General features: G+C 51.6%; 46 protein-coding genes, 1 rRNA gene and 1 pseudogene (2 of these 48 cut by a window edge). 36 read left to right on the top strand and 12 right to left on the bottom strand.

Going from position 1 to position 57671, the window contains the following annotated elements; all coding sequences use genetic code 11:
- The 6 genes from KDC22_RS03915 to KDC22_RS03940 all read left to right on the top strand — a co-directional run.
- Positions 1-367: the 3' end of a formylglycine-generating enzyme family protein gene (locus tag KDC22_RS03915; RefSeq protein ID WP_173138346.1), read on the top strand. 479 nt of this gene lie to the left of the window's left edge; 367 of the gene's 846 nt are visible here — the last part of the coding sequence; its start codon lies off the left edge, out of view; its stop codon occupies positions 365-367.
- A 112-nt stretch (positions 368-479) separates the two neighbouring features.
- Complete coding sequence (locus KDC22_RS03920) at positions 480-2759, top strand: AraC family transcriptional regulator (RefSeq protein WP_211722143.1); 2280 nt, start codon at positions 480-482, stop codon at positions 2757-2759.
- Between the two features lie 317 nt (positions 2760-3076).
- The gene (locus tag KDC22_RS03925; protein WP_173138486.1) at positions 3077-4003 is read left to right on the top strand and encodes an ABC transporter permease; all 927 of its coding nucleotides are present in this window, start codon (positions 3077-3079) and stop codon (positions 4001-4003) included.
- 15 nt (positions 4004-4018) lie between these two features.
- A complete protein-coding gene (locus KDC22_RS03930) occupies positions 4019-4891 on the top strand; it encodes a carbohydrate ABC transporter permease (RefSeq protein WP_173138336.1) in 873 nt (290 codons plus the stop codon).
- A 71-nt stretch (positions 4892-4962) separates the two neighbouring features.
- Positions 4963-6636: an ABC transporter substrate-binding protein gene (locus KDC22_RS03935; protein WP_173138334.1), complete on the top strand. Its 1674-nt coding sequence runs from the start codon at positions 4963-4965 to the stop codon at positions 6634-6636.
- Between the two features lie 296 nt (positions 6637-6932).
- Entirely contained in the window at positions 6933-10454 is a 3522-nt protein-coding gene (locus KDC22_RS03940; RefSeq protein WP_173138332.1) for an nSTAND3 domain-containing NTPase, read from the top strand.
- Between the two features lie 184 nt (positions 10455-10638).
- On the opposite strand, the gene KDC22_RS03945 is transcribed toward KDC22_RS03940, so the two are convergent.
- From KDC22_RS03945 to KDC22_RS03955, 3 genes are all read right to left on the bottom strand, one after another.
- Complete coding sequence (locus KDC22_RS03945; protein WP_173138330.1) at positions 10639-11025, bottom strand: retropepsin-like aspartic protease; 387 nt, start codon at positions 11023-11025, stop codon at positions 10639-10641.
- Positions 11015-11269 carry a hypothetical protein gene (locus KDC22_RS03950; protein WP_211722144.1) on the bottom strand — a complete coding sequence of 85 codons (255 nt, stop codon included), beginning with the start codon at positions 11267-11269 and terminating at the stop codon, positions 11015-11017. The genes KDC22_RS03945 and KDC22_RS03950 overlap by 11 nt, the downstream gene beginning before the upstream one ends.
- 164 nt (positions 11270-11433) lie before the next feature.
- Positions 11434-11961, bottom strand: a complete 528-nt coding sequence (locus tag KDC22_RS03955; protein WP_211722145.1) for a ClbS/DfsB family four-helix bundle protein — start codon at positions 11959-11961, stop codon at positions 11434-11436.
- A gap of 59 nt (positions 11962-12020) precedes the next feature.
- Between KDC22_RS03955 and KDC22_RS03960 the strand changes: the two genes are divergently transcribed.
- Both KDC22_RS03960 and KDC22_RS03965 read left to right on the top strand, forming a co-directional pair.
- On the top strand, positions 12021-12986 hold the full coding sequence (locus KDC22_RS03960) for an AraC family transcriptional regulator (protein WP_246553279.1): 966 nt from the start codon (positions 12021-12023) through the stop codon (positions 12984-12986).
- Between the two features lie 27 nt (positions 12987-13013).
- Positions 13014-13619, top strand: a complete 606-nt coding sequence (locus tag KDC22_RS03965) for a GNAT family N-acetyltransferase (protein WP_211722146.1) — start codon at positions 13014-13016, stop codon at positions 13617-13619.
- A 330-nt stretch (positions 13620-13949) separates the two neighbouring features.
- On the opposite strand, the gene KDC22_RS03970 is transcribed toward KDC22_RS03965, so the two are convergent.
- Positions 13950-15725 (bottom strand): ABC transporter ATP-binding protein, encoded by a 1776-nt coding sequence (locus tag KDC22_RS03970; RefSeq protein ID WP_173138318.1) that lies wholly within the window; start codon positions 15723-15725, stop codon positions 13950-13952.
- Complete coding sequence (locus tag KDC22_RS03975; RefSeq protein ID WP_211722147.1) at positions 15712-17487, bottom strand: ABC transporter ATP-binding protein; 1776 nt, start codon at positions 17485-17487, stop codon at positions 15712-15714. The genes KDC22_RS03970 and KDC22_RS03975 overlap by 14 nt, the downstream gene beginning before the upstream one ends.
- Before the next feature lie 207 nt (positions 17488-17694).
- On the opposite strand from KDC22_RS03975, the pseudogene KDC22_RS03980 reads away from it, so the two are divergent.
- Together KDC22_RS03980 and KDC22_RS33955 are read left to right on the top strand one after the other, a co-directional pair.
- A pseudogene (locus KDC22_RS03980) lies at positions 17695-18975 on the top strand (amino acid permease); the annotation flags it as partial.
- Positions 18976-19039: 64 nt separating this feature from the next.
- Positions 19040-19096 (top strand): hypothetical protein, encoded by a 57-nt coding sequence (locus KDC22_RS33955; protein WP_425517050.1) that lies wholly within the window; start codon positions 19040-19042, stop codon positions 19094-19096.
- A gap of 226 nt (positions 19097-19322) precedes the next feature.
- On the opposite strand, the gene KDC22_RS03985 is transcribed toward KDC22_RS33955, so the two are convergent.
- Positions 19323-19568, bottom strand: coding sequence for a hypothetical protein (locus KDC22_RS03985; protein ID WP_211722149.1), 246 nt, complete (start codon positions 19566-19568; stop codon positions 19323-19325).
- Positions 19569-19603: 35 nt separating this feature from the next.
- Positions 19604-20578 (bottom strand): DUF4003 family protein, encoded by a 975-nt coding sequence (locus tag KDC22_RS03990; RefSeq protein ID WP_211722150.1) that lies wholly within the window; start codon positions 20576-20578, stop codon positions 19604-19606.
- 168 nt (positions 20579-20746) lie between these two features.
- On the opposite strand from KDC22_RS03990, the gene KDC22_RS03995 reads away from it, so the two are divergent.
- The 12 genes from KDC22_RS03995 to KDC22_RS04050 all read left to right on the top strand — a co-directional run bounded on the left by KDC22_RS03995 (position 20747) and on the right by KDC22_RS04050 (position 37402).
- Positions 20747-23140, top strand: a complete 2394-nt coding sequence (locus tag KDC22_RS03995) for a GH36-type glycosyl hydrolase domain-containing protein (protein WP_211722151.1) — start codon at positions 20747-20749, stop codon at positions 23138-23140.
- A gap of 62 nt (positions 23141-23202) precedes the next feature.
- Positions 23203-24042 carry an aldo/keto reductase gene (locus tag KDC22_RS04000; RefSeq protein WP_211722152.1) on the top strand — a complete coding sequence of 280 codons (840 nt, stop codon included), beginning with the start codon at positions 23203-23205 and terminating at the stop codon, positions 24040-24042.
- A gap of 158 nt (positions 24043-24200) precedes the next feature.
- Positions 24201-25097 (top strand): SDR family oxidoreductase, encoded by an 897-nt coding sequence (locus tag KDC22_RS04005; protein WP_211722153.1) that lies wholly within the window; start codon positions 24201-24203, stop codon positions 25095-25097.
- 136 nt (positions 25098-25233) lie between these two features.
- A complete protein-coding gene (locus KDC22_RS04010) occupies positions 25234-25935 on the top strand; it encodes an ABC transporter ATP-binding protein (RefSeq protein WP_211722154.1) in 702 nt (233 codons plus the stop codon).
- A gap of 13 nt (positions 25936-25948) precedes the next feature.
- Positions 25949-28513 carry an ABC transporter permease gene (locus KDC22_RS04015; protein WP_211722155.1) on the top strand — a complete coding sequence of 855 codons (2565 nt, stop codon included), beginning with the start codon at positions 25949-25951 and terminating at the stop codon, positions 28511-28513.
- 567 nt (positions 28514-29080) lie between these two features.
- Positions 29081-30820, top strand: a complete 1740-nt coding sequence (locus tag KDC22_RS04020) for an ABC transporter substrate-binding protein (RefSeq protein ID WP_173138298.1) — start codon at positions 29081-29083, stop codon at positions 30818-30820.
- A 122-nt stretch (positions 30821-30942) separates the two neighbouring features.
- Entirely contained in the window at positions 30943-31914 is a 972-nt protein-coding gene (locus KDC22_RS04025; RefSeq protein WP_173138296.1) for an ABC transporter permease, read from the top strand.
- Between the two features lie 59 nt (positions 31915-31973).
- Entirely contained in the window at positions 31974-32933 is a 960-nt protein-coding gene (locus KDC22_RS04030; protein ID WP_211723881.1) for an ABC transporter permease, read from the top strand.
- A complete protein-coding gene (locus tag KDC22_RS04035) occupies positions 32900-33916 on the top strand; it encodes an ABC transporter ATP-binding protein (RefSeq protein ID WP_211722156.1) in 1017 nt (338 codons plus the stop codon). Before KDC22_RS04030 ends, KDC22_RS04035 begins: the two co-directional genes overlap by 34 nt.
- Positions 33913-34938, top strand: coding sequence for an ABC transporter ATP-binding protein (locus tag KDC22_RS04040; RefSeq protein WP_246553280.1), 1026 nt, complete (start codon positions 33913-33915; stop codon positions 34936-34938). The genes KDC22_RS04035 and KDC22_RS04040 overlap by 4 nt, the downstream gene beginning before the upstream one ends.
- A 404-nt stretch (positions 34939-35342) precedes the next feature.
- Complete coding sequence (locus KDC22_RS04045) at positions 35343-36725, top strand: hypothetical protein (RefSeq protein WP_211722157.1); 1383 nt, start codon at positions 35343-35345, stop codon at positions 36723-36725.
- Positions 36726-36748: 23 nt separating this feature from the next.
- The gene (locus KDC22_RS04050; protein ID WP_173138288.1) at positions 36749-37402 is read left to right on the top strand and encodes a M48 family metallopeptidase; all 654 of its coding nucleotides are present in this window, start codon (positions 36749-36751) and stop codon (positions 37400-37402) included.
- A 30-nt stretch (positions 37403-37432) separates the two neighbouring features.
- Here the strand turns inward: KDC22_RS04050 and KDC22_RS04055 are convergent, their stop codons facing one another.
- Positions 37433-38308: a GNAT family N-acetyltransferase gene (locus tag KDC22_RS04055; protein ID WP_211722158.1), complete on the bottom strand. Its 876-nt coding sequence runs from the start codon at positions 38306-38308 to the stop codon at positions 37433-37435.
- Between the two features lie 244 nt (positions 38309-38552).
- On the opposite strand from KDC22_RS04055, the gene KDC22_RS04060 reads away from it, so the two are divergent.
- The 7 genes from KDC22_RS04060 (at position 38553) to KDC22_RS04090 (ending at position 45952) form a co-directional block, all read left to right on the top strand.
- On the top strand, positions 38553-40478 hold the full coding sequence (locus KDC22_RS04060) for an asparagine synthase-related protein (protein WP_173138284.1): 1926 nt from the start codon (positions 38553-38555) through the stop codon (positions 40476-40478).
- 30 nt (positions 40479-40508) lie between these two features.
- Positions 40509-40634, top strand: a complete 126-nt coding sequence (locus KDC22_RS04065; protein ID WP_173138282.1) for a paeninodin family lasso peptide — start codon at positions 40509-40511, stop codon at positions 40632-40634.
- Positions 40635-40771: 137 nt separating this feature from the next.
- Positions 40772-41710: a phosphoenolpyruvate carboxykinase (ATP) gene (locus tag KDC22_RS04070; RefSeq protein ID WP_173138264.1), complete on the top strand. Its 939-nt coding sequence runs from the start codon at positions 40772-40774 to the stop codon at positions 41708-41710.
- Positions 41707-42012 carry a lasso peptide biosynthesis PqqD family chaperone gene (locus KDC22_RS04075; RefSeq protein WP_173138262.1) on the top strand — a complete coding sequence of 102 codons (306 nt, stop codon included), beginning with the start codon at positions 41707-41709 and terminating at the stop codon, positions 42010-42012. The genes KDC22_RS04070 and KDC22_RS04075 overlap by 4 nt, the downstream gene beginning before the upstream one ends.
- Positions 42009-42467 (top strand): lasso peptide biosynthesis B2 protein, encoded by a 459-nt coding sequence (locus tag KDC22_RS04080; protein WP_211722159.1) that lies wholly within the window; start codon positions 42009-42011, stop codon positions 42465-42467. Before KDC22_RS04075 ends, KDC22_RS04080 begins: the two co-directional genes overlap by 4 nt.
- A gap of 13 nt (positions 42468-42480) precedes the next feature.
- A complete protein-coding gene (locus KDC22_RS04085; RefSeq protein ID WP_173138258.1) occupies positions 42481-44280 on the top strand; it encodes an ABC transporter ATP-binding protein in 1800 nt (599 codons plus the stop codon).
- A 439-nt stretch (positions 44281-44719) separates the two neighbouring features.
- Positions 44720-45952 (top strand): IS110 family RNA-guided transposase, encoded by a 1233-nt coding sequence (locus KDC22_RS04090; protein WP_211721118.1) that lies wholly within the window; start codon positions 44720-44722, stop codon positions 45950-45952.
- A gap of 399 nt (positions 45953-46351) precedes the next feature.
- Here KDC22_RS04090 and KDC22_RS04095 read toward each other — a convergent pair whose 3' ends face one another.
- Positions 46352-47548 (bottom strand): nucleotidyltransferase domain-containing protein, encoded by a 1197-nt coding sequence (locus KDC22_RS04095; protein ID WP_173138256.1) that lies wholly within the window; start codon positions 47546-47548, stop codon positions 46352-46354.
- 227 nt (positions 47549-47775) lie between these two features.
- Between KDC22_RS04095 and KDC22_RS04100 the strand changes: the two genes are divergently transcribed.
- A complete protein-coding gene (locus KDC22_RS04100) occupies positions 47776-48480 on the top strand; it encodes a DUF554 domain-containing protein (RefSeq protein ID WP_211722160.1) in 705 nt (234 codons plus the stop codon).
- 20 nt (positions 48481-48500) lie between these two features.
- Here the strand turns inward: KDC22_RS04100 and KDC22_RS04105 are convergent, their stop codons facing one another.
- Positions 48501-49397: an NADP-dependent oxidoreductase gene (locus KDC22_RS04105; RefSeq protein WP_211722161.1), complete on the bottom strand. Its 897-nt coding sequence runs from the start codon at positions 49395-49397 to the stop codon at positions 48501-48503.
- 363 nt (positions 49398-49760) lie between these two features.
- Between KDC22_RS04105 and KDC22_RS04110 the strand changes: the two genes are divergently transcribed.
- The 3 genes from KDC22_RS04110 (at position 49761) to KDC22_RS04120 (ending at position 52218) form a co-directional block, all read left to right on the top strand.
- Positions 49761-51014: an MFS transporter gene (locus tag KDC22_RS04110; RefSeq protein ID WP_211722162.1), complete on the top strand. Its 1254-nt coding sequence runs from the start codon at positions 49761-49763 to the stop codon at positions 51012-51014.
- Positions 51015-51129: 115 nt separating this feature from the next.
- Positions 51130-51570, top strand: coding sequence for a HEAT repeat domain-containing protein (locus KDC22_RS04115; protein WP_173138248.1), 441 nt, complete (start codon positions 51130-51132; stop codon positions 51568-51570).
- Positions 51571-51645: 75 nt separating this feature from the next.
- Positions 51646-52218 (top strand): hypothetical protein, encoded by a 573-nt coding sequence (locus tag KDC22_RS04120; protein WP_211722163.1) that lies wholly within the window; start codon positions 51646-51648, stop codon positions 52216-52218.
- 170 nt (positions 52219-52388) lie between these two features.
- On the opposite strand, the gene KDC22_RS04125 is transcribed toward KDC22_RS04120, so the two are convergent.
- Entirely contained in the window at positions 52389-53930 is a 1542-nt protein-coding gene (locus KDC22_RS04125; RefSeq protein ID WP_211723882.1) for an acetate--CoA ligase, read from the bottom strand.
- A gap of 238 nt (positions 53931-54168) precedes the next feature.
- Between KDC22_RS04125 and KDC22_RS04130 the strand changes: the two genes are divergently transcribed.
- Complete coding sequence (locus KDC22_RS04130) at positions 54169-54708, top strand: GNAT family N-acetyltransferase (protein WP_216857425.1); 540 nt, start codon at positions 54169-54171, stop codon at positions 54706-54708.
- 126 nt (positions 54709-54834) lie between these two features.
- Positions 54835-55551 carry a stalk domain-containing protein gene (locus KDC22_RS04135; RefSeq protein WP_211722164.1) on the top strand — a complete coding sequence of 239 codons (717 nt, stop codon included), beginning with the start codon at positions 54835-54837 and terminating at the stop codon, positions 55549-55551.
- A 137-nt stretch (positions 55552-55688) separates the two neighbouring features.
- Here KDC22_RS04135 and KDC22_RS04140 read toward each other — a convergent pair whose 3' ends face one another.
- On the bottom strand, positions 55689-55814 hold the full coding sequence (locus KDC22_RS04140; RefSeq protein ID WP_211722165.1) for a DUF4023 family protein: 126 nt from the start codon (positions 55812-55814) through the stop codon (positions 55689-55691).
- A gap of 436 nt (positions 55815-56250) precedes the next feature.
- On the opposite strand from KDC22_RS04140, the gene KDC22_RS04145 reads away from it, so the two are divergent.
- Positions 56251-57671, top strand: a 16S ribosomal RNA gene (locus KDC22_RS04145); it runs 137 nt beyond the window's last position.

Consider the following 57671-nt stretch of genomic DNA (forward strand, 5'->3'; position numbering starts at 1 on the left):
GAGCACCAGCTATAGCGGAAGCAATAAGCCGGAAGATGTGGCGTGGTACTGGAGGAATTCCGGTGATCAATTCTTAACGGGGGACTGGAACTGGCCGGCGATTGAGAACAATCATAGCCAGACGAGATTCGGCGGCCTCAAGCAGCCCAATGAGCTGGGACTTTACGATATGTCAGGGAACGTGAGGGAATGGTGCTGGAACTGGTACGGAGAAGCGGGTCCGGATAACAGCAACGGATCACTCCGGCTGGTGAAGGGCGGCGGGTGGATCGGCGGCGTTAACAATACAGAGGTCGCCTTCCGGGGCAAGTTCGAGGCGAGCAGCCGGGGCAATGATCAGGGGTTCAGGGTGGTCCGCAGCAGGTAAGCAGCCATAACTGTGTAATTTGTACATTGAATTTCAAACTGTACATATGAAGAGTACCCTAATTTCAATTATGATGGAGAATGTACAACAAGAGGAATTAGGGGGATTGCAGTTGAAGTTGGAGAGGGGTCACTTTACACAAAGTGTGGTTGTCCGGTTAATTACTTCCTATGCGGTGATTCTGTGCATACCTGTCATTCTCAGTGTGATCATCTATGGTCAGACGCGGGAAGTTGTGAAGAATGAAATTAAGCTGGCCAGCAGAGCGATGCTCCAGCAGGTGAGATATATTGTGGACGGGGAGCTGCTGCAGACAGAGAGCCTGGCTACACAGCTGGCTGTTCATAGCGAGGTGAAGAGCTTTCTTTCCTCTGCTTCCGGGAACGCTTACAAGATATATGAACTGAAGCAGGAGCTGGGCAGAATGTTAACGGCCAACAACTTCATTAAGGAGATTAACTTGTACTCCAAGCCGCTGCAGTCTGTTCTCTCCAGTGAGACTTATATAGATGAATATTCATTCTACGAAATGAAGCTGCAGACGGATAGCTTTGTCTATGGGGATTGGCAGGAGCTGACCCGGGAGTATCATTCGGGTAAATATGCACTGCTTCCGCTTAAGAATCCGGATAACAAAGTCACCTACACGCCATTCTATATCCGTTCACTGCCGATTCAGGCAACGGCTGATGTGACAGGTGCACTGATTATACCGCTTAATGTGGACACAATGATGACGATGCTTGCGAACATCGACTGGGTAGAGCGGGGCCGGGTATTTATTATGGATACGAACGGCCAGATCATGATTCAGAATGCGGGCGGCACGATGATCGAACCGTCGGCCTACCGGGAGTGGGATGAGCGGGGCACCGGCACTTTTACGGGCACTTTCCAGGGTGTGGAGTCGATGATCACTATTGAGTCATCGGATACGACAGGCTGGAAGTATATCAGCGTATTTCCGACCGATGTCTTCTGGGAACATGCCGGAGGGATGCGGACGATGAATATGCTCGGGCTGCTGCTCTGCTTCGTGATTGGCAGCGCGGTGATCTATTATTTCGCCCGGAAGAATTATAATCCGGTCAAAGAACTGGTCAGCGTCTTCGCCCGTAATCCTGTGCAGGACACTGGTAAATATCTGGATGAGTACTCCTTCATCCGCAGAAATGTGCTGGAGACGATCAGGGAACGTGATGCTACGAACAAGAAGCATGATCAGCAGCTGCGGGTGCTGCAGAATTATTATCTGGGCAGGCTGCTGAAGGGGCAGGCCGACCGGAATACCCCGTTCACGGAGCTGGCGAAGACCTATAAGCTCCAGTGGACAACCGGTTCCTTTGCCGTGCTGTTGTTCTATATTGACAGCGGGGACGACGGGATAACCGATCTGGAATTATCACAATTTATTGTGTCCAATATTGTTGCGGATCTGATCGGCAGCCGCTGGACGATCAATTTCACAGATGTAGACGGCATGCTTGCAGCTGTTGTGAACATAGATCCGGAGCGTGCAGGGCAATGGAAGGATGAGATCGAGGATGATTTAGCCCAGGCTTATGAATTCATCACTCTACGGTATAAGCTCCGCTTCACGACGGTAGGCAGTGAATTGCAGACGGGTCTGGAAGGGGTGCATCTTGCGTTCCTTCAAGCGCTGGAGGCCCAGGAATACCGCAGCGTGCTTGGCGATGAGATGCTGATCTGGCACGGAAGCATCAAGACGAGCGAGAGCAGTTATTTCTTCACAGTGAATGACCAGATTCTGCTGATCAATTTGCTGAAGGCCGATGAGTTTGAGCAGGCGAACCATATGATTAACAGTATCCTGCAGCAAGCCTTCCAGAGGGAGCAGTCTCATGAAATCTCAAAGTGCATCCTGCTCGATGTAGCCACGACGATGATTAAGGCAATTCCGGATCAGGAACAGACCCGAATAGCCTGGGATGAATGGCGGCCGCTCAAACGGCTGCTCTCCTGCTCCACGAAGCCGGAATTCGAGCAGGAGCTGCTCGATATCTTCGAGCGGGTATGCACGGTGCTCCGCAGCAAGCCTAATCTGCAGGCGAGTGCCGGAATCGGCGAGAAGGTTACAGCGTTCGTACAGGAGAATTACAGCGATAAGAACCTGAGCGTGTCCCAGATAGGCGATCATTTCAGCCTGACCCCGCAATATGTGTCCCGGCTGTTCCGTGAACAGACGGGACAGGTCGGGCTGCGCGACTACATTAGCCAGACCCGGGTGGAAGCGGCCAAGGCCCTGCTGCTGGAGGGGGCCAGCATTGATGATACGGCCGAGAAGGTCGGATTCGCCAGCAGTCATGCATTCATTCGCGTATTCAAGAAGTATGAGGGAATTACCCCTGGGAAATACAAAACCATTCAATGATAGGAGCACAGATGACTTCCGGATGCCGGAGGTCATCTTTTTTTTGCGGCTGTATCTGCTTGAAGCCAGGAGGAATATGCGAAACCGTCTATCCGTTTCAAGGTGTCCATCGTCATTTGCGGTTAACGTACATCATTTCCGGTATTGGACATTGCTGAGCGGCAGTGTCAGCCAGTACATTGGTGGAGCAGTAAGCGATTACATGGAACGGCAGAGAAGCCGCCCGCAAGCGTCAGGCTGCCGCTCCTGTTAGAGTGAATTATTCGTGAGGAAGTGATGATGACATGGCAGCTCCTGCTAGAATCAAGCCCGCAGGCATGGCCCCGCGTACCAAGGCTGACCGGGTTCCGCTCTGGAAGCATGTTAGACAAGAATGGAAGCTGTATTCGTTTCTGGTGATTCCGGTAGTCTACTTTATTATTTTCAAATACGCGCCGATGCTGGGGAATATTATTGCCTTCCGCAAATACAGAGGCGGGCCCAATATCATGGGGACCGAATGGGTCGGGTTTACTTATTTTGAGATGTTCATGAAAGACCCTACGTTCTGGCGTGCATTTTTCAATGATCTTACCTTAAGTGTAAGCTACCTCCTCGTGAAATTCCCGGTTACGCTGTCCTTTGCACTGCTGCTTAATGAGATACGGAGAATCAAGTGGAAGAAATTCGTCCAGACGGTGTCCTATCTGCCCCATTTCATCTCTATGGTTATCGTCGCAGGGATGATTAAAGAGGTGGTCTCCTTAACAGGACCGCTTAACAGCCTTCTGGCCTCCGTTGGACTTGAGAAAATCTCCTTCATCTCCTTGCCGGAGTGGTTCCCCGTCATTTACGTCACCTCCGGCGTCTGGCAGAGTCTGGGCTGGGGGACGATTCTCTATCTGGCCGCGATGACTAGCATTGATCCGTCTCTGTATGAAGCCGCCAAGATGGACGGTGCTAACCGGTTCAAGCTTGCGAAGCATGTAACAATACCCGGTATCCTGCCTACCATTATGGTGCTCCTGATTCTGGATATCGGCAGCATTCTGGGCTCTAATTTCGAGAAAATCCTGCTGCTCTACAACCCGCTCACCTATGAGACAGCAGATGTCATCTCTACCTATGTGTACCGGATGGGAATCACCGGAGGGAACTTCAGCTACGCGACGGCCGTAGGCCTGTTCGAAGGTATTATTGGCCTGATCCTGGTGACGATTGCGAATACTGTATCCAAAAAAACGACGAAATCAAGCCTCTGGTAGAAAGGAGCCGAACCCGTGAAGCGATCCTCCACCTTTAACCTGTTTAACATCATTAACAGTATTTTTATGATTCTGATTGTCATGTTTACCTTGTATCCCTTCGTGTATCTTGTGGCCCAGTCCTTCAGCTCGGAAGCGGCTATCTATGCAGGCAAGGTGACTCTATTCCCGGTAGAGTTTACGACCAAGACCTATGAAGTGATTTTGAGCAAGCCCGATTTCTTCCATTACTACTGGAATACCATCGTATATTCCGTAACAGGCACCCTAATTGCAGTGACTGCAACCGCAGTGATGTCGTATCCGCTGTCCAAGGATAAGCTGCGGCTGAACAGATTCTTCATTCCGTTCGTGCTGTTCACGATGTATTTCGGCGGCGGCCTCATCCCGAACTATATCCTGGTGGCCAAGACATTGGAGCTGCGGGATACGATCTGGGCGATAGTCATTCCGGGAGCGATCAGCGCGTTCAATGTCATCCTGATGAAGACGTTTTTTGCCAGTCTGCCTTACGAACTGGAGGAAGCAGGGCGTGTAGACGGCCTGGACGTCTTCGGGATATTCACCAGAATCATTCTGCCGCTGTCGAAGCCGATTCTCGTAACAATCATGCTGTTCGTAATGGTCGGCATGTGGAATAACTGGTTCGGGCCGTCCCTCTATCTGCAGTCCAAGGAGAAGTGGCCTGTCGCCCTGTATCTGAAGCAGATCATCGACAATGCCGTCAGTCCGACTGAAATCGGAGCCTCCTCCGATCAGACGAGCCAGATTGCGGCAAGCATCAAATCGACAGCAATGGTCTTAACTTCACTGCCTATTATCTGTGTGTATCCTTTCGTGCAGAAGTATTTCGTACAGGGCATGATGATCGGCGCGGTCAAAGGATAAACGGTATCACCGGAGGGGGTTACGGCCCTCTCTGTTATATATAGCTCTATACCCAAAAAGGGAGGCAAACCATGAGATTCAGTAAACCACTTGCAATGGCATCGCTGGCGTTGATGTTGTCTATGACCGCTTGTTCATCCGGAAATAATGAGGCTTCAGGCACCAGTAATTCCCCAGCACCGAATGCTGCGGGCACGAATGCACCGGCAACAGCTGCGGCGGAAGATTATACCTTTGGTGCAGATCAGACCTTCCACTCGAATGAACCGGTAACCTACTCCATGATGTACAGCGACCATGAGAATTATCCATATCATAAAGACTGGCGGCTGTGGAGTGCGATCCAGGAGAAAACGAATGTAAACTTCGATTTGGCCATTACGGCAAGAACCGAATATGAGAACCAAAAATCCCTGCTCGTGAACAGCGGAGATGCTCCTTATATTATTCCTAAGACTTATGATGAATCCGCTTTCGTAGCCTCAGGCCAGATTGTGCCCGTGAGTGACTGGGTGCAGTACATGCCGAACTACATGAAGGCCGTGAAGGATTGGGGCATGGAGGAGGACCTGAAGGCTAAGCTGAAGGAGGACGGGAAGTATTATGTGCTTCCAGGCATGTGGGAGATTGCCGGCGGCGGTTATTCCTACATTATCCGCAAGGATGTGTTTGAAGCAGCGGGCGTGGACGTTGAAGGACAGCAGGGCAACTGGACGTATGAAGACTTCTATGAAGCGATGAAGAAGGTCAAAGACTTCACAGGCAGCAATTATGTGATCTCTGACCAATTCAAGGGAGATTCCGCTCTGAACATTGCCGCAGTTCAATATGGCGTTACCGCCGGCTGGGGATTATCAAGCGGTCTGGTCTTTGACCAGGAGAAGCAGCAGTTTGTGTTTGCCGATGCCTCCAATGACTTCAAGGACTTCCTTGGTTACTTCAATAAGCTGGTGAATGAAGGCATTATGGACCCGGAATCGTTCACCCAGGAAGACGATGCGGCCCAAGCGAAGTTCTTCAAGGGCGACACCTATGTGATCAGCGGAATCTATCAGGTTATGGCCGATTTCAAGAGCAAGATGCAGGTTCCGGATAGCGAGCTCTACATGATCACCCAGCCGGGCGGACCCAAAGGCAAACTGCAGGTCGAAACCTCCCGTCTGGAGAACGGAATTATGATCAGCCAGAATGCGCTGGACGACCTGGGTGAAGAGGGCTTCATTAAGATGCTGCGCTTCATCGACTGGTTCTGGTATTCCAATGAAGGCCAGATGCTCAGCTTATGGGGTGTAGAAGGGGAGACTTATACCTTGGACGCAGATGGAAATGTGGTGCTGAACCCGGAAATCTATTACAACGGGATCAATGAAGGTGCGCCTAAGCAGCTCAATGTCGATTACGGCTTCGCCGGAGGGATGTTCGCTTATGGAGGCTCGGAGAAGCTGAAGATGTCCAAGATGACCGATGGTGAAAAAGACTTCGTGAGCCGTGTCCAGTCGACACGGGATACCCGCAAGCTGGCACCGCCGATCATGGCGACTCCTGAGGAGAATGAGCAGATGAAGCTGATCTCGACGCCGCTGATGGATTACGTCAAGACCATGACGCTCAAATTCGTGACCGGCCAGGAGAAGCTGGACAACTGGAGCCAGTATACGGCCCAGGTTGAAGCCAACGGCAGCACGCGGTATGCGGAGATGGCCAATGATATTTTTGCCAAGACAAAGAGTCTGTTAGGCTATTAATGATTAACCGGGTGAAATAAAAACAAGGAAGTCACAGGAATCCCCTTTCGGGCAGACTTTCCGGCAGCCTCATCGTATGATGCGGTGGCTGGAGAGGCGCCTGGAGGGGATTTTGGTCTACTTGGTTATAAGTCACGAAGGAGTACGAATTTGTTTATGACAGAAGCCATGCATAGAGGGTCCCCTCCTGTTAAGAAAAAATAATTATACATATTTTAACATGGGGTAATCTAGTGTACGCTTATAAATAAAGATTACCTGTAGAGAGTTTATTAATTATGTTAGGAGCCGAAAATATGCCAAATTATGATTTTCATAATTGCTTATCTCCACGAGAGTTTGAGGAATTGGCTAGAGATATATTGGAAATAAAAGAGAAGGTTATATTTAAAATCTCTAGTCGAGGAAAAGATGGTGGAATCGACCTTATACATCGTGAAGATAAAACAAAAATAATCGTTCAAGTAAAGTGCTACCAGAACAACTATAAACAACTACGAAGTGTTTTAAAGTATCAAGAGAAACAGAAAGCCAAATTCCTAAGTCCTTCTCGCTATATTCTCGTAGTTTCTCTTGAGCTTAGCAATGAGCAACGAAGTGAGATTATTAGTCTTTTTGAAGGTTTTATAAAAACAGAGGATGATATTATTGATAGGAATGATTTGAATCAATTGCTTGGAAAAGAACAGTATCACAAGGTAGAACAAAACCATTATAAATTGTGGATTAGTAGTACTGGTGTGTTAATTTCAATTATTGAAGGGATTGTTCATCGCGCTAGCTTAGTTAATTCGAAATTTGAACTTGATCAAATAAAGGAAACGGTGAAGGTTTTTGTTCAAAATCCTAGTTTTGGGCGATCACTAAGATTGTTAGAAAAGTTTAGATATATATTGATTTCTGGAGAGCCTGGTGTTGGGAAAACGACACTGGCACGTTGTCTAGCGGCGTATTACTTACAACATATGGGGTATGGTGATTTCATTTATGCGGACACGGTAAGAAATGCGCTTGAGATGTTCAAAGAGAAAGAAAAACAGGTTTTCTTTTTTGATGATTTTTGGGGAAGTGTATTTAAAGATGAGAAGCTCCCGCATAACGAAGAAAAGCACATGGTGAAGTTTATTGAACTTGTTTCTAGATCAAAGAATAAAATATTGATATTGACGTCACGTGAATATGTACTTCAGCAAGGCTTAGCAGAGTATCATGATGAACAGCTCAATAGAACATTTGATATCGGAAAATGTATGCTTCAAATGGAAGATTACTCTGAGGTGATTAAAGCTAAAATTATATTTAACCATCTATATTTCTCCCAACTTGAATGGGATTATGTCGAGATTATCGCTAATCACTATGAACCGATTATTAAACACAGTAATTATAGTCCAAGGATTATAAATGATTTTCTAAACCATGGAATGAACCTTATCGAAGATAATTCTCCTTCTGAGTTCTATAACGCCTTTAAACAATACTTAGATGAGCCATTATCTTTCTGGAAGAGCATTTTTATGCATCAGACTCGTGGAGCACAATTAGCTGCACTTATTTTGTTTTTATCTTCGCAACCCATGAGATTATGTGATTTAAAGCATTCTTACTACACTTGTTTAAATTTCATGAATGAAAGTAATACTTCTATTAGAAATTTGGAATTCGAAAGTATCATTGCACAATTAGAGAAAACAATGATTAAAACCTATTTGAGTAATGGAACAGCCATTATTTTGGTTGAATTTCAAAATCCATCTGTTAAGGATTTCTTATATTTATATCTATCTGATTCTTTAGAGCTCTTTGGCCAAATATTAATCCAAGGCTGCCCATTTCTAAATCAACTTCTGTTTATGTTTAAGACGACGGTTTCGGGGCGTAGCATTGAAGATAGCTCTGGAGATGATATCTTTATTCAAAAGAAAATAAATCTAACACCTACGCTGGAAATTATGCTCACAGATAAGATTATTACTGATTTTGATATTTTGAATTATTCCTATTTCGATAATGATATCTTTGAGAATAAATCGTCTGTGTATACAAAGCCAGATGACTGCATTGTCAGAAAATTAAATGATATTATGTTTAACTTTGACGTTGAGAAAAATAGTAGAATGAAAGAATTTGTGAAGAGCAAAATTCAGTATTTATGTGAAAGGCTTCATGATGAAGACTATCCATTTAGTTATGGTGATATGATTGAATTTCCCGATTTAATTAATAGAGTACTTTTGTTAAATATTGATTTAGATGAAGAAATAATTTTAGAGGACTATCATAGATGCTCCAGATTTGCTGAGCATTGGCTAACCTTCACAGAATTTGCAGGGATTTTTCCTAAAGCATATGCTAACTTCAAGAAAAAAAACTATAAGGAGATAAAGGCGAAAATCAAGTACTTATTGCTTGATGATATTGAGTTTTTTGCATCTGACATGCAGTATGAACGAATCGACTTTCTTATTGATATAATTTATCCCCGAATTTTAGATACGTTTAAATTACGTGATAGTAAATCCTTTTGGAAAGTTTTTAGATTCACTATGGGTTATGATAATGAAACGAAAAAAAACAATCAGTATGAGGCAGAAAGAAATATGAGAATAATAGAAAGAAGAGAATCTGAAGAGAAAATAAAAGAAATTATAAATGAGGAAAAAAGGGCGCTATTAGGAAGTAAAGCCGAAGCCTTAGAAGATCAAGAAATTATTGACTTTATAATTAAGAATGCACAAACTGCATCAGAGGCGGAAGAAATAGTATCATTATATGAAGATGAAGAACCTTGGTTTATTTACCCTTTTTATGGGAGCTGGAATAGATTATCGCTCTTATTAGAATTTTACCATGATCAGAAACAGATACCTGCAACGAGCCTATTGTTTTTTGAAATGTTAGCTGCTTTTCTAATTAAAGATAGTGATTCCACAAATCATGTTAATAATCTTCGAGAAATGTTTTCGGAATTTGCTTTGGATATGTTAAGAAAGGGTCAAACTATTTTTTCTGCAGAAACTCTCGAGAAGCATAAAGTCTTTCAAACCGCCTTTGAAAACAATCAGGTTGACCTTTTAGAAATATTATCATTTCCTTTCATCATTCAGAAAGGGAAGTGGTATATGTTTCAGACAGTAGTGTTTCAAGCGTATTTGTCACTAAAGGTATTTCTTACTCACAATACTAGTAAGCATTCAACTTCTTATAAAGAATTTCTGGACTTACAAAATGATTTCTGGGACTTCAAACACGATGTTTGGTTATTATGTTCTGAAATGGATATTGTGAGATTTAATGAGTTTTTTTTGGTTTCTGCTTTTCAGGAATATTTAAATATTATAGATTCAAGCAACCCCAAAACAGTTACTTCTTCGACTTTCAAATACCTTGGTCTTACTTTAAACTTTAATATTCCTTCAGATACCGCGTTTCCTGAAAATTCTGGTTCAAGTTGTAAGAGTTTAGAGGCTTCGATATTTGAATTTATTGGTCATGATTTACTCGATATTGAATTTTTAATGGATTCCTCTAGTGAAGAAGAAGTTAAAGAAGAGTCGTTAATGGATTTGAGCCAATTTATTCTAAAGTACGGTTCTAAAAGCTATGGAGAAAATGAATTTAAAATTGATTTAGCTGAACATAATGCTAACCATGAGTTATTGGAAATCTTCAATTCTTTAGGTGTATGTGATTTTTTATGGAATACTTATCACCAAGTTCAGGTCATGGTAAAGCAAGCAATAGAAGCAGATTATAATTACAGACTAGATTCATATAAGCAAGCTCCGCAGGTTCGTAGATTTTTCAGTGAAGAGTAGAGGATAATAAATTATGAGGAAGGAAGAATTAATTATTCAATCTATTGATAATTAACCCATCAAAGATTTTTTGGCGATATCGCCATACTATAGTTTTGATTTAAAGCATAATTTCATAGCAAACGGGCTTTTCCCGTGTGCTATGAAATAGCTTAAATATCAGCTTTCGAGAGGTAAGATGATCTTACCTTGCAGGAAACATTTCCATTCTATGCAGATCAATAACCATATCTCCATTTTTTAGAATATCCAGTCCAATAAGACCGTTGATATAATTAATACCTTCGTGAAAAATGCCGAAATCAATGGGAATATCATTCATAATCAATTCACCGATTTGGATTTGATCAATAGTTTTCTGGAATGTATATTCATCTCCGCCAATCCCAAAGCTACGCACAAGTTTATCGCCATTCTCAAATTTGATGCCTAGTTCAGAAACAATATCAGATGACAGGAGCGAGTGAGCCGCACCTGTATCGACAACTAATTTATCTATGGTTAAGGAATGATTTCTATAGTTAATTGTCATCTTTGTCTGAAGCAGACCGTGTATGAACTCAATTTGCATCTTGTCTTCTCCTATATAGAGGATGGTTTCTAAGTTCGACAGTGATATTCTCTTGTCCGGTATGATAAACAATATTATTATTCTTGCAATTTAGTAATAATCGGGTGGCCTCGTCAGGGTCCTGAATGGCACGGACCAGTGCGACATTATCTATGAACTGAATGTTATCTTGGGTATGAGAATCCAATATTTCGAGCAGTACATACTGATCGGGATAAATTGAACGAACCTCTTGCCATTGCATCTAGATCACATCCTTGTATTTATTCTTGTTTCCTATAATTATACCCTACTGTAATACGGGAGTGAACCTCATGTGATGTTATTACCGCTCAGAACATTACCAGATCCCATTTCGATTCTGGAATGGCGGGTTCCCGGCATTGGCGGGGGCCAAGGAAAGAGAGACTACGCCAGTGCTTCTGGCAGATGTTTTTTCCACTTTCTGATCTTCGCACGGAAGGATTTGAATGGAGCGGCTGAGTTGATGTGAATCCAGCGGGCCATAGGCCAGTTCTCCTTGGTTCCGGTCCATTGACGCGCGCCTTGGATGAACAGCTCCTGCTCTGTCAGCGTACCAATCCAGTCCAGCCAGTCCTGCTCTGATTGCCGGAAGATGCCGCGCAGCTCGGACAGGGAATACTCAGCATATTTGCTGTAAAAAGACTGATATAATCCGCCAAGCTCATTCCACTTATAACCCGGAGCGGGCATGGAGAAGGTCTGGCCTTCCCGTTCACTCTTGTCCCAATTCCTCACCAGCTCCAGCCATCCCAGCTGATAAGCGATGATCTCGGCCGGGGTTTTGTCCACCTCGGGAATTCGTGTGTCCTTGTATGTATTGTTAATTCCGTCGAATTCGGCATCCAGGAACAGGTACAGGTTATGGATCGTATCCATCAGCTCCTGTCTGGACGAGTATTCATAGCTTGCCATAGCCATCACTCCTTTACTTCGGTTATACCACAGGGTTGTGACAACAGTCTGTCCAGTTTATGATATTTGTACTGCATTGTACCATGAATGAACCGGGGGATTCAGCGATGAATGAGGAGTACAGAGAGCGGATCGGGAAGGTTATTGCTTACATCGAGGATAACAGCAGTCAGCCGCTGAGGCTGGATGAGCTGGCGGAGATATCCCATTTCTCCAAATATCATTTCACCAGAATCTTTACAGCCGTGGCGGGCATGACGCCCATGGCCTTTGTGACCAGGAAGCGTATTGAGCGGGCATTGGTGCTGTTGACTGAGACGGACCTGACCATTCTGAAGATCGCAGGTGAGAGCGGCTTTGAATCGGTATCAGTCCTGAATGTTCATTTCAAAAGGCATTTCGGCTGTACCCCCAGCAGTGTCAGGAGTAGCATGCAGAAACATAGCAATTTCCCGTCACTCCTCAGCAATAAGCAGGCAGAGCCGGCCGCCCCGGCGGATTACAATAAAGCAGAAGGTAATCCGCTGTTAAGGAGGGCATGGGACAGCATGGTAGAGATCAGGCACATCCCGGAGGTCGAAGTTGCCTATATCAGGCATATTGGAAGTTACCTGGACACGTATAGCGCCTGGGACAAGCTGAAGCGTTGGGCCGCACAGCAGGGGCTCCATCCGGCCAATCAGCAGTTCATCGGAATATCGCTGGATGATACGGAGTTCGTTCAAGAGTCTGTCTGCCGGTACGATGCTTGCGTTACACTTCCCGGGGGTTTTGAGCGCGAGGTTCACCGGAAGGAGGCAGAATTCAAGACCTTATCCGGCGGGCTGTATGCGGTGTATTCCTACTACGATACGGTAGATAGATTTGTCCTTGCGTATGACAGCATGTTCAGCGTATGGTTACCCCGCAGTGGCTATGAAGCCGATGACCGGCCATGCCTGGAGTACTGTCTGAATGATCCGGCGCAGGACCCGGAGGGCAAGTGCAGGGTTGATCTGTACGTCCCCATTAAGCAGGAAGCCTAACAATCAGAGAATGGAGTGCCAGCCAGTATGAATCTGGAAGTTGTGTTTGACCACTTCCCTGTCCTGCGGTCAGAGGAGCTTGTATTGAACAAGGTTGAGGAGCATCATCTGGATGACCTGTTCGAGATTTACAGGAATGACCATGTGTTTGAATATTGCGGGATCATTCCCAAGCACAATAAGACTACGGTGAAGAACATGATCGGTCATTATGAACGGGATTATCTCAAAAGATCACGGATCAAGTGGGGCATTTTCGCCGTAGAGGAGGAGTCACGCCTGCTCGGAATTATTGAAGCCTGCGATTTCAATCAGAAGGTGAATATGGTGACCATAGGCTATTTCCTTGCGGAAGCCCATTGGGGACAAGGCCTGGCCTCCAGAGCGGTGGAGCTGCTGACGGAATTCCTGTTCGAGCAGGTTCAGGTGAACAGAGTGCAGGCTGAAGTGATGCTGAACAATGAGATCTCCAAGAAGGTGCTGCTGAAGAACAGATTCGTCAAGGAAGGGATGCTGCGGCAAGCGGCCCTTTGGTCCGGCAAGGGAGTGGTCGATCTGGAGATCTACAGTATGCTGCGGGAAGACTATATGAAGCCAAAGACAAAGACAGCTGTGCTGCTCGCAGCGGACTGAGGAGCCGCCCTCGCGGTCCATCATCCATTCATACCAAAAACCGCAGACAGGGGCGAACCCCTGCTGCGGTTTTTGGTATTTGCTTATTTGAGCCTATATAAGAAGCACTAAAGAAATAAACAAAAAAGCAAAAGAAGCGGAGGGGAAATTTGGAACTGTAGGAGCGGTAGCGACCGCCTTTGTCACCGGATTTCACCCGCTAACAGCGGTTCAAAATCAAGAAATCTGGTGACAACAGCGGCCGGAAGTCCAAATGTTCACCGTAGTGACGACGAAGCTTCAAGTTCAAATCTTAAGAGCGTCTTATATAGGCTTATTTACAGTCCACACTTAGGCTTGCATCTTCTGCGCCGAATAGAGCCGGTGGTAAAGGCCACGGCGGGCAATCAGCTCCTCATGCGAGCCGCTCTCGGCAATGCCTTTGTTCGAGACATACATGATGCGGTCGCAGTTCTTCACCGTAGACAGACGGTGCGCGATGATGAACGAGGTGCGTCCCTTGAGCAGCTCATTCAGCCCCTTCTGGAGCAGACGTTCGGTCTGCGCGTCGATGGAGGAGGTGGCTTCATCCAGGATGAGAATCCGCGGGTCAGCCAGCAGCGTTCTGGCGAAAGAGATAAGCTGGCGTTGTCCTTGGGAGAGCTTGGAGCCGCGCTCATTCACCTCTGTCTGGTAGCCCTGGTCAAATTCACGGATGAAGTCGTCGGCACAGACCGCCTTCGCTGCGGCAATGACCTCCTCCTCGGTAGCATCCGGTCTGCCGTAGCGGATGTTATCCAGAATGGTTCCCGAGAAGATGAAGCTGTCCTGCAGCATAATCCCCATCTGTCCGCGCAGCGATTTCAGCGTGATCTGCGAGATATCCTGGCCGTCGATCAGAATACGTCCGCCGGTCAGGTTATAGAAGCGCGAGATCAGGTTGACGACCGTCGTCTTGCCGGCACCGGTCGGGCCGACCAGAGCGATGCTCTCTCCGGCTGCGACCTCAAGCGAGATATTCTCCAGAATATTCAGCCCCGGATCATAGGCGAAGGTGACATCGTCGAAGGTAACCCGGCCCTGAACGGGCGGAAGGGCCTTAGCGCCGGGAATATCGCTGACAGTCACCGGCTCATCCAGCGTCTCGAAGATCCGCTCCAGATAAGCGACTGCATTGATGAAGTTGTTGTACAGGTTCGAGAGATTCAAGATCGGCTGCCAGAAGCGGGCCGCGTAGCTGCTCATGGCGAGGATAACGCCAAGAGTCATGCTCTGCGGGTCCAGGGTCAGCAGGCCGACCAGGAAGATCATAGCCGTAACCATAGTAGACAGGTTATCGACACTGAACGGAATCAGCAGGTTGTAACGCTGCGCCTTCATCCATGCGGTGCGGAAATTACCTGCCAGACGGGTGAAGATTCCTTCATTACGCGTCTCCCGGGAGAACATCTGCGTGACACCGATGCCACTGATGCTCTCCTGCAGATAGGCATTCAGATTGGAGCTTTTGTTCGATACGGCCTGCCAGGCCCGGCGCTGCCGGGTCTTGATCAGCAGCATGACGCCGAGGAAGACAGGCAGTCCGGCAAGAATGATAAGGGAGAGCCGGACATCCACGGCGAACATGAACACAGCGATGAAGATCAGATTCACAATTTCCAGGATGAAGTTAATAATCCCGTTGGATAACACATCGGATACCGCATTGACATAGTTCACGACCCGGATCAGGATCTTGCCCTGCGGCCGGTCATCGTAATATTTGAACGGCAGATCCTGCAGATGCTTGAACAGGTCTGTGCGGATATCGAAGATAATATCCTGTCCGACGCTTGTCATAATCCGTGAGCGGATCGTAGCGAGAATTACGCTGACCACGATAGTCGCCAGCATTAGCATGGACCAGCCTACCAGCGGGCCCATGGCTTTGGCCGGAATGGTGACGTCCACCACATGCTGCATAATAAGCGGTGCTGACAGGGCGATAGCCGCCGACAATGCACTAAGCACAAATGCGATAAGCATCGGCTTTTTTTTGCGTCTGATATAGACCATGGCCCGCCGGAAATGCTTAATGTTAAACGGCGATTCCAGATTCTCATCGACATCGAATTTATTCCTGGCCACTCTCGGTCACCTGCCTTCCAATACCCTCGTTCTGCAGCATAAATACATCATAATAGTAGCCCCGCTTCGCCAGCAGCTCGGCGTGGGTGCCTTCCTCAATCAGACGGCCGCCCTCCAGAATAAGAATGCGGTCCGCCTGGGCGGTGGTCGATACCCGCTGCGCAATGATGATCTTCGTGCAGGGGTACTCCAGCTCGCGCAGGCTGCGCTGAATATGCTCCTCCGTCTCCAGATCGACAGCAGAGGTCGTATCATCCAGGATCAGGATCGGACGGCGGACCGCCAGGGCGCGGGCAAGCGCAATGCGCTGCTTCTGCCCCCCGGATAATCCGACGCCGCGTTCCCCGACCACGGTATCATATCCCTCAGGCATTTTGACAATGAAGTCATGGGCAGCAGCGAGGGCAGCAAAAGCCTTAGCATCCTCCTCCGGAAGCTCCGGATCGCCATAAGCGATATTGCCGTCAATGGTATCGGAGAACAGGAGCACGTCCTGTGTCGCCATACCGATATTACCGCGGAGTTCATCCAGCTCCAGCTCCCGGACATCTCTGCCGTCTACCAGCACACGCCCTCCCGCTACATCATAGAACCGGGGAATCAGGTTGATCAGCGAGGTTTTGCCGGAGCCGGTTGCGCCCATAATTGCAATAGTCTCACCGGGCTCAATTGTGAAGCTTACATCATCCAGCACGGTAGCGCTGTCATATTTGAACCGTACATGGTCGAATTCAATCCGTCCCTCGTAGCGGCGCTGCTCTATCTGATTATGATTGTTGACAATCGCAGGCCGGGCATAATAGAGATCAATGATTTTGGACAAGCTGGCAAAGAAACGCTGAATATCATTAATGATGATCCCGATATTGCGCATAGGATTCGAGACCGCCCAGATTAGCGATGAGAAAGCCGTGAATTCACCGAAGGTAATCCGGCCCTCCATCACGAAGTAACCGCCGGCCAGCATCAGCACGACGTTGAAGCCTTGAGCGAAGGTCTCCAGATAAGGGAAGTAGTCAAGCCAGACGAGGGCTGCTTTTTTGTTGGCCACAGCGTAATTGACGTTCTTCTCTGTGAATTTCTCGATTTCAAACTCTTCACGGGCAAAAGCCTTGACCACACGGTTCCCGGAAATATTCTCCTGGGTCGTCGTGTTGAGCTGGGACAGCCGTTCACGCAGGTCGATGTACATCGGGCGCACTTTTTTGGCGAAGATGAAGGCCACGATGAAGATCGGCGGTGACAGGATCAGCATCCACAGCGTCAGCTGGACATCAATAGTAAGGAAATAAATCACGGCCGCCAGGAAAATCGTCAGCGATTCAATAATCGTCTTGAAAATCCACGCCATCGAGTGCCGCACCATATCCAGGTCGCCTGTCATCTTGGTCATCAGGTCGCCGGTGCGGTTGCGGTCATAATACTCACGGTCCTGACCCTGAATCTTGTTGTACAGATAAATGCGGATGTTGTACATCATGTTCTGCGAAGACAATTCATACTGCATCGTCGTGAAATAGGCCAGCCCGGTGCGGAGCAGCGAGAAACCGATCATGCCCAGGCAGAGTGCAATGAGCAGTCCGCGTCCGGTAGCAAGATTCTGTCCTGCCTGGTCGCCGGCAATGAACGTATCGACGATACGCTGGCTGATGTAGGGGTTCACAATCGTAAGACTTGAGCCCACTACCGAGAGGCAGAGTGCCACGACATACCGCGCCCGGTTGCCTTCCAGGTTCTGCCACAGCCATTTGAGTTCAAACATTTGATCACCTGTTTCCTGTTGTACTTGATAAATAAACACAGTGATTATAACACTATGGTTCAGAATGTATAGGTTTTCGGGCAAATTTTTGTTACAACTCGCAAAACTTTTTGCCGGAGTAATTCTGCATTGCGTTAATGTATATCACAGCTTACAATAACTCTTGCATATTATGATAGTTACGTTGTTCACATGTGAAGCATACCTATGAGGGGGAGCGTTTTGTTGGAAGAGAAACAGTTGACAAGAGGACTGAAGCCGCGGCATATCGAGCTGATCGCACTGGGCGGTACGATTGGCGTGGGATTGTTCATGGGCTCGGCAAATACGATTAAGTGGGCGGGACCTTCCGTACTGCTGGCCTATCTTTTGGCGGGAATCATTATGTTTTTTGTGATGCGGATTATGGGCGAGATGCTGATTGTTGAACCGGTGACCGGCTCGTTTGCCACCTTTGCCCACAAATATATCAGCCCGCTGGCCGGCTTCCTGACCGCATGGAGCTACTGGTTCCTGTGGGTGACTGTCGGGATGGCGGAGGTTACGGCGATCGGAATCTATGTAGGGTACTGGTTCCCGGACATTCCGCAGTGGATTCCTGCGCTGATCGGTGTCGGCATCATTGCGGCAGCCAATCTGGCGGCGGTGAAGCTGTACGGGGAGTTTGAATTCTGGTTTGCGATGATCAAGGTGGTGGCCATTGTCGTGATGCTGGTGATTGGAACCGGGGTAATCTTCTTTGGTCTGGGGAATGGCGGGCAGCCGCTTGGACTCTCTAATCTGTACAGCCATGGCGGTTTTTTTGCCGGGGGGCTTAAGGGCTTCCTGTTTGCGCTCTGTATAGTCACCGCAGCCTATCAGGGGATTGAGCTGGTGGGGATTACGGCAGGGGAAGCGGAGAATCCCAAGCATACGCTGCGAAAAGCGATCAAAAATATCATCTGGCGCATTCTGATTTTCTATGTGGGGGCCATCTTCATCATTGTGACCATTTATCCATGGAATGAGATCGGCGAGATCGGCAGTCCGTTCGTGTTGACCTTTGCCAAGGTGGGCATTGTCGGCGCTGCGGGCATCATCAACTTCGTTGTGCTGACAGCAGCCATGTCGGGCTGCAACAGCGGGATCTACAGTGCGGGCAGAATGCTGTATACCTTGGCCCAGAATGGACAGGCTCCGAAATTCTTCGGCAGAGTCTCGGCCAGCGGCGTGCCCAGGAACAGTATTATCACAACCATTTCCCTGCTGCTGGTTGGCGTGCTGTTCAACTACCTGATGCCGGATTCCAAGCTGTTTCTCTATATTTACAGTGCCAGCGTGCTTCCGGGAATGATTCCATGGTTTGCCCTGGCCTTCAGCCAGTTCAGATTCCGGGAGAGGTGGAAAAGCGAGATGGCAGCCCATCCGTTCAAGTCCCGCTTTTTCCCGGTCAGTAACTACATTATTATTATCTTCCTGTCGCTGGTGATCATCGGCATGTGGTTCAATCCGGATACCCATCTGTCGCTGATCGTCGGAGCCTCCTTCCTGGCTATTGTGGTCGCCGGTTATTATGCTTTTGGGATCAACAAGCGTAGTCTTCCGCAGGAGAAGGAGGAAGGATAAATAAATACTCCTGATCGTTCTCGCGGAAATGGATGCCGTCCTTTTGAAGGATGGTATCCATTTATACTTGTAAGTTTTGCGCTACACATTACCCTCCTACGTCTAACTCGCTCCTTCTACTTCCCGCTGAAACGGCACGATCCTTGCTCAGACCAGCCAAAGCCTGGCCGATATCAAAATAAGTGGAAAAACGTCATCTAATAGTAGGATATTCGTTGTTTAAGGAAAATTTAGTTGGAAATTATACATTTAATCTGGCAGAATTCAGCTACTCTAGCAGATATGGCGAAATTAAGTGTCATAAATCCAACTATACCTGATGAGGCAGACATAGCCTGATCAATAAGTGCCCAAAATCCAACTAAATTCGCTTGAACGGGAACTGAAGCTTTTGAAGCTGCAGCAGCAGCAAAATCAGCAGGCGGCGATAGCCAGCCAGGGCGGATGCCTCCAAAGTAAAGCACCTTCGGAAGCATCCGCAGCCACCCGTATTATTGCCTAACTTATGAGTTCAAGACGACGCAGCAGCGGCAGCGGAGGCGGCGGCTACAGCGATTGCGGTCTGCTGGGCAATGATGATATTGGTCAGGCTGGTAGATAACATGGATTCAATGATGCCGTTCTTCACATCATCTACATATTGATAGGATACGAGGGCGGCAGACAGCAGGAGCAGCTCCTGCTTATTGACCGACCAGCCGCCGAACCCCTTCTGCGGACGCAGGAACTCATAGGTGTCCGAGACATCGCTGACCAGCTGCTCTTGCTCATAAGGGAGCAGCGACAGGATGCCCAGTGAAGAGAGCGTATACTCTTTGTCCAGCCGGATATCCCGTGCGCGGAAGGCCTCCCGCAGGCTAAGGACCCGGCTTGTGAGATCACCGCCGCCGAGCACCAGCACCTGTGTCAGTGCCTGCACGCTATTGCCGGAGAAGAATTCGGGCTTCAGTGTCACGTAGAGCTGCTCTAGCTGTTCTATGCCTTGCTGAATGTTGATATCGGAGAGGCCCAGCATGGCAGCGAAGATGTAATCGTCCCGTCCGGTCAGGAACCGGTGCTTCGCCCGCATCCCCTCATAGAATGCTTCAGTGCGTTCTATTGCCGTGGCATATTGATCGTAAGGGGTATGGGCAGCGATCTGATAGGCGGCAATTACCAGGTAGTCCGAGGCTCTGAACTTGCGTTCCTTCATCAGGTCATATACAGCAAGGGTATTCGCAAGCTGCTGTTCCGGCCGGGCTGAAAGGGAGAGCAGAGCCGCAATACAAATGGCTGAGGTTCCCCGGAAGGAGGAGAAGCCGCGGGTGTTGTCCTTAATCATCTCGTGGTACATGCGGATCGCTTCCACATTGGCCATCTTGCCCTCCACCGCGTAGAGCAGGGCTGCGAGACGGTTAACGGAGGCATTTTGCCAGGGGAATTCCTGTTTGATCTGCTGTGCATTATTTACGAATAGTTCAAGTCTTGCTATGTACGCTTCCTTCATGGGGTGCCCCTCTCATCTGTCAATGTTATTAGGTTTATTCTACTATAAAACCCAGAACGATGAAATTGAAACGGCTCGGGCTGACTTGCCGCCAAACCTATGAGAGCGTATTCTTAAATCAAGATATACTAGAGAGCAGAATGATAATCCGGAAAGAGAGGCACGAGAATGATAAGAGCATCTGAAGATAATGAATATTATGAGCTGTCGAGTCCGACGATTCTTCCCAAGGCTTCGGGGTTCCTGTGGAATGAGCAGATGATGATTCATATGAACTGCCGGGGATATGCGGTAGCCCAGTTCATGCAGCCCGAGCCTGCCAAGTACTCGTATGCGCCGAATCTGGAGGCCAAGACCTTCATGCAGCCGGAGCAGCCTTATTATGCCCACCATCCCGGCCGGTTCGTCTATGTGAAGGATGAGGAGAGCGGGGAGGTATTCTCTGCCCCTTATGAGCCCGTCCGTATGCCCCCCGACCACTACACCTTTGCTGTAGGCAAGCATAATATTGTATGGACCATTGAGAAGAATGGTATTGCGATCGAGATGACTCTGAGCCTGCCTACCAATGAGCCGATGGAGCTATGGCGGGTGAAGGTGACGAATCTGTCTTCGGCTCCGCGCACAATCAGCATCTATCCCTACTTCACCATCGGCTACATGTCATGGATGAATCAGTCCGGCGAATACAAGGAAGACTTGCAGGGAATCGTGGCTACAGCCGTTACGCCTTATCAGAAATATCAGGACTATGCCAAAATCAAGCATCTGAAGGACAAGACCTTCCTGCTGGCTGACCAGCCCCCCGCTTCCTGGGAGGTGAACCAGGAAGCCTTCGAGGGCGAAGGCGGAATCAGCTCACCGGCAGCACTTAAGAGCGAGCGGCTGTCCCGGGGCGAAGCCCGTTACGAATCACCGGCAGCCATTCTGCAGTACAGCATCGGCCTGAAGCCGGGGGAGGAGCGTGAATACCGCTTCATCTTCGGGCCTGCCCGGAGTGAGCAGGAGATTGCGGAGATCCGCCAGCGGATGTTCCTGGACACCAGTGAAGGCGGAGAAGACGGATTCGAGCTTGCTGAGCGTGAATATGCCGAATACATCCGCGAAGGCAGAGGCAGCATCGAGATTTCCACGCCGGATGCAGACCTGGATAACCTGGTCAACCACTGGCTGCCCCGGCAGATGTATTATCACGGGCAGACTAACCGCCTGACCACAGACCCTCAGACCCGGAATTATCTGCAGGATAATATGGGGATGAGCTATATGAAGCCGCAGATGGCAAGACGCGCGTTCCTGACGGCTTTAAGCCAGCAGGAGGTGAGCGGAGCCATGCCGGACGGCATTATTTTGCATGAAGCCGCGGAGCTGAAATATATCAATCAGGTGCCGCATACGGACCACTGTGTCTGGCTGCCCATCTGTCTCAGTACCTATCTGGATGAGACTGACGATTATAGCATTCTGGATGAGAGAGTTCCTTACGCAGGCGGGGATGAAGCGGGGACAGTCGCAGAGCATATCGACCGGGCGATGCACTGGCTGCTCCATGAGCGGGATGAGCGGGGTCTGAATTATATCAATCAGGGTGACTGGTGTGACCCGATGAATATGGTAGGCTACCGGGGCACAGGCGTATCCGGCTGGCTGACGATAGCCACGGCGTATGCCTGTATGATCTGGGCGGAGATCTGTGAGCGGAGCGGACGCCCGGATACCGGCAAGACCTTCCGCCTTGCGGCGGAAGAGGCGAATGCGGCAGTCAATCAGTATCTCTGGGACGGCGAATGGTATGCGCGGGGAATCACAGATGATAATGTCGTGTTCGGGATCAGTGAAGATAAGGAAGGCCGGATATTCATTAATCCCCAGGGCTGGGCGCTGCTCAGCGGTGCGGCGGATGAAGAGAAGCGGCAGAAGCTGATGAAGTCGGTCACGGAGCAGCTGGAGACCCCATATGGAGTGGAAAAGCTGGCCCCTTCCTACACAGCCATGCGTGAAGATGTCGGCCGGGTTACCCAGAAGCATCCGGGGACGGCGGAGAACGGGGCAGTCTATAATCATGCCGCAGCGTTCTATATCTATGGCCTGTATGCAGTGGGCGAGCAGGACCAGGCCTACCGCCTGCTGCGCAAAATGCTTCCCGGGCCGGACATCCAGGATATCATCCGGCGGGGACAGCTTCCGGTGTTCATTCCGAATTATTACCGGGGCGCGTATAAGCAATTCCCGCAGACTGCCGGACGCTCCAGCCATCTGTTCAATACCGGAACCGTTCCCTGGGTATACCGCTGTCTGATCGACGGATTGTTCGGACTGCAAGGGAACCGGGAAGGGCTGCAGGTGAGACCGCAGCTTCCTTCCGCCTGGCAGGAGGTGACGGTGAAACGCAGCTTCAGAGGCGCGGAGCTGCACATTGAGATGAAGCGAGAGACAGGGGTCCCGGCAACGGAAGTGTACCTGGACGGGGTGCCCGTGGAGGATGGTGTGTTGAAGGGGCTGAAACCGGGTATGCAGTATCATGTACGGGTCAAGCTTCCGGCAGTAGATCCGGCGGAATGAAGAGGGGCGAAGTTACCCGGCTAATACAATAGGCTACTACAATAGAGGAGGCTGCAATTCATATGACAAATCATATTCCGGAAGTACGGATGAACGATGGACTGAAGGTACCTGCGATTGGCTACGGAACGGCCTGGATCAAAGGTACGAAGGGCGTGAAGAATCTGAAGACTGCCCTGGATTTGGGGTATCGCCTGATTGATTCGGCATTCAACTATGAGAATGAAGGCGTTGTCGGGGAGGCGGTACGGCAGAGCGGGGTCCCCAGAGACCAGCTGTTCATCACCTCCAAGCTGCCCGGACGCCATCACAAGTATGATGAAGCGGTCGAGACTGTTCAGGAATCGCTGTACCGTGCAGGACTGGATTATTATGACCTGTATCTGATTCACTGGCCGAACCCCAAGGTGAACCTGTATGTGGAAGCGTGGCAGGCCCTGATTGAAGCCCGGAAGCAGGGATTGATCCGTTCTATCGGAGTCAGTAACTTTTTGCCGGAGCATCTGGACCGCCTGATTAAGGAGACGGGTGTCGTGCCCAGTGTGAATCAGATTGAGCTGCATCCCTATTATAATCAGGCAGAGCAGCGTGCTTACCATAAGAAGCATGGAATCATTACAGAATCCTGGAGCCCGCTGGGACGCGGCACGGAGCTGCTGAAGAATGAACAGCTGAGTGCGATCGCCGCAGCCCATGACAAATCGGTCTCACAGATTGTTCTGCGCTGGCATGTGCAGCTGGGGGCGGTTCCGATTCCAAGATCAGCGTCCGAAGAGCATCAGCGGGAGAATCTTGAAATTTTTGATTTCGCTTTGTCAGAGGAAGAGATGAAGGTGATTTCGGAGATTCCCACAACCGGACCGCTGTGGGATCAGGACCCGCAGGTATACGAAGAATTCTGAGAATGGCTTATATGAAGAGGTACAGCCCCTTGCTCCCGAAGCAGGGGTTTTTTTGTAGTGCGGCCCATACATAATTCGTTTAATAAAAAGGGAAGCTGGTTACATAGAAAGTGTCTGAAGCCTATTCAGAATCAGAACCCAGCAGAGGAGGAAACATCATGAGTGATCAATATAAGATTCAGGACCCTGTTAAGCAATATGACAAGGCTACACCGGAATTCGAGCAGCAGCAGCCAAGTCCCGGACTGGAGACCAAGATGCATCCGCGTCCCGATGACGGGGCGGGAACGTACCAGGGCAGCGGAAAGCTCACCGGTCGCAAGGCCGTGATCACCGGAGCGGACAGCGGAATCGGGCGGGCGGTAGCGATTGCTTTTGCCCGTGAAGGTGCCGATGTGGTACTTGCCTATCTGCCGGAGGAAGAAGCTGACGCGAAGGAAGTGGTCCGGCTGGTGGAGGAAGCCGGCCGTAAGGCGGTTGCCCTGCCGGGCGACCTGAAGGACGAGAAGTACTGTGAGCAGCTGATTGCCAAGGCCGTCGAGGAGCTTGGCGGGATTGATATCCTGGCTAACATTGCCGGTAAGCAGCAGTTCGTGAAGGAGATCGCGGACCTGACTACAGAGCAGTTCGATGCTACCTTCAAGACGAATGTCTACGCGATGTTCTGGCTCTGCAAGGCGGCGGTGAAGCAGATGAAGCCCGGCAGCACCATTATCAACACCTCTTCTATTCAGGCCTATGAGCCTGCACCGATACTGCTCGATTATGCGACCACCAAGAGCGCAATCAATACCTTCAGCAAATCGCTGGCCCAGCAGGTGGCTGCCAAGGGAATCCGGGTCAATGTAGTCGCCCCCGGGCCTGTGTGGACCCCGCTTCAGGTGAGCGGCGGACAGCCGGAGGAAGTCTTGGGAGAATTCGGAGCCAAGACTCCGCTGGGACGTCCCGGCCAGCCGGCGGAGATGGCCCCGGCATACGTATTCCTGGCCAGCCAGGAATCCAGTTATGTCAGCGGCGAGACGCTGAATGCCAACGGCGGAATGCCGACTCCATAATCAGCTTTGTGCTTGAACCTCCGCAAGGAGGTTTTTTGCTGCTTGATCGTTTCACTTGCTGCGCTTTTGCATTCACAGGGGGTTCGTGTGCTACACTTGGATATAGGCAGTTGTGGAGAAGACAGGAGGAGACAGCATGGCGTTCGTAACGGTGAAGGACGAATATAAGCGTTATAAGATGGGGGAGACCCTGATTGTTGCCAATGACGGCATTGAATTTGAGATTGAAAAGGGTGAATTTGCTGTCATTGTTGGACCCAGCGGAGCGGGGAAGTCAACAGTGCTTAACATACTGGGCGGAATGGATTCCGCCGACGAAGGCCAGGTCATTGTGGACGGTACGGACATCGCACGATTCAGCGCTAAGGAATTGACCGGCTACCGCCGTAATGACGTAGGCTTCGTGTTTCAGTTCTATAATCTGGTCCCAAACCTGACGACCCTGGAGAATGTCGAGCTGGCTTCACAGATCTCCCCACGGGCGCTGGATGCGCGGAAGGTGCTGGAGGATGTGGGTCTTGGAGCGCGGCTGAATAACTTCCCGGCCCAGCTGTCGGGCGGGGAGCAGCAGCGTGTCGCTATTGCCAGAGCGCTGGCCAAGCAGCCGAAGCTGCTGCTCTGCGATGAGCCGACCGGTGCGCTGGATTACAATACCGGCAAGCAGGTGCTCAAGCTGCTGCAGGATACCTGCCGCAATACCGGAACTACAGTGATTGTCATTACCCATAACCTGGCGATCGCCCCGATGGCTGACCGGGTGATTGAAATCAACAACGCCAAGGTACGGAAAATGGTGAAGAACCCAGCACCGGTATCCGTGGACGACATCGAATGGTAAGGAGCCGGGAATCATGAAGAAACGGGCATTATGGAAGGATGTTTTTCGGGAGATCCGCCACACCAAGGCGAGGTTTCTCTCGATCTTTGCAATTATTATGCTGGGGGTAAGCTTCTTCTCCGGGATCAAATCGGCGGGGCCGGATATGCTGGACACCGCAGCGACGTATTATAAGGATCTGCGGCTGATGGATCTGCGGGTCCAGTCCACTTACGGGCTGTCGGAGCAAGGGATAGCGAAGCTGCGGGACATTCCCGGGGTGCAGACGGTTCAGCCTGTGTACAGCTCCGATGTGTTCCTTGGCGATAGCGGGCTGATTGCCAAGGTCTATTCGTATGCGGATGATAATAAGCTGAACGGGTATAAGCTCACCGCCGGGCGCCTGCCCGCAGCCACGGGAGAGATGGTGCTGGATGAGCATCTGCAGGAGGAGAAGAAATTCTCGCTGGGCGATTCGGTTACCTTCGGCGGGGAAGCCGGGGAGAAGCCCGAACAGAGCTTCCGGACACAGACCTACACCGTAGTAGGCTTCGCGCAGAGTCCGCAATATATTGAGACCGCGAACCGCGGAACGAGCCGGATCGGCAAAGGGACCGCCGATGCGTTTGCCGTCATCCCGGAAGAGGATTTCATCCTTCCGGTATATACGGAAGCCTATCTCAGCTTCAAGGATACGGCGGCACAAACCGCCTATACGCCTGCTTACGACAGCCTGATCGAGCGGCATCTCTCCGAGACAGAGGAGGCGCTGAAGGATTATCCGGGGCAGCGCCTGGAGGAATTGAAGGCGGAAGCCGCAGCGAAGCTGGCTGCGGGACTTCAGGCAGCGGATGCCTCGCAGCAGCAGCAACAGGCGGCAGGGCCTTCGGCATCCGCCGCGCAGAGCCAGCCGGAGCTGCCGAAGGTGTATGTGACGGACCGGACGATCAATCCCGGATACGCCGAATACAAGGATAATGCGGACCGTCTGTCCGCGATTGCATCGGCCTTTCCGGTATTCTTTTTCCTGATTGCAGCACTCGTCAGCTTAACGACTATGACCCGTATGGTAGAGGAACAGCGGCTGCAGATCGGGACTCTGAAGGCACTGGGTTACGGGGCTATGGATATTATGGCCAAGTTTCTGGTGTATGGCACACTGGCCAGCCTTGCGGCTTCCATTGCCGGTCTGGCCATCGGCTTCACGTTCTTTCCGGACATTATCTATAATGCCTACAGCCAGCTCTACAACCTGCCGGATGTGATCAAAAGCTTCTATCCGTCCTACGCCGTGATTTCCATAATCGTGGCGCTGGTCTGTACCGCTATGACGGCCATGATCGCCTCCCGGGTAGAGCTGCGCAGCAACGCATCCGTGCTGATGCGGCCCAAGGCACCGAAGAGCGGTCAGCGGATTATGCTGGAGCGGTTCAGCTTCTTGTGGACCAGGCTCAGCTTCGTGCAGAAGGTGACGGCCCGGAATCTGTTCCGCTACAAGCAGCGGATGTTCATGACCGTCATCGGAGTCGCCGGCTGTACAGCGCTTATCCTGACGGGCTTTGGACTGAAGGATTCCATCGGCAGTATCGCTGAGCGGCAGTTCGGCGGGATTATGAAATACAGCGCCCTAGTAGCCTTGCATGACAATGCACCGGCCGCCGATGCAGCTTCCTACCAGAAGCTGATTGAACAGGAGACTGCGGTTACGGGAACGCTGGATGTGCTTCAGGAAGCCGTGACGGTCCGGGCCAAAGGCGTTAACGACCAGGAGGCGCGGATCTTTGTGCCTGCCGATACGCAGCAGTTGGCCTCCTTCGTTAATCTGAAGGACCGTACCACTGGTAAGCAGCGTGTATTGAATAGCGAGGGTGCAGTTATTACAGAGAAGCTCGCCAAGCTGTATGGTCTGGCTCCCGGAGACAGCCTGAGCGTCCTGGACAGCAACAATGAGGAATTCCAGATCAGGATTGCGGCGGTCACCGAGAACTATGTGCTGCATTATGTGTACATGACTCCGGCGTACTTCGCAGAAGTATTCGGGCAAGAGCCGGTCTTTAACACTCAATTGCTGAACTACAGCGGCAAGGATAAGCAGTGGGAGAACAGCTTCGGAGAGAAGCTCACTGCGAATGGACAGGTGGCGTTGGTCAGCTTTTCCAGCGGGGTGGGGGAAGCCTTTGAAGGAACCATGGAGAGTATGGATATTGTCATTGTGGTGCTGATTGTATCGGCTGCTGCGCTTGCCTTCGTGGTCCTGTATAACCTGACGAATATCAATGTGTCGGAGCGGGTCCGGGAATTATCAACGATTAAGGTGCTCGGTTTCTATGATAAGGAAGTTACGATGTATATTTACCGGGAGAACATTCTGCTGACGCTGCTCGGCATCCTGTCCGGCAGTGCACTGGGGATTATTCTGCATAGCTTTGTGCTCTCGACGGCTGAGCTGGATGCCACAATGTTCGCACCGCTGATCAAGTGGCAGAGCTATATCTATGCAGCCTTACTGACTGTTCTGTTCTCGGGGATTGTAATGGTGTTCATGCATCTTAAGCTTAAGCGGATTCATATGATCGAAGCGCTGAAATCTGTAGAGTAGCACAAGCAGGCGAATGAGGAAGGATGATTAGCTGAGGGCGGAGCTGCCCCTAGCTATAATCCTTCTTTTTTGCGTCCAAAAACAAGAGGGATGACAGGGAGATTCATAGTCGGAAGATGGAATTATATGGTGGTTGGTGTCGAAATAACGCAAAAATAATAGAATGGTGTCATGAAAACTGACCTAATTGACGCATTGTGAAAATGATTAGGACCAATATAAACGCTTACATCGCATGAAGTTGGAATTAAATGTTTTTGTAGCAAAAAAATAAGATTTAAAGATGACAAATAAATCTATTGACGTAAGAAATATTCACATGTAATATAAACCATAATTTATACAGGGATTGTTTTTGGCCCCTAACCGGGGAAATTGTCCCTGACTCTAATTGACCTGCGGTCTATTTATCGCAGCCCTACAATATATATTAGATGTGATGTTATGTCACATATATTGCGAAGGCGGTCATTAGCAGACTCAGGCACATCCTAATCCAGAACATCCCAGTCTCCCGAGAAGTTTGGAAGAGAAGGTACAAGCACTTAACTAAGGAGGAGTAAAGGAATGGCGAAAAAGAGAAAATGGTGGTCTGGTTTACTTGTCTTATCATTGGTAGGGGTTCTGTTCACAGGTTGCAGTACCAATAACACTGCAAGTCCAACAAGTGCTCCTGCAGCAACTGAGGCTCCTGCCGGGAGCGAGGCGCCGGATGCTACTGAAGCACCTGCGGCAGACGGGCCTGTGGATGGCGGAACCCTTGTTACAAGTACATTTTCCGATATTGTTAATCTTAATCCTCTCTTAATCAATGACACCTCTTCAGGCGATGTGGCCCAATTCGTCTTCGCCAAGCTGTATAACCTGGACCGCGAAGGCAATGTGCAGGCAGAGGATTGGTCTCTGGCTGCCGCGCTTCCTGAGATCTCCGAAGATGGCTTGACCTATACCGTGAAGCTGAAGGATACCGCCAAATGGAGTGACGGCCAGCCGGTCACGGCGGATGATGTAGTGTATACCATTGAAACGGCCAAGAACCCCGAGACCGGCTCACCGCTGACCAGTGCCTTTGATAAGGTGAAGAGCGCAGAGAAGGTCGATGCCCAGACTGTAAAAATCACCATGACTCAAGTGTACGCGCCATTCCTGTACGCGCTGGTTCAGGAGATTGTTCCGGCCCATATCCTTAAGGATGTGAAGCCAACCGAAATGCAGAAGAATGCCTATGGTACAGATCCGGCCAAGACCGTTACCAGCGGACCCTGGAAATGGACTGCCTGGAAGCAGGGCGAGAGCCACACCCTGGATGCCGATCCGAACTACTGGGGGACGGTGAAGCCGCATATCGCTCAAATTGTGTACAAAGTCTACGCCGACCAGAACACTGAAGTTCAGGCGATTATGAAGGGGGATACGGATCATATCAGTGCGATTCCGGTAACGCAGGTCGAAGCCGTTAAGGCTGCCGGAAACATTGATATTATCCAGAAGCCCGGCGCGCAGTATGAATATGTAATGTTCAACTTCGACGGCAAGAACTTCCCGGATAACTACGGCCTGTTCGCCGGACAGAAGACCAGACAGGCAATCGCCCATGCCCTGAACCGTCAGGGGATGGTGGACAACATTCTCAAAGGTGTAGGCGCCCTGATGAATGCTCCTTTCCTTCCCGACACTTGGGCTGATCCGAAGGATGCCGCTGTGAATTATGATTACAATGCCGAAACCGCCAAGAAGCTCCTGGCTGAAGACGGCTGGGTTGCCGGAACGGATGGCATTCTTGCCAAAGACGGACACCGCTTCTCCTTCGAGCTGCAGTACAATGCCGGCAACAGCCGCCGCGAGCAGGTTGCCGCTGTGATCCAGCAGAACCTGAAGGATGTCGGGATTGAAGTGAAGCCTAAGGCAATTGACTTCGCAGCCTGGATTGACCAGAACGTCACACCGGGTAAATTCCAGGCCCTGCTGCTTGCGTGGTCGCTGAATACACCGGACCCGGATGCAGAGAGTATCTTCTCCTCCAAATACTTCCCGCCTGCCGGACAGAACAGCGGCTGGTACAAGAACGAGAAGCTGGACCAATTATGGGTAGACGGGTATTCCACGGTTGACCAGGATAAGCGGAAGGACATCTACAAAGAAGTGGGTAAAGAAATTTCCACCGACCTTCCATATGTATTCCTCTATCAGTATGGTCAGGCGATCGGAACAGGCTCCCGGGTGCACTGGGCAGAGGAGGATGCTCCCGAGCCGTCACTGGGCTACGGACAGTTCTTCCATGCGATCAAATGGTGGGTAACTGACTAACGTTCCGGCTAACGGAATAGACTTGCGGGAGGTGAAAGAGAATTCTCTTTCACCTCCCCCTTTTGTATAACCGGGGGAGTCTTCCGTAATCTATCGCCTTACCATCTCTAGGAGGATAGCCTATGACAGAATATCTGATACGCCGAGTGCTTCAATCGGTATTGGTCATTTTTTTGATCACCATACTAACCTTTCTTCTCATCCATGCAGCACCGGGCGGACCGACTCAAGTGATGCTGGCTCCGGGCTTGTCCCCGGAAATTTTTGAGCAGCAAGCCAAGAACCTTGGGCTGGATCAGCCTGTTCCGGTACAGTATGTGCGCTGGATCGGCGACCTGCTGCAAGGTGACTTGGGTTACACCTTCAAGAACCATATTGCGATCTCAGACCTGCTCTGGCCGCGTATCGGCAATACCGTGATCCTGATGGGGGCGGCTTGGCTGGTATCGCTGCTGATCGCCATACCTTGGGGAATCTACAACAGTACCAAAGTGTATGGAATATCGGATCAAACTGCTTCATTCCTCTCTTATCTGGGCTTCGCCATGCCGACCTTCTGGTTCGGGATTCTGCTGCAGCAATGGCTGTCGCTCAAGCTGGACTGGTTCCCTCTATCGGATATGTATTCAAGAGGGAAAGAAGGCAATCTAGGTGATTTATTCATGCATCTGGTGTTGCCGGTAACCGTGCTGGCACTTGGTTTCCTGGCATCTTATATGAAGTACGCGCGGGCCAGTATGCTGGAGGTGCTCGATCAGGATTATATCCGCACGGCACGGGCCAAAGGTGTGAAGGAACGTAAGGTAGTCTTCCGCCATGCACTGCGTAATGCGCTGATTCCGATCATTACCATACTCGGCCTTGATCTTCCGCTGCTGGTGGGCGGGGCCGCACTAACAGAGAATGTATTCAACTGGCCGGGAATGGGCCGTTGGTTCGTGGAGATGGCAAGTGCGCGCGAATATTCGGCACTGATGTCTGTCACTATAGTGACGGCTGTTATGGTCGTCATCGGCAATCTCCTGGCAGATATACTGTATGTAGTAGTCGATCCCCGGGTGAAGCTCGGTAAGCAAGGGGGCAAAGCAGCATGAGTAAAGGGAATATAGAGCTAACCAAAGGGAAGGTATCCAAGCCGCTGGGAACACCGGATATGAATCCGATGCCCGGAGGGACTGACCCGGAGATTCCGGTAGTGGATTCCAAGCGGCCTCCGGGTCCCTGGAGAGTGTTGTGGAAGAAATTCTCGCGCAATCCGTTTGCGATGGGCGGTCTGATCGTACTGCTTATATTTGTAATCATTGCGCTCCTCGCTCCTCGCCTGACCCCATATAGTCCGGAAGCTATTGACCTGATGTTTGCCAATCTGAAGCCGGGCGCGGAAGGCCATGTACTTGGCACCGATGAGCTGGGCCGTGATATTCTCACCAGACTGCTGTACAGTGCACGTGTCTCGCTGCTCATCGGCTTCTCCGTTGCGTTTGTTTCTGTAGCGGTCGGATCGGTGATCGGGGCAATTTCCGGTTACTTTGGCGGATTCGTGGATACGGTGTTCATGCGCATTGTTGATGTGATGAACTCGGTGCCATCCTTGTTCCTTAATATCCTGGTTATGGCCCTGTTTGGCACACAGATTAAATTCATGATTCTTATTCTGGCATTTACCAGCTGGATGAGTATTGCCCGGCTGGTCCGCGGGACCTTCCTGCAGCTGCGTGAAATGCAGTATGTAGAGGCGGCCCGGGCCATTGGAGTCTCCAGCTGGGGAATTATATTCCGGCATCTGCTCCGGAATGCAAGCTTCCCGATTATTGTCAACGCGACTCTGATGGTCGGCGGCGCGATTCTGAGCGAATCTGCGTTGTCTTATCTGGGACTCGGTATCCAGGCTCCGGCCACAAGCTGGGGACTGATGCTCAGCAATGCTCAGGAATTCATGCTGGTTGACCCGATGCAGGCAGTCTATCCGGGCGTGTGCATCCTGCTGGTAGTCTTGGCAGTTAACTTCATCGGCGACGGAATCCGGGATGCGCTCGATCCCAGACAGCAAGTGACCAAATCCCGGAGGAGGCTCGCGCAATGGCGGAAAAACTACTCGAAATCCGGAAGCTGACCGCAGGCTTTGCGGCAGAGAAGGGGCTGCTCAAAGCAACCGACGGCATCTCCCTTACGGTAGACAAGGGCCAGACGGTCTGTATTGTCGGAGAATCCGGCAGCGGCAAAAGTGTAACCTCGCTGGCCATCATGCGGCTGATTGATTATGCAGGCGGGATGATCCTGGATGGACAGATTAACTTCCATGGACAGGATCTGGCGGCGAAGAGTCAGGAAGAGATGCGGCGAATCCGCGGCAACCAGATCGCAATGATCTTTCAGGACCCGATGTCCTCGCTCAATCCGGTATTTACGATAGGGGAACAGATCGCTGAGAGTCTGCGGCTCCACCAGAACAAAAGTGATGCTGAGGCTATGAAGCTGGCCGTGGATCTGATCCGGCTGGTCGGTATTCCGGCCCCGGAGATCCGCGCCAAGCAGTATCCGCATGAGCTGTCCGGCGGGATGTGCCAGCGTGTAGTCATTGCGATTGCGCTGGCGTGTAACCCTGAGCTGCTGATTGCCGATGAGCCGACAACCGCGCTTGATGTGACCGTGCAGGCACAGATTCTGGATCTGCTGCGCAAGCTTCAGTCAGAGCTTGGGATGTCCATCCTGCTCATCACCCATGACATGGGGGTTGCTGCCGAGATGGCAGACCGTATTGCTGTCATGTATGCCGGTGCCATCGTGGAGGAGGGAACTGTTGAGGAGATCTTCGACCGTCCCAGCCATCCGTATACGGTTGGGCTGCTCCAGTCGATACCGGGGTTCGAGGGCGGCCGGGGAGGGGAGCTGTATACCATCAGCGGAACGATTCCGCCGATTGGCCAGCTGCCTGGGGGCTGCCGCTTCCATCCGCGCTGTCCCCATGCGGTGGAACTCTGCAGGAACCAGGAGCCGCCGGATTTCATGATCTCTGACGATCACCGTACCGCTTGCTGGCTGTTCAAGGATAAGCCGGTTCTGGCGGACTACAGCGATGAGGTGAAACGCGCATGATGAATAAGACAGCAAGCTTACCGCAGCTTCCGCCATCGCCTTCTTCGGAAGTGCTGCTGGAAGTTAAGGATATTAAGAAGTACTTCCCGATTACCAAAGGACTGCTTAACCGGACAGTTGGACAGGTCAAGGCGGTAGATGGCGTTAATCTGTCCATCCGCCAAGGAGAGACCTTCGGCCTGGTCGGGGAATCCGGCTGCGGCAAATCGACCTTCGGGCGGGTGCTGCTCCGGCTGCAAAGTGCGACCGGAGGGCAGGTGTTATTCAAAGGCAAGGATATTCATTCGCTGCGTTCAGGCGACATGCGGAAGCTGCGGGAAGAGATGCAGATTATCTTCCAGGACCCGTTCGGCTCGCTGAATCCGCGCTTCCTCGTCAAGGATATCATCGGGGAGCCGCTGCGCATTCACCGGAATATGCCCGCTAAGCTTATAGATGCCCGGGTGGTCGAGCTGATGGAGCTGGTAGGTCTGGATGCCAGCCGCCGGAACCGTTACCCGCATGAATTCTCCGGCGGACAACGCCAGCGGATTGGCATCGCCCGGGCGATTGCGCTGAATCCGAAATTTATTGTGGCTGATGAGGCTGTATCTGCACTGGATGTATCGGTTCAATCCCAGGTCATCAATCTGCTGATGAAGCTGCAGAAGGAGCTGGGCTTAACCTTCCTGTTCATTGCACATGGTCTTAACGTAGTCCGCCATATCTCGGACCGCGTTGGGGTCATGTACTTGGGCAAGCTGGTGGAGGTGGGGGAGACCGAGGCGCTGTTCGCGGCTCCGCTGCATCCGTACACGGCTGCCTTGCTCTCGGCCATCCCCAAGCCGACGCCAAGACGCAAGCAGGACCGTATTGTGCTGGAGGGGGATGTGCCTTCCCCGGCCAATCCGCCGTCCGGCTGCCGGTTCCATACCCGCTGCCCGTTTGTGCAGGACAAATGCCGCCAGGTGGAGCCGCTGCTTGAAGAGGTTGTTCCAGGCCGTCCGGTGGCCTGTCATTTCCCGTTGCTGGCCCACTCCTGATGGATTAAGGATTGCCATAGGTTATGTCAAAGAGGAACGCTGCTGAATGATGCGGCGTTCCTCTTCGGCTTGTCATGCCGTAATAAACTATAAAGATTGAACTTGGAAATATACAGACAGGGAAAAGTGGCGGAGGAGAATTTTGGCACTGTAGGAGCGGTAGCGTCCGCCTTTGTCACCGGATTTCTACCGCTAGCAGCGGTTTATAATCGAGAAATCTGGGGACAACAGCGGCCGGAGGGCCAAACATTCTCCGGAGTCACGGCTATCCCGGAACGGAAAACTTACAAGGTCAATCTATATAATCATTGTGTTACACGCCTATCTATAAGAAAATGAGAAAAAGGCGGATTCTTATAATTCCAGTCCTAATCAAGAACGCAACGGATGCGGAACCGGAGGCAATGGTGAAAAAAGTAAACACAGCAATTTCAGCACTCTTCATACTGGTAATGATCGTAGCCGTCTGGGTCTGGGCAGTGTCCGTGCATACCTGGACCCCCATGGGAACACTGGCATCCCTGCTCTGCCTGACGTTGTTTATATGGACAGGCCTGCGGGCCATTCCCGCTCTGACAGGATACATCACCCGGCCTTATGCAACGGAAGCGGCAATTGGAGACGACTCACAGGAGGAACGTCAGCGGACATGGTGGAGGATTGTGCTGTGGGTGGTGGCGAGCCGCGTACTGCTGATCCTGGTGGCTTATGTATTCTGGGTACTTAAAGAGGGAGGCGCGGGGAGCTTATTCTCCCGCTTCATCGACATCTGGCATATCCGCGGAATTGACGCGATGTCGTATCTGGGCATTGCCGAGCGGTGGTATGTTACGGAAGGGGACCCGAGATTCCACATCGTATTTCTGCCGCTCTTTCCGGTGGCTATCAAGCTGGCGCAGTTCTTCACGGGCAGCTATATGGTTGCCGGTTTTGCCGTAGCCAATCTGTGTACCCTTGCGGCGGCATTGTTCGCTTACGAGCTGGCCCGGCTCGATATGGGACGCAGGAATGCCCTGCGCGTCGTGAAGTACATCTTCATCTTTCCATCGGCATTCTTCTTCTTCATTCCCATGACGGAAGCGCTGTTCCTGCTGCTCTCCCTGATGGCTCTGTATTATGTACGCAAGAAGCGCTGGCTGCTGGGCTGCCTGTGTGCTGCCCTGGCCGGCTTCACCCGTTCGCCGGGGATTCTGCTGGCCGTGCCGATTGCCGTGGAGTTCGCCCGGGATCTGGCCGCTGGTTACAGGCAGATGGACCGCAAGGCTTTTACCAACAGGCTGATCTTGGCGGGGGTCTCCCTGGTTACCGTCTCCTTCGGTCTGCTGGCCTATCTCTACATCAATTACAATGTGACGGGCAACGCGTTCCAGTTCAGTATTTATCAGCGGGAACACTGGTCCCAGCGGTTCTACTTCTTTTTCGATACGGTGAAATATCAGATGGAGTATGCCGTGAATACCTTCAAGGATGCGGATTACCGTTCCTTCCTGGGGCTGTGGCTGCCGAATCTGACAGGGATCTTCCTGGTCCTCTTCCTGATGATCCGCAGCACGAAGAAGCTTAATCCCGCCTACATGGCGTACATGATCGTCTATTTCGTTTACGTGGTGGCCCCGACCTGGCTGCTGTCCGCTCCGCGTTACTTCGCTGTAGCTTTTCCGCTGGCCTTCGCGGCTGTACTGTTGACTGAAGATAAGAAATGGAAAGATACTGTGCTGACCTCGCTATTCATTGCGGGCGGGCTGCTGTATCTGGCAGTGTTTGTATCCGGGTATCCGGTCTATTAGAAATTACAGAAATGATGGTGGCTATGCAGATTCAACTAGAAGATCAGATGATTACACTACATGTCCAGTATGCCAAGCGCAAGAAGATTTCCGTTACCGTGGACGGCTCGGATCTCATTACCGTGAAGGCTCCTAAGGGAACAAGTGAAGAGATCATTCTTGGTGCGGTAGAAGGCCTGGGCCCGAAGATTCTGGAGAAGCTGCGCAGCAATGCAGCGGCCCGGCAGGTGCCGAAGGTCAAGGCGTATCAGGGGGAGGAAGCTTATCTGTATCTGGGGAAGGAGTACGCGCTGCATGAGCTGATTGCGGTGGATCAGAGGGATGCGGAGGAGCTGAAGCTTGCGCTGAAGAAGTTCTATATAGCCAGCCTCAAAAAAATAGTCGCGCAGCGCATCACCCCTTATCAGACCCGGCTCAAGGTGAAGCCCAAAAGTATCGAAATTGTGGAATCGCGGACCAAGTGGGGGAGCTGCAGCTTCGATGCCAAGCTGACGTTCAACTACCGCCTTGCCATGGCGCCGCCTGAAGTGATCGACTATGTCATTGTTCATGAGCTGTGTCATCTGCTGCATATGAATCATGACCGTTCCTTCTGGAGGCGCCTGGGAAGTATAATGCCGGACTACAAGGAGAAGGAAGCTTACCTGGCCCGGCAGGGGCAGTTCATGACACTGTAACCTCTGCAAGCGGAAGAGTGCTGCTTAAGCTTAAGCGATGGATGTAGACGGATGTTTGGCGTTCACCGGATACTCCAGACTTCCGTGAGTCCTTACGAATAAGCCGCTTGGATAACTGCTGCTTGCCAGCGTAAGGTCCGGGTCATCCGGGGTGAAATGGAAGACGATAGTCTCCGTCCCGTTGTCTGCAAGCTTCAAGGCAATCTCGCGGATGGAGACGGGCTCCGTACTGATGAGATCATGGATCTCTAACCGGCCGTTCTCCTGCTGGCAGATGGCGATGACCTTCTCATTCTCCAGGTAATAGAGCTCCCCGCTGAAGACGTTCAGGCAGTAGAACATCAGCAGTCCATAGGCGCCGCTGACGCCAAGACGCTCAGATACCGGGATTCGCTGCTTCCCAAGGCTGGTGATCAGCTTCAGATCCTCCTGGCTAGCCAGATCCAGCTTGCGGATTGCCGCAGACCCGGCAGAGCCCGGAGGGCAGTCCATGGTGAAGATCTTCTCTTCCACCGGACGGAATCCGAACTTGGGATAGAAGTCCAGCACCGTATCATTGGCAAAAAGATACATGAACTCACACGCTTGCCCGTAATCCTCCAGCACTTTGTTCATGAGCCGGGAGGACAGGCCCCGTCCCCGGTAATCTGGATGAGTCATCACCGTCCCGATCTGCACAGCGCGGGACTTCACACCATTAATCACCAGCTCCAGCAGACTCACGGAGACATTCGCTACGACCCGGTTCCCCTCTATGTATGAATAAGGAATGTACCCTTCATTCCAGAAGCCCCCCTCATACCAGCGCTCCAGTTCAAGCTCGAACGTATCGGCAGCCAGCTCGAAGAAGCTGTTTCTTAGCGGCTCATTGCTTTTATAATCCTTAATAAATTCTAATTCCTTCATGTTCTATCCTCTCTATTAAATATATTTGTCTTCATTAGTATAAGGTATTCCTTGTCCCGGGTCATTTTTGAGAGAATCATTACCATATATTTTCACTATAGTCAATACGCTAAAGGATACCTAAAAGTACTCTCTGGTACTATTCACATTTAAGGGGTAGAACGTTATCTTAGGTAGTAAGAAGTGTTCACTATTAAGAATCTAAGAATCGGTATTGAATATACAGACAGCTGGAGGTCATACCATGAGCGCAATCGCCGGGATCTACTCTATGCAGCATGGGCCGCTGGACCCGGAGCTCGGACCGCGTCTTATGCAGCAGCTGCAGCGTTATCCGGCGGACGATTCCAGAGGCTGGATGGCGGAGGGAGTGTTCCTCGGCTGCCACGCGCAGTGGATTACCCCGCAGTCACGGGACGAGCGGCTTCCCTATTATGATCCGCAGCGGAATCTTGCGATTGTGGCTGACGCTATCATTGATAACCGCAGTGAACTATTCGGACAACTTCAGGTTGTCCGGGAGGATTGGGATTCCATTCCCGATAGCCTGCTGATTCTGCTGGCCTATGAGAAATGGGGGGACCAGGCTCCGGTTCATCTGATCGGAGACTTCGCCTTCATGATCTGGGATGCGGACAAGCAAAGGCTGTTTGGAGCCAGAGATTTCTCAGGCACCCGGACGTTGTACTTTCACCGCTCCGGCAGCCGGTTTTCCTTCTGCACCGTGATTCATCCGTTACTCACTATAATGGATGGCGGGCCGGGCCTGAATGAAGACTGGGTCTCGGAGTATCTGGCGGGCCAAGGCCGGACGGATGTGGCCGATATGTTCTCCACGGTGTACCAGGGCGTGCAGCAGCTGCCCCCGTCCCATTCGATGACGGTCAGTGCGAAGGGGATTACGTTCTCCCGCTACTACACCTTCCAGACTCCGTCTCCACTGAAGCTGCGCAGCAATGGCGAATATGAGGAGGCGTTCCGTGAGGTGTTCGGGCGTGCCGTCAGTGACCGGCTGCGTACCCACCTTGCCGTTGGCGCCAATCTTAGCGGGGGGCTGGATTCCGGCTCGGTGGTGAGCTTTGCTGCCGAGGAGCTTCGCCGCTCCGGCAAGCCGTTATACACCTTCAGCTCCTATCCGCTGGATAACTTCACCGGGTTCAAGCTGGGCCAGCGTGTAACAGATGAGCGTCCCTATATTCAGGAGACCATCGACTATGTCGGGAACATTAAGCCCAGCTTTTTGAATTTTCCTGACCGCAGCTCTTATGGCGAGATTGACGAATGGCTGGATATTATGGAGATGCCCTACAAATTTATAGAGAATTCTTATTGGCTCAAAGGCATATATGAACAAGCGCAGCTGAAGGATGCCGGTATTCTGCTCAGCGGACAACGGGGCAACTGGAGTATCTCCTGGGGACCTGCCTTGGATTATCATGCGAAGCTGCTAAGGGAGTTCCACTGGTTCTCCTTCTACCGCGAGAATAAGCTGTACAGCCGTACGATGGGTGCCAGCCGCAAAAGAATGCTGAAGCTCGTCAGCCGCAAGGTATTCCCTGGTCTCGGGGGGCTGGTCTCCGGGAAGCAGGAGGCTCCGCTGGAGCTGATCCATCCTGAATTCGCACGGCGGACAGGAGTGCAGGAGCGGCTGAAGGAGCTTGAGAAGCCGCTGGAATCTCAGACGGTATACGATATCCGCAGAGAGCATTTTCAGCAGCCGCATGTCTGGAATGTGAATGGAACGGCGGCTACCAAGCTGTCGCTGAAGTACAGGGTATGGGATCGTGACGCTACGAATGATCTGCGTGTCATCAACTTCTGCATGTCGGTGCCTGAAGGGCAATACGTCCAGAACGGCGTGGACCGGTCGCTGATCCGCCGGGCGATGGAGGGACGGCTGCCCGATAAGGTCAGACTCAACCAGACCCGGCGCGGTATCCAGGGGGCGGACGGAATTACACGTATGCTGCCCCAGTGGGAGAGCTTCCAGCAGGAGCTGAGGGAGATGCTTCAAGACCCCCGCACTTCGTCTTACCTGAATCATACCGGGCTCGCCGGATGCTTGGACCGGCTGGGTAGTGAGCCCGCACCATTATTAATATTCAACACAGATTTCCGCCTTCTTACACGAGGACTAGTGTTCTACCGCTTCCTGAAGCGGCTGACCTGAAGGACGTTTCTTGAAAGGGGGTGACAAACTATGAAAAAGGAATACAGCAAGCCTGCATTGGAAGTATTGGATGTTAAAATGACTATGGCTGGTCCTGGGATCGCCATTGCCGACTCCTTCCAAGCGGATCCGGAAGAGATCGTCAGTCACTCCTAATCTGCTTTTTGCAACTCACAGCCCTCATCCCTCTTAGCTTGCTGGAGGGGGATCAGGGCTGTCCCCATATCTACAATACAAGAACTGCTCATCCGCATAAGAAGACGGGTGAAATTGACAAAGATGGAGTGAACAGTATGGCTGGCACAGTGCAATGCCTCGGATACAAGGCCTTTGGTCTGCAGATCCTCAGTGAGTTCCCGTTGCCGGAACTTTCCCGTACGGATCACCCCGGAAGGATAGGCAGCATCTTTGTTGCTCAAGGCAGCTTGTCGGAGCGATGGGAAGCGATACCGAAGATTTCACCGAACCTCGGCATAGCGGAGAATGAAGTTATGTTTATGGTGAAGGGCACCGCTATCTTTTCCATACAGAATGGCACTACCATTACAGTATCTCCCGCAGCGGACGCCGACCCGGATAGCATCCGCCTGTTCATTCTGGGCAGCTGTATGGGGGTTGTGCTGATGCAAAAAGGGATACTGGCTCTTCATGGCAGCGCGCTTGTTCTGGACAATAAGGCCTATGCGCTGGTTGGGCGCTCAGGTGCGGGCAAGTCTACACTCGCCTCCTATTTAATGGATCAGGGCCATCTCCTGGTCAGTGACGACGTTATTCCCGTGTTGGTGCATAATGGACATCCATTAGCTGTTCCAGGTTATCCGCAGCAGAAGCTGTGGCAGCAAAGCCTGGACTATTTGGGAATGAATTCGTCTGCGTATCGTCCGCTGTTCCAGCGGGAGACCAAGTTTGCCGTGCCGGTGCATGACCGGTTCCAGAGTGAACCGCTGCCGCTGGCCGGAATATTTGAACTGTCTGTAGTCCAGGACGGGCCGGTGGCGGTAGAGGCGGTCAGCGGACTGGAACGGCTGCATACCTTATACAATCATACCTATCAAAAAGCGCTGGTAGACCCTATGGGTGTCCGGGAATGGCATTTCGGCATGCTGGCCTCGTTTGTTAACCGTCTGCCGATGTACCGGCTGACCCGCCCCGAGCAGGGCTTCAGTGCACCGCAGCAGACGGAATTGATATTTGAGACGATTACGCAAAAGGTGAAGGAGATGAACCTATGAACATGAATACCACAGAGGTGCTGTCGCTTGATTCGGTGCTGGTTCAGCGGGAAGGCAATATCGCCAGTGATATGGACGGCGAGAAGGTTATGCTGAATGTGAAGAACGGCAAGTATTACAACCTGGGCGAAGTGGGCGGAGAGATCTGGGAGGCTCTGGCTTCACCGGTGTCTATCCGCCGGATTGCCGAGGTGATGCAGGAGATCTTTGAGGTTCCGGCGGAGCTGGCTCAGCAGGATGTAACTGATTTTGTGCAGAATCTGCTGAATGAGGATCTTGTTGCCGTCGTCAGCGGGCCATGATGACCCTCCGGCGTATCGGTTTACTGCTGAAGTATGACAAGGCCGCGCTGGCGCTGATTCCTGAAGCGTTATGGCGGCTTTTGCTGGTTAGAATCCAGCTCTTCTTCCCCTTTGCCAAGACGGCCCCGCAGCTTGGGGTGAAGTCCCTGGAGACCCCTGAGGTATCCAGAGAAGCCGATATTCCCCGCATTCGGCAGATCACCAAGGCCATTCGGGTCATCAGCCGTTATACTCCCTGGAAAAGCACCTGTATGGTCCGTGCGGTAGCCGGCCTGAAGATGCTGGAGAAGCGGGGCATTGAGAGCACCCTGTATATGGGGGTGGCCCGTGATAAGAAAGGCAAGATGATTGCCCATGCCTGGCTGCGCAGCGGAGCCCATTATGTGTCCGGGGATGACGCCATGCAGGGATTCGTGGTAGTGGAGAAGTTCGCCAAGGTGTTACAAGCCGAGTGATCGAGGTGGGTCTATGCAAGCGATAATCTACTATGTCCGGCAGCTTCAGCGGTTGTCGGGAGTGAAGTTATATCTGAATCTGTTCGGCATGGTGATCAGCGGTCTGCTGGAGAGCTCTGCCATTCTGCTGCTTGTTCCCATGCTTGGCATGGCAGGCATACAGCTGGGGGGCACGGCTGCGGCCGGTTTCCAGCTCCCGATGCTAGGCTTCATTAACGATTTGTCACAGACCACAGCGCTGCTGCTGGTGCTGGGCAGTTATGTTGCGATTGTCCTTTTCCAGAACCTGATTTCACGATTCGTGGCGATCCGCAATGTGGAGATTCAGCAATCCTACGGCAGACAGCTGCGGTATGAGGTCTACAGCGCGTTGCTGCGAGCGGAGTGGTCTTTTTTTCTGAAGAAGCGCACCTCCGATCTGATCAATATGATGACCACAGAGCTGGCCAGGGTGCTTGCGGGCATCAGCTGCTTCCTGCAGTTCCTCACTTCGCTGCTGTTCACCCTTGTGCAGATCGGCTTCGCCTTCTGGCTGTCCCCCAAGATGACGCTCGCGGTTCTTGTCTGCGCCGCCCTGCTGTCCATATTCTCCCGGCGGTTTATCCGTAAGGCGAAGAAGCTGGGCAGCCGCAGCACAGAGCTGGGCAAGACGTATTTGGGCGGAATCACAGATCAGCTGAACGGCATCAAGGATATCAAAAGCAATAATCTGGAGCAATCCCGGCTGGAATGGCTGCATGCCTTCACCGGAGAGGTGAAGCAGGAGCAACTGGACTACACGCGGCTGCGTTCCAACTCTCAGCTCCTGTATAAGCTGTCCTCTACGCTGCTGATTGCCGTATTTATCTTCGTGTCCTTCCGGTTTATGCAAGTGGAGGGGCCGAACCTGCTGCTGGTCATTCTGGTGTTTACCCGGCTGTGGCCGACCTTCTCCACCCTGCAGTCACTGATGGAGCAGTTGGCCTCCGTATTGCCTTCATTCAAACAACTGCAATTGCTGCAGGATGAATGTCTGGCTGCTGTCGAGCATAGTGCGGATCAAGGCGCAGAGCCGGTGCAGCCTATGACTCTGAAGCATGGTCTGGAGGCACGGAATGTCGATTTCCGTTATCATGCCAGTGAGCCGCAGTATTCCCTTCAGAAGGTAAACGTAGAGATTCCCGCCAGGAAGATGACGGCGATTGTCGGGCGTTCGGGTGCCGGTAAAAGCACGCTCGTCGATCTGCTCATGGGACTGATGCAGCCCGAGAACGGGGAGATTCTGGCGGACGGCGAGCCGATCACAGGAGAGCGGCTGCTCGCCTACCGGAGATCCATCGGGTATGTGGCGCAGGACCCTTTCCTGTATAACGCGACCATCCGCGATAATCTGATGATGATCAAGCCGGATGCAGAGGAAGCGGAGCTGTGGGAGGCGCTGGAGTTCGCCTCTTCGGCGGACTTTGTCCGCAAGCTGCCGGACGGACTGGATACGCTGCTTGGCGACCGCGGCGTACGCCTGTCAGGCGGAGAGCGGCAGCGTCTGGTGCTGGCGCGGGCGATTATCCGTAAGCCGTCGATTCTTGTGCTCGATGAGGCGACCAGTGCGCTCGATACTGAGAACGAGAAGCGGATTCAGGAAGCGCTGGAGCGGCTGAAGGCTTCGGTGACGGTGATCGTCATTGCCCACCGCCTGTCCACGATCCGGGGAGCCGATCAGATTCTGGTCATCGACCAGGGCCGGGTTATTCAGCAGGGCGTCTATAGCGGACTGGCCTCAGAGAAGGGCGGCATGTTCAGCCGCTTGCTTAGCGGTCAGGAGGAGGCTGGATAGAGCTTGCGGAGATGTATGCGAAAAACCGATGGACCACTGCCAGGCGCACGGAGCAAATTTAATCGAAAAACCGAACACAATTGGACTGGGAGCGCCGCTTAGGCCAAATGTAATCGAAAAACCGAACACAATTGGACTGAGAGCGCCGCGTAGGTCGAATGTAATCGAAAAACAGGCATGACAAGACAGAGGCCTTGTCACCCCCAGGAATGAAAATAAGTGGGTGGCATCCGTCGCATCCATTCTAAAAGATGCTGTAGTCGTCAACACTACATATACAAATCAAAGGGCGGACGCGGTTACTGGGATACACCCCGTGCGAAAAACCGTTCTATTGCGCTTTTCGAGCATCGCCTATTGTAACCCCCAAAAAGTACGTGTATTAAATTACACTCACTCGAGCGCATGATTTGTAAGCTGACGATGGAGGATGATTGGAATGGATGCTGTACGTATGTGTTGCGCCGGTCTGGACGTGCACCAGGAAACCGTTGTGGCCTGCGTGTTAAAAGGACCGATCGAACAAAAACCGCAATGTCACATGAAAACCTTTGGGACGACAACCAGAGAATTGTTAGGACTGCAAGATTGGCTGAATGAACACGGCTGCCTTGAGGTGGTGATGGAGAGTACCGGCGTGTTTTGGAAACCGGTATGGAACATCTTAGAGGGCAGTTGTGATCTTGTCTTGGCCAACGCCCAGCGGGTAAAGAATATGCCGGGTCGAAAAAGTGACATGCAAGATGCGCGCTGGTTAGCGCAATTGCACCGTTGCGGGCTCATTGAAGGCAGTATGGTGCCAGAACAGGACATCCGGGATTTGCGAGATTTGACCCGTTACCGGAGTAAGATGGTGCAGGCGGTGACGGCGGAGAAGAACCGCATCCACAAAATCCTGCAGGATGCCAACATCAAGCTAACCACCTTTATGTCCGATCTATATGGGGTTTCAGGACGGGGCCTGCTCCAGAAGATCATGGACGGCGAGGTCGTAGACGAAGTGACCGTTAAAAACCTGGTCAAAACCCGTTTAAAAAAGAAAGTTCCGCAGTTGCTAGACGCGCTCAATGGCAAGTTGCGCCGTCATCATCGGGAGATGATTCGAGACCACTGGGACCACTTGGTCTATTTGGAGAAACGGATCACGGAACTGGAAGCTCGAATCGAGGCGAAGGCAGAACCCTACCTGGAGAGGATTGAACAAATTGACTCCATTCCAGGAATTGAGCGGACATCTGCCGTGACCATCTTTGCAGAAGTGGGGCCGCATGTCGCGGAAATGTTCCCGAGTGATGCGCAGTTTGCATCATGGGCGGGGGTGTGTCCAGGGAACAACGAAAGCGCTGGAAAGCGAAAAAAGTCAAAAACGATGCAAGGGAACAAGCATCTGAAAGGGGCCTTGTGTCAGGCGGCTTGGGCGAACTCTCGCTCCTCGAACCGGATCGGCCAATTCTTTCGACGAATACGTAAGAGACGAGGAGATAAAAAAGCAAACGTCGCCACCGCACATTTGTTGATTCGAATCCTCCATGCCCTGATGCGGGAGAAAAGGTTATACCAAGAAATAGACGTCTCACTAGGCGATGAGACGTCCAAGAAAAACCCGTTGGATCGGTACGTGCAATATATCCAGCAGTTAGGATATAGCGTGCAATTAAATCCTATCCAATAGTCTCCCCTTTTTCAAAAAAAACGAAACGTAATTTTGGGGCGGTGGGTCTTTTTTTGTCAAAATCCAGTCTGCGGCGCATTTTCCGATACTTTTATTTTCGTATTAAACCGAACACAATTGGACTGGGTGGATAGCGTAGCCCAATGTAATCGGAAAACCGAACACAATTGGACCGGGTGCGCCGCGTAGGCCGTGTGTTTATCGTAGTGCCAGACGTATTTTCACAGAAAACCGAAAACAATTTACGGCCACTAGGGTACAGGGGCAGGATATATCGCTGTCCGTCAGGAGACTTGGAGTATTTACTATTGTTCTTAAATCTTACCCGCCGTACAAAAAAAGGCACGTGCTGCATTTAACTAGCAGCATGTGCCTTTCTGTGTGCAGTGGTGAGCCGCGTTAATTCTCCTTGTCCACACCCGTTACCTTCCGCCAGCTCCATAGCAAAGGACGCAAGGGGAAATATAAGAAATGCAGCATCGTCGGCAGCGGCAGGGTCTTCGCATCCGCTGCGTAGGGATAGAAGAAGCTGGCGGAGCGGAGCATCCGGTTCCCGGGGGAGAGAATGCTCGGCAGATATCTGTTGAAGTGCTGCTCGACCTCCGGCTCCAGCGGAGGGGTGTTCAGATTCACGATCCGCGGGAGATAGAACAGGACATCCTGTGCCAGCCTGCTCGCCTTGGGGCTGTCCATCAGAGAGGATAAGCCCGGAGCAATCTGCGTCTCCAGCAGCTCTGTTGCCAGAATCAGCGTCTGGCCGCCCACAGCGCTGTGATTGTAGCGTTGCAGCAGGCGGGTCAGCCGCGCGGAGTCAGGTGGCTGCTGTCCCTGCACCAGCATCTTGATATCATGCAGCCATCTAAGCCTGGACCAGGCGTGTCTGGCTCCATGCACAGCCAGGAACATGAATAGATCCTCAGGGCCCAGATAGTGGACATTCTGGCCGAAATGGCTGCTGGTCCGCGAATGTTTCCACAGCTCGTCGAACGCAGGTTCCTTGGCCGGCCCCGGTCCTAATCTCCAGTGCAGCTCCAGGTTTATTTTGCTGACGGGATGAATGAACGTGGAGTGATGCTCCCGCCATTTCCAGTCTCCCAGTACGCTCTCAAATTTCTCTTCCTTCTCATAGCCCAGCCCGATCAGCAAGGTCTCGGCATCCTCCAGCTGTTCTATCGGCACCAGGAAATCAAGATCCCGCGAGGTGCGTTGTGAGAGATCGCCGTACAGCTCGTGCCCAAGCACCGGCCCTTTGAGGAAAAGACAGCGGATATTAATCCCGGCCAATTGATTGGCGATATTACCCATCTCACCGCTGAGCTGGAGCATCTGGACCGTATTTCTGCGGTATTGCCATTTCAACTGCTCCAGAACATTAGAAGGGACCACCTTCTCCTCCATCCGGCTGAGCCTGGGGTAGAGGTAAGGGTATACCCGGTGATGCCGGTTAAGCTCCACGAATAAGTCCCAGTTCAGACCTGTGAACAGCTGCGGATTCTGCCGCGCCGTCTCATCTGGATTTCCGGAATTCAGAAGTGCAAGAATCAGGTGGACTTCCTTAGATAAGCTTGCCTTATTAAGAGTATTCCGGTCCGTCATAGTGACTCTCCTTACCTGATTTTGAACAAGTCCGCACCGGATTTGTTCTATTAAAAGAATGATATTAGTGAGCGTACCATCGTTAACAGAATTTTGTCAATTTCTCAGCCCGGGTGTTCCTATGCTTATGTATCCTGCCGGCCAAATCTAGTCTTGACTCATGAATGCCTGCTGCCCTTATAATGCAGAAGTACAAGAGAAATGATGGATGGGAGAACTGCTGAGGAATGGTACTGCTGGGAGCGATAGTGAATGGAATGGCAATAATCTTCGGAACCCTGCTGGGGAAGCTGCTGGAGCGCATACCGGAGAGTATGAAGAATACAGTGATGAATGCGATTGGACTGGCGCTTATGTTGCTGGGGGTGCAGATGGGGCTACGGAGCGAGAACTTCCTAATTGTCATCCTCAGTCTCGTAATCGGCGCTGTGGCCGGGGAATGGATTAACATTGAAGACAAGTTCACGCGGGCGGGAGATTGGCTGGAGCGCAGGGCAGGAGCGGGCCGGCAGGGAAGCCTCTCCCTGGGGTTTGTTACGGCAAGTCTGGTCTTTGTTGTGGGGGCGATGGCTATTCTAGGATCGCTGGACAGCGGGATCAAAGGCAATCATGAGATTCTCTATACCAAAGCCATCATGGACGGCTTCATCGCCATGATTCTGACTTCCACGCTGGGCATCGGTGTCATGTTCTCGGCCATTCCTGTTGTGCTATATCAAGGGGCAATCGCTTTACTTGCTACACAGATCACCCGCTTTGTCCCTGATGCGCTGCTGAACAACTGTATTGCAGAGATGACCGCCGCAGGCGGGGTGATGATCATAGGTATCGGGCTGAATCTGCTCGGCATCACCAAGATTAAGGTAGCTAACTTGCTGCCCGGCATCCTTGTGGCTGTGCTGTTGGTCATACTGGTACATAACTTTCGATAAAAAATAGCTGATGCTCTCCCTCACTCTTTAATAGTAATAGCAATAACACCCTGCACCTGCCCGCTTAGAGCGAGCGCATGGGCGCTGTGCAGTCCTTCCTCGCTGAACGGGAAGGAGCTACCGATCAGCGGCTTCAGCTTCCGCCCAGCTGTAAGCCGGGCCAGCTCCGACAGCTGGAAGGGATCAGCAGCGGCGGTAATATACGCTGCATGGATGCCTTGCTGTGTAGCCTGGGCCGGATCGGGCGGCTGAGCGGTGGAGATCAGCCTTCCGCCTGGAGCCAGCACCGCGAAGCTCCTGCCCAGGATGGCGCCCCCTGCGTTATCAATCACCACATCAATGCTCTGCCCCAGAATGGCAGCGAAATCCTGTTCGCCGCCGCCGCTGTTCATCGCCTGATCTGCCCCAAGACCCCAGACCACATCCAGCTCCGCATCGCTGCTGATGGTAGCAATCACCGTGGCTCCCCGGAGCTTGGCTAGCTGCACTGTGAAGCTGCCGGTCCCTCCCGCGCCGTTATGCACCAGCACACGGTCCCGGCTGGAGACCCGGGCAGAAGCCAGCGCCTGCCAGGCAGCAAGTCCGGCAGCGGGTAAGACTCCGGCCGCTTGGAAGGATAACCCAGGAGGCTTAAGTGCAAGTTCATCCTCCCTCGCCAATATATATTCAGCATAACAACTGCTCTGCACCGCGGATTTTAATCCGAAGACCTCGTCACCAGGCTTAAAGCGCTTCACCGCCCTGCCGATGTCTACCACTATTCCGGCTACGTTCATTCCCGGCTTCATGTCTGCCGAATGAACGGAAGTGGCCCGCAATTCAACCAGTACTTCATATTCACCGGGAACGGGCAGAGGCAGCTCAATTTCCGTTAAGATCCCGGACGGGCTGGACTCATGAATGGCAATGGCTCTCATCTTGTATGCCTCCTTTTACTGCTGGCGGATTATATAGATTGAACTTGTAGGTTTTCCATTCTGGGATGGCCGTGACTCCAGAGAATGTTTGGCCCTCCGGCCGCTGTTGTCCCCAGATTTCTTGATTTTGAACCGCTTCTAGCGGTAGAAATCCGGTGACAAAGGCGGACGCTATCGCTCCTACAGTTCCAAAATTCTCCTCCGTCACTTTTCCCTGTCTGTATATTTTTCAAGTTCAATCTATATAGTCTGTCCATACTATACTTTTGCAGATCGTTGAAGTCAAAATCATTATCCAACGCAATCTGAACTATGCTAGAATATGACTCGAAAGTGCTAAGAAAGAGGAGGAATCCCCTGACCATGAACATGCACTGGAAGAAAAACATTACCTTATTCCTCGCCAGCCAGACCCTCTCGTTATTCGGATCTTCGCTCGTCCAATATGCGATTCTCTGGTATATTACCCTGAATACACAGTCAGGAGTAATGATGACATTGTCGATTATCTGCGGCTTTGTACCGATGTTTCTGCTGTCGCCCTTTGCAGGAGTGTGGGCGGACCGTTACAGCCGCAAATGGCTGATCGTCCTCTCGGATTCCATTATCGCAGCTTCCACGCTGATTCTGGCGCTGTTATTCCTGCTCGGCTACGATGAGCTGTGGATGCTGTTTGTGGTATCTGCCGTGCGGGCGCTGGGGGGCGGGGTACAGACTCCGGCCGTGGCGGCCATGCTGCCGCAGCTGGTGCCGGAAGACAAGCTGACGAGAATCGGCGGAATCAACGCCAGTATTCAGTCCATGGTGATGCTGCTGTCTCCGATGCTGAGCGGGGCGCTGCTGACCATGGCCAGTATAGAAATTATATTTTTCGTTGATGTGATTACGGCTGCTGCAGCTGTTCTGACGATGTTCTTCTTCGTGCGGGTACCGGTTCATGCCAAGGCTGCTGCTGAGCAGACGTTAAGTTACCTGGAGGATCTGCGCCAGGGCTTCAGTTATATCCGGCAGCATGCTTATATTAGAAGCTTTTTTATCTTCTGTGCCTTTTTCTTCGTGCTCGCCGCTCCCGTGTCGTTCCTGACACCGCTGCAGGTGACGCGGACCTTTGGCGGGGATATCTGGCGGTTAACCGCCATTGAGATTACGTTCTCCATCGGGATGATGCTGGGCGGACTGCTGATGGCAGCGTGGCCGGGCTTCCGTAACCGGGTTCACACCATGACCATGTCGGCCCTTGCCGTCGGGTTATGTACTTTTGCGCTGGGAGTCATTCCGGTGTTTTGGATCTATCTTGGCGTAATGGCGCTTGTCGGGCTGGCGCTGCCGTTCTTCAACACCCCCTCCACAGTTCTGCTGCAGGAAAAGGTAGAGCCGGATTATCTGGGCCGGGTCTTCGGGGTGCTGGGCATGATCTCAAGTTCCATGATGCCGCTCGGCATGCTGGTCTTCGGGCCGCTGGCGGATCTGATCCGTATTGAATGGCTGCTGATGATTACGGGCATTCTGCTGTTCATTCAGGGTTTCTTCCTGCTGGGCAACAAGGTACTGATCGAGGCGGGCAAGCCGGCTGCCGGGCCTGAACCTGAGCCTGTTGCGGCCCGGGAAGCAGACTGAACTTTGCAGAATATTGCATATTCCCTCGAATGTTTGGACAAAAGATTGAAATCAAGGACTAGTGTACTGTAGAATTGCACTATATCAGATTTAACCAAGAAGGGGATTGTAAAGCTTGAATAATGAAGAAGTAATCCAAGAGCTGCCAGAGAATTATGAGGAACTGAAGAGAGCCGCCGGCCGCTCCGCAGACTGGAAAGCGCGTCTTGAAGCAGTGGAAGAGCTAGGCCGCTATAACCACAAACAAATTATTGATATCCTTAATCGTCTGATGATCAGCGATCCTGTATATACCGTTCAAGAAGCCGCGTACAACAAGCTGAGAGCCTTCGGTGAAGATGTCAAGGTCCCGTCGAAGAACAAAGCCGAACTGTTCAAAGGGGTCTCCAAGATTATTCTGCGTGTGAAGAAGAGTCTTCCCAAAGACCATTCTTACGAAGAGTTCAAGGAGAAGCTGAAGAAGATGCGAGTTGACGTCTACGATGCTTATGAAGGTGAGAAGGGCGAGAACTTCGATCAGTGGCTGGAACAAATGTGGATTTCGGCGACCAAATAGTCAGGACGCAGCAAGCGGAGAGAGAAGGAGCCATCCTTATCGCTCCGCTATATTTTTGTGAGGAAGGGTGATAACATGCTTACCGGTAAATTTCAGGAATTCCTTGAGCGATCCGCACAATTGCGGCCCGGCTACACCGCCAGTCTGGGGAAGGCCCCGGCAGGGGGCAGTGCCGCTATTTCAGCGTATACTCCCGAAGTGCCTGTCCTTTTGCAGGCGGTCTATGATACCGTTCTGGGAACGGACAGTACCGAGGAAGATCCCAGTCTGCTGGAATTCATTCCAGGCTACCGGCTGATTCATATCGGGGAATATGGCCGTGAGGTGAATGTACTGTCAGGCATTCTGCAGGAGAAGGGGTATACAGGTCATGGAGTCGTGTTGCCGCTGCTTACGAACTACGGAAGTGATTACATCTGCTACTACCGTTCTGAGGAAGGCGTGGAGCGGGTATGTGATCTGCTGCATGACTACGGCGATCTGGTAGTGATGTACGATTCGCCGGAGAAGTTCCTGGAGACTCTGTGTGAATTCTATAAGCAGGAAGTTTATTTCCTGGATGAAGAGGGCTATCTGGACTGCGATTTGGTAACGGAAGGCGAGGTAGGCGCCGCGTTGAATCCGGATGCGAAATATTGGTCGGAGTAAGGCTATTCTGAGTTGTAATACAAAAAAGTCCCCGCCTCTACATCACGGTAGAGCGGGGCTTTTGCAGTTTCAGCTTCTCGCTATGCGGCGCCATCTTGCGATAGGTGACCAAGGCGTTCACGCCTGCTGGGAGCTGCCGGTCCCGCAGGACTTCCGAGCCCGGGGAGACCTTACTTCTCCGCGGCCTTCTTTTCCAGCTCACGCAGCTCGATTCTGCGGATCTTCCCGGAGGTGGTCTTCGGAAGATCTGCCAGGTATTCGATTTTGCGCGGGTACTTGTAGGGTGCGGTCTGTTCCTTAACATGGGCTTGCAGCTCTTTGGTCAGCTCTGCTGTCCCGGCGTGGCCGTCCTTGAGTACGACAAAAGCCTTGACGACCGAGCCGCGGATCTCATCCGGGCTTGCCACCACGGCGCATTCCTTGACGAGGGTATGCTTCATTAATGCTTCCTCCACCTCGAACGGTCCGATGGTGTAGCCGGAGCTGATGATGATGTCATCGCCGCGGCCCTCGAACCAGAAGTAGCCGTCTTCATCCCTCTGCGCCCGGTCGCCGGTTACGAAATACTCTCCATGCGAGCAGTTTGCTTTGCGCTCGGGATCTTTGTAGTAGCTCTGGAACAGAGCCGGCATACTCAGATGAACGGCAATATCCCCGACCACACCTGCTGGCAGAGGCTGGCCTGCCTCATCAATAACCTCGACAATGCCGGGAGAAATCGACTTGCCCATGGAACCGATTCGGATCGGTTCATCCTTCAGCGCCGCGATGATGAGTGTGCTCTCGGTTTGTCCATAGCCGTCGCGGATTGTAATATTGAAGTGTTGCTGGAATGTATGAATGACTTCCTGGTTCAGCGGTTCACCGGCGGATACGGCGCAGCGCAGATTAGACAGATCATATTGCGCCAGCCCTTCGGTCTTCGCCATCAGGCGGTACTCTGTCGGTGTGCAGCACAAGACCTGAATCTTCTCATCCTGCAGGAGCTGCAGGTAGCGGTCCGGATGGAACGGGCCGTTATAGACAAAGCCCGTCGCCCCATTACCGAGTACAGTCAGGAACGGACTCCAGATCCACTTCTGCCAGCCCGGTGCAGCTGTAGCCCAGACTGTATCCGATTCGCGGATATCGAACCAGAGGGAAGAGGTAATCCGCAGGTGGGCATATCCCCAGCCGTGTGTATGAACCACTGCTTTGGGATTGCCTGTAGTTCCCGAGGTATAGGCCAGGATGGCGATATCATCGCGGCGGCTGGCAACGGCAGGGAAGGAATCAGGTTGTCCTTCCATCAGACTCTCCAGGTCTACCCAGCCTGCTTCCGGCTCAGCTTCTCCGCCGGAGACGGACAGTCGGTAGTCCAGTGCAGGCAGGTCATCGGAGATTTTGTTCACTTCACCGGTAACCTCCGACCAGACGATAACTGCCCGGGCCTCGGAATGACGCAGACGGTAAGACAGATCCTTCGCCCGCAGCATTTCAGAGGAAGGGATAACAGCCAGTCCCAGCTTCAGACAGGCCAGATATATCGCGTAGGCGATGATACGGCGGGGCACCATGACCAGCACACGATCACCCTGCTTCAGCCCTAGTCCGGCCAGACCCCCTGCCAGACGGTTAGCCTGAGTCATGAGTGCGCCATAAGTGATTGTCTCCAGGTTCCCGTTCTCGTGTAACCATTTAATCGCAACCTTGTCAGCAGGGTGCTGCTCCATTTCCGAAGTAAGATTGTAGAATTCAGGTGCGATCCAGCGTTGATTATCCAAATGAACCTCTCCTATATAAACGTGATGATAGTTCTGATAACTATAGTATAGCACGATATCCTAGTACCAGATGCTAACTGACTGAAGGACACTGGAGAATGTTCTGTGACAGTCTTTATTCTACACATTCTGGGCACAATACAAACAGAACGCTTCCTATTGAAGCGGCAGAAAGCAGGCAGCAGCCATGGACAAGCAAACAACCATTAATGAAACGGAATTCAATGAGATATTCGCTATTATGGAAGCTTCTTTTCCGGTGAGTGAGCTTAGAACCTACAGCGGGCAGCGCGATTTGCTGAATCATCCCAATTATCATCTGTATACCAGCAAGGATGCGGAGGGGAGGATACTGGCCTTTTTGGCGGCTTGGGAGTTTCCCGGGCTACGGTTTATTGAGCATATTGCGGTTAATCCCGCATTGCGGAGCGGAGGAATCGGCAACAAGCTGATGAGCAGCTACATCGCACGTTCGGGCAAGCCGGTGCTGCTTGAGGTAGAGCCGCCAGATGGCGAGCTGGAGCAGAGAAGGATCGGGTTTTATGAGCGGCTGGGCTTTCATCTGAATCCCTACGATTATATGCAGCCCCCGCTTCGTGCGGGACAAGCCGATCTGCCGCTGCGTATCATGACCTACCCGGAACCCGTTACAATGGAGGAGTTCCACCGGTTCAGGGATATTCTGTACACGGATGTGTATCAAGTTAGCGGGCAGAGCCGTGTCTAGCTGCTGATTCATCGTCTGAATTACTTCTTTACAATCCGGATACAAGTTAGAAACAAGTTAATGGTTTAATTGATCTATAGCAAGGGACACACACACTAACATCACAACTAAGGGAGACGATACGTAATGAAAAGCAAAAAAATGATTATAGCAACCATGGTATTCGGAATGGCGGTTACAGGCTCAGCCGGTGTATATGCAGGAACAAATATGCAGAAGATCACCGCATACCTCAATCACAGCATCGGTTTCAAAGTGAATGGAGCAGCCTACACACCACTGGACAACAATGGCAAAACATTGGCGCCAATCACTTATAAGGATACAACGTATCTTCCGGTACGGGCGATGGCAGATGCACTGAAGGTGCCGGTAACATTCAATGCCTCCACGAACGAGGTTACTCTGGGCAGCGGTTCGGGAACAACAACACCTGACAACGGTTCGGCGGTTAAGCTGACGGCAGTACAATACAGTGCAGCGCAGAAAGAACAGATTATCAAGGCTTTTGCTAACTACGAGGGTTTTGAGACTGCGTATGCCCCGACACAAATGATCAGCGGAGATGCCTTCCAGAAGGTTGCAGGCGGGGATGACGGTGTAAGCTTCCTGTTCAATAAAATGCGTGTGAATGTGTCTCCGCGTGATTATTCCTATGACTACGATGGAAGCACTGTGAAGCTCTCTAATGGAACAGAGGCGAAATGGTACACCCCTTCGGATATGCCTATGTTGACCTTCAAGCTGGCAGACCGGTTTGTGACCATCAGCTCACCGGACAAATCACTCAGCAAAGCGCAAATGGAGAAAGTGGCTGTAGGCGTAGCGAAATTGAGTAAATAATTACGACTGCTTCTAAATTCAGATACACATGTAAAAGGGATGTCCGCAGAGCCGTTAGAATGGGCCGCGCGGACATCCCTTGCTGTATTTTGGGACATGTTTTTGGATGATCGTCACCGGACGTTATTGGAATTGAGCTATTTATTGGTGCTAAGTTGTTTATTCGCCAGGCGGGCGCCAGGTGTCCCTTTACCACGGTTTCTATTTTTCAGGGCTTTGCGCTGATTCTCCTGGAACTTCTCCACGAATTCATGTGTGTCCATTACAATCCTCCTGCCAATTTTGATTTAGATACATATGGGGTATTCTATCCATTCCCGCTAATAACATGCACTCTGAGGAGTGGAGGGAGTTGAGATCACTTGTTTCAAAATAATGCTTGCAATGAATCTCTATCCATGATATATTCTATTTCTGGCCGCGAAACATCAACGCCGAGCTCGAACAAGAAGTTGAAAAAAGAGCTTGCATTGATCGGTTGGATGTGATATATTATAAGAGTTGCTGGTGACGCGGTAAGCGGCGCTGACAACGAGCTTGATCTTTGAAAACTGAACAACGAGTGAGTATCGGAAATCACTTCGGTGAGATCCAAAAATGATGAATTTCACAGCGTCTTGACGCTTTAGAAATCTCATCGTAGAGAATGTAAATTCTCGTCAGATGTTTCAAAATGAGCAATCGCTCTTTCTAAATACCAATTTGGAGAGTTTGATCCTGGCTCAGGACGAACGCTGGCGGCATGCCTAATACATGCAAGTCGAGCGGAGTTTGAGTGGAAGCTTGCTTCCATTCTTGCTTAGCGGCGGACGGGTGAGTAACACGTAGGCAACCTGCCCTCAAGACTGGGATAACTACCGGAAACGGTAGCTAATACCGGATAATTTCTGTCCTCTCCTGAAGAGAGAATGAAAGGCGGAGCAATCTGCCACTTGGGGATGGGCCTGCGGCGCATTAGCTAGTTGGTGAGGTAACGGCTCACCAAGGCGACGATGCGTAGCCGACCTGAGAGGGTGAACGGCCACACTGGGACTGAGACACGGCCCAGACTCCTACGGGAGGCAGCAGTAGGGAATCTTCCGCAATGGGCGCAAGCCTGACGGAGCAATGCCGCGTGAGTGATGAAGGTTTTCGGATCGTAAAGCTCTGTTGCCAGGGAAGAACGTCCGGTAGAGTAACTGCTATCGGAGTGACGGTACCTGAGAAGAAAGCCCCGGCTAACTACGTGCCAGCAGCCGCGGTAATACGTAGGGGGCAAGCGTTGTCCGGAATTATTGGGCGTAAAGCGCGCGCAGGCGGTTATTTAAGTCTGGTGTTTAAACCTTGGGCTCAACCTGAGGTCGCACTGGAAACTGGGTAACTTGAGTACAGAAGAGGAAAGTGGAATTCCACGTGTAGCGGTGAAATGCGTAGATATGTGGAGGAACACCAGTGGCGAAGGCGACTTTCTGGGCTGTAACTGACGCTGAGGCGCGAAAGCGTGGGGAGCAAACAGGATTAGATACCCTGGTAGTCCACGCCGTAAACGATGAGTGCTAGGTGTTAGGGGTTTCGATACCCTTGGTGCCGAAGTTAACACAGTAAGCACTCCGCCTGGGGAGTACGGTCGCAAGACTGAAACTCAAAGGAATTGACGGGGACCCGCACAAGCAGTGGAGTATGTGGTTTAATTCGAAGCAACGCGAAGAACCTTACCAGGTCTTGACATCCCGATGAAAGCATTAGAGATAGTGCCCCTCTTCGGAGCATCGGAGACAGGTGGTGCATGGTTGTCGTCAGCTCGTGTCGTGAGATGTTGGGTTAAGTCCCGCAACGAGCGCAACCCTTGACTTTAGTTGCCAGCAGGTTGAGCTGGGCACTCTAGAGTGACTGCCGGTGACAAACCGGAGGAAGGTGGGGATGACGTCAAATCATCATGCCCCTTATGACCTGGGCTACACACGTACTACAATGGCCGGTACAACGGGAAGCGAAACCGCGAGGTGGAGCCAATCCCAGCAAAGCCGGTCTCAGTTCGGATTGCAGGCTGCAACTCGCCTGCATGAAGTCGGAATTGCTAGTAATCGCGGATCAGCATGCCGCGGTGAATACGTTCCCGGGTCTTGTACACACCGCCCGTC

Source organism: Paenibacillus tritici (assembly GCF_018207515.1).
GTDB lineage: Bacteria > Bacillota > Bacilli > Paenibacillales > Paenibacillaceae > Paenibacillus_AQ > Paenibacillus_AQ tritici.

Excerpts from the sequence above, each read along its gene's own strand:
- KDC22_RS03925 (WP_173138486.1), top strand. The coding sequence starts at position 3,077 with ATGGCCCCGCGTACCAAGGCTGACCGGGTTCCGCTCTGGAAGCATGTT.
- KDC22_RS03935 (WP_173138334.1), top strand. The coding sequence starts at position 4,963 with ATGAGATTCAGTAAACCACTTGCAATGGCATCGCTGGCGTTGATGTTG.
- KDC22_RS03940 (WP_173138332.1), top strand. The coding sequence starts at position 6,933 with ATGCCAAATTATGATTTTCATAATTGCTTATCTCCACGAGAGTTTGAG.
- KDC22_RS03945 (WP_173138330.1), bottom strand. The coding sequence starts at position 11,025 with ATGCAAATTGAGTTCATACACGGTCTGCTTCAGACAAAGATGACAATT.
- KDC22_RS03950 (WP_211722144.1), bottom strand. The coding sequence starts at position 11,269 with ATGCAATGGCAAGAGGTTCGTTCAATTTATCCCGATCAGTATGTACTG.
- KDC22_RS03955 (WP_211722145.1), bottom strand. The coding sequence starts at position 11,961 with ATGGCAAGCTATGAATACTCGTCCAGACAGGAGCTGATGGATACGATC.
- KDC22_RS03960 (WP_246553279.1), top strand. The coding sequence starts at position 12,021 with ATGATATTTGTACTGCATTGTACCATGAATGAACCGGGGGATTCAGCG.
- KDC22_RS03965 (WP_211722146.1), top strand. The coding sequence starts at position 13,014 with ATGAATCTGGAAGTTGTGTTTGACCACTTCCCTGTCCTGCGGTCAGAG.
- KDC22_RS03975 (WP_211722147.1), bottom strand. The coding sequence starts at position 17,487 with ATGTTTGAACTCAAATGGCTGTGGCAGAACCTGGAAGGCAACCGGGCG.
- KDC22_RS03985 (WP_211722149.1), bottom strand. The coding sequence starts at position 19,568 with ATGCTTCCGAAGGTGCTTTACTTTGGAGGCATCCGCCCTGGCTGGCTA.
- KDC22_RS03990 (WP_211722150.1), bottom strand. The coding sequence starts at position 20,578 with ATGAAGGAAGCGTACATAGCAAGACTTGAACTATTCGTAAATAATGCA.
- KDC22_RS03995 (WP_211722151.1), top strand. The coding sequence starts at position 20,747 with ATGATAAGAGCATCTGAAGATAATGAATATTATGAGCTGTCGAGTCCG.
- KDC22_RS04000 (WP_211722152.1), top strand. The coding sequence starts at position 23,203 with ATGACAAATCATATTCCGGAAGTACGGATGAACGATGGACTGAAGGTA.
- KDC22_RS04005 (WP_211722153.1), top strand. The coding sequence starts at position 24,201 with ATGAGTGATCAATATAAGATTCAGGACCCTGTTAAGCAATATGACAAG.
- KDC22_RS04010 (WP_211722154.1), top strand. The coding sequence starts at position 25,234 with ATGGCGTTCGTAACGGTGAAGGACGAATATAAGCGTTATAAGATGGGG.
- KDC22_RS04015 (WP_211722155.1), top strand. The coding sequence starts at position 25,949 with ATGAAGAAACGGGCATTATGGAAGGATGTTTTTCGGGAGATCCGCCAC.
- KDC22_RS04020 (WP_173138298.1), top strand. The coding sequence starts at position 29,081 with ATGGCGAAAAAGAGAAAATGGTGGTCTGGTTTACTTGTCTTATCATTG.
- KDC22_RS04025 (WP_173138296.1), top strand. The coding sequence starts at position 30,943 with ATGACAGAATATCTGATACGCCGAGTGCTTCAATCGGTATTGGTCATT.
- KDC22_RS04030 (WP_211723881.1), top strand. The coding sequence starts at position 31,974 with ATGAATCCGATGCCCGGAGGGACTGACCCGGAGATTCCGGTAGTGGAT.
- KDC22_RS04035 (WP_211722156.1), top strand. The coding sequence starts at position 32,900 with ATGGCGGAAAAACTACTCGAAATCCGGAAGCTGACCGCAGGCTTTGCG.
- KDC22_RS04040 (WP_246553280.1), top strand. The coding sequence starts at position 33,913 with ATGATGAATAAGACAGCAAGCTTACCGCAGCTTCCGCCATCGCCTTCT.
- KDC22_RS04045 (WP_211722157.1), top strand. The coding sequence starts at position 35,343 with ATGGTGAAAAAAGTAAACACAGCAATTTCAGCACTCTTCATACTGGTA.
- KDC22_RS04050 (WP_173138288.1), top strand. The coding sequence starts at position 36,749 with ATGCAGATTCAACTAGAAGATCAGATGATTACACTACATGTCCAGTAT.
- KDC22_RS04055 (WP_211722158.1), bottom strand. The coding sequence starts at position 38,308 with ATGAAGGAATTAGAATTTATTAAGGATTATAAAAGCAATGAGCCGCTA.
- KDC22_RS04060 (WP_173138284.1), top strand. The coding sequence starts at position 38,553 with ATGAGCGCAATCGCCGGGATCTACTCTATGCAGCATGGGCCGCTGGAC.
- KDC22_RS04065 (WP_173138282.1), top strand. The coding sequence starts at position 40,509 with ATGAAAAAGGAATACAGCAAGCCTGCATTGGAAGTATTGGATGTTAAA.
- KDC22_RS04070 (WP_173138264.1), top strand. The coding sequence starts at position 40,772 with ATGGCTGGCACAGTGCAATGCCTCGGATACAAGGCCTTTGGTCTGCAG.
- KDC22_RS04075 (WP_173138262.1), top strand. The coding sequence starts at position 41,707 with ATGAACATGAATACCACAGAGGTGCTGTCGCTTGATTCGGTGCTGGTT.
- KDC22_RS04080 (WP_211722159.1), top strand. The coding sequence starts at position 42,009 with ATGATGACCCTCCGGCGTATCGGTTTACTGCTGAAGTATGACAAGGCC.
- KDC22_RS04085 (WP_173138258.1), top strand. The coding sequence starts at position 42,481 with ATGCAAGCGATAATCTACTATGTCCGGCAGCTTCAGCGGTTGTCGGGA.
- KDC22_RS04090 (WP_211721118.1), top strand. The coding sequence starts at position 44,720 with ATGGATGCTGTACGTATGTGTTGCGCCGGTCTGGACGTGCACCAGGAA.
- KDC22_RS04095 (WP_173138256.1), bottom strand. The coding sequence starts at position 47,548 with ATGACGGACCGGAATACTCTTAATAAGGCAAGCTTATCTAAGGAAGTC.
- KDC22_RS04100 (WP_211722160.1), top strand. The coding sequence starts at position 47,776 with ATGGTACTGCTGGGAGCGATAGTGAATGGAATGGCAATAATCTTCGGA.
- KDC22_RS04105 (WP_211722161.1), bottom strand. The coding sequence starts at position 49,397 with ATGAGAGCCATTGCCATTCATGAGTCCAGCCCGTCCGGGATCTTAACG.
- KDC22_RS04110 (WP_211722162.1), top strand. The coding sequence starts at position 49,761 with ATGAACATGCACTGGAAGAAAAACATTACCTTATTCCTCGCCAGCCAG.
- KDC22_RS04120 (WP_211722163.1), top strand. The coding sequence starts at position 51,646 with ATGCTTACCGGTAAATTTCAGGAATTCCTTGAGCGATCCGCACAATTG.
- KDC22_RS04125 (WP_211723882.1), bottom strand. The coding sequence starts at position 53,930 with ATGGAGCAGCACCCTGCTGACAAGGTTGCGATTAAATGGTTACACGAG.
- KDC22_RS04130 (WP_216857425.1), top strand. The coding sequence starts at position 54,169 with ATGGACAAGCAAACAACCATTAATGAAACGGAATTCAATGAGATATTC.
- KDC22_RS04135 (WP_211722164.1), top strand. The coding sequence starts at position 54,835 with ATGAAAAGCAAAAAAATGATTATAGCAACCATGGTATTCGGAATGGCG.
- KDC22_RS04140 (WP_211722165.1), bottom strand. The coding sequence starts at position 55,814 with ATGGACACACATGAATTCGTGGAGAAGTTCCAGGAGAATCAGCGCAAA.